The following is a 50,590-nucleotide window of genomic DNA, read 5'->3' on the forward strand; positions in this document are numbered from 1 at the left end:
AAAAACACCTCTACGTCAGAAGCTCCATCCTCCCTCACATTCTGGACGAGCCACTTCCGCTTTTCTAAAGAAGATAGGTGGGGGATAACTGCAGGCATGTGCTCGATTGGGCGAGCTTTCCATCAGTGGGAGATGGAAAAACTCTCCACTGATGGAAGTTTCACTTTATTAAGTGCGTTATTTTGAGATTGCAAGCTCAACTAAGCATCAGACAGACACTTCGCCTAGAAATGATTCATACACTAAAAGTATAAAGGATGTATATATTTTTAAAAATTGTTAACGCTTATAGATGTATATTGCCATTTCGTATAGAGGGGAGGAATAGTTTATTTATCGTTGGTCTAATTTTATATAGTAATGGTTAGATAGAATACGATAAATAGGCGAATATATGGGATATGTCGCAGCAAAAGAAGAAGTTTGTATTGTATGTGAACATAAAAAGGATAGTGGAATTCATTTGTATACGAGTTTCATATGTGAATCATGTGAACGAGAAATGATAGACACAAATACAAATGATCCAAAGTATATGTTTTATTTACAGCAACTGCGAAAAATACAAGTATTACCTTAGAAAAATACAAATTGAAAAAATGAGTGCAGGTCATTTTTTTCTGTATAGCAGCAACTTATATGTTGAAAAATAAAAATGGAGTTATATTGAAAAATAGGCGCAGTTGCCTATTATTTTTTTTTGTGAAAATCTCTGTATAATATAGAGAGAATGAATAGTAAGGAAGAGTGAATATGGATCAAAGAAAAATGCCCTTATATGAAGCATTAAAGACCTTTGCAAGTAAGAAACCTATATCCTTTCATGTTCCGGGGCATAAAAATGGAACAAATTTTCCACACGAAGCACAAAAGTATTTTCATGATATACTTTCTATTGATGTAACAGAACTTACTGGACTTGATGATCTTCATGGTCCATTTGAATGTATAGAAGAAGCACAGTGTTTATTAGCGGATCTATATGCAGTACAAAAAAGTCATTTTTTAATTAATGGTTCAACTGTTGGGAATTTAGCTATGTTGTTAGCGTGCTGTAATGAACATGATACAGTTCTTGTACAAAGAAACGCTCATAAATCGATTATAAATGGACTTAAATTGACTGGGGCGCGTCCTGTCTTTCTGGAGCCATGGATTGATGAAAAATCTGGTGTACCAGTTGGTGTCCCGTATGAAACGATTGAAGATGCAATTTTGCAATATCCACAAACGAAAGCTCTTATTTTAACGCATCCAAACTATTATGGTGTGGGTGTAGATTTAGAAAAGAGTATTGCATTAGCGCATAAAAATGGCATTCCTGTTTTAGTAGATGAGGCACATGGAGCGCATTTTTGTATCGGGGAGCCTTTTCCAACATCAGCGCTTGCGTATGGGGCTGATATTGTTGTTCATTCGGCACATAAAACATTACCAGCAATGACAATGGGTTCATACTTACACGTAAATAGTTCGCTTGTTGATGAAGAAAAAGTTTCTTTTTATTTAAATATGTTGCAATCTAGTAGTCCTTCTTATCCAATAATGGTTTCACTAGATATAGCTCGTTTTGTATTAGCGAAGATAAGAGAAGAGGGAGGAAAGGAGATTGCCGCGTTTACTCAGCGGTTTCGCGAGAAATTAAATCGTATTCCACAACTTGCTGTTTTAGACTATCCAATACAAGATGCATTAAAAGTAACAGTGCAAACACGCTGTAAGCTCTCTGGATATGAATTACAACGTCTATTTGAAGAGATAGGTATCTATGTTGAAATGGCAGATCCATATAATGTTTTACTTATTTTACCGCTCCAAGTAAATGAAGATTATATACAAGTGATTGATAAGATACAAGATGTACTATGCTCATACGATGTAGAAGATAGTAAGCCCCATATAAATTATCCTTATAAGGATAATTTATCTTCTTTGTCATTTACATATAAACAGTTGGAAAAATATAAGAAAAAAGTTGTGCCATTACGCGAGGCGTTAGGCATGATTGCGGCCGATATGATTATACCTTATCCACCAGGGATTCCTCTAGTCATGTATGGAGAGGAAATTACATTAGAGCATATAAATCAAATTTCTGGTTTAGAAGAGACTGGTGCACGTTTTCAAGGAAATATAAAAAATATTACTGTATACGATATATAGAGAAAGAAGGTTTTATGGATGAAGGGATTGTTTGTAACGATTGAAGGGCCAGAAGGATCAGGAAAATCTACATTAATTACAAAATTATTGCCGTACTTCGAGAAGAAGAAACAAAAAGTAGTGGCAACACGCGAACCGGGCGGGATTGTGATTTCAGAGGAAATTCGTACCATTTTACATAAAAAAGAGCATACAATGATGGAAGCACGTACAGAAGCATTATTATATGCTGCAGCACGCAGACAACATTTAGTAGAGAAGGTCATGCCAGCTTTAGAAGACAATTATATTGTAATATGTGATCGTTTTATAGATAGTTCTCTTGCTTATCAAGGATATGCAAGGGGCCTTGGCGTTGATAAGGTATTTGAAATTAATCGTTTTGCGACAGAAGATTGTATGCCGGATATTACAATCTATTTGGATATCGAACCAGGGGTTGGCTTAGCGCGCATTAAAAAAGATGGTAATAGAGAAGTGAATCGTTTAGATTTAGAAAGCATGGAATTTCATGAACGTGTTCGTGAAGGATATTTACAATTAGTAGATCGATTTGCAGATCGCATCGTCGTTGTAAATGCAGATCAACCAATGGAAGCTGTTGTAGAAGAAGTTACTCAGCTTATTGAACAAAAATTGTTATAATAGAAGAAAGTATAAAAAGTGAGGTATGGAATATGACGAAGACGTGGGAACAACTGTCTCTAATACAACCCATTGTTGTAAAAATGTTAATGAATAGTATTGCAAAAGAGCGTATATCCCACGCTTATTTGTTAGAAGGGCCAAAAGGAACAGGTAAACTAGAAACAGCTATGCAAATGGCGAAAAGCTTTCTTTGTTTACAACGAAATGGAGTAGAACCTTGCCATACATGTACGAATTGCCGACGCATTAATTCGGGCAATCATCCAAACGTATATATTGTTGCACCAGATGGTCTATCCATTAAGAAACAGCAAATTCATGAATTACAAGAAGAGTTTTCAAAAACAGGTCTAGAAGCAACTAAAAAAATATATATTATTGAGCATGCCGATAAGATGACAACAAATGCTGCAAATACGCTGCTTAAATTTTTAGAAGAACCAAGTAGTGACACAGCGGCAATTTTGTTAACTGAGCAAAGTCATCAAATTTTAAGTACTATTTTATCCCGCTGTCAAATTGTCACATTTAGACCGCTTCCGAAAAGTGCTTTGGTTAACCGTTTAGAAAGTGAAAAAATAAGTATTTCTTTAGGGAATCTTGCAGCGGAACTTACAAATAGTTTTGATGAGGCACTATCGTTTTGTAATGATGAATGGTTTGCACAAGCACGAACTTTAGTGATAAAATTATGTGAAGCCCTAGAGAAAGATGCCACGTCTCTTTTTTTTGTACAGGAGAAGTGGGTGAAGCATTTTGGAGAGAAAGAACAACTACAGCTAGGATTAGATATGTTGCTCCTTATTTATAAGGATTTATTATATGTTCAATTGGAAGAAGAAGAGCGTCTCGTTTTTCAAGACCAAAAGGAGTTATTTCAATCTTTTTCCTATTCTCAAAAGCGCATTGTATCGGCTCTTTTCAGTATATTAGAAGCAAAAAATAGAATCAACGCTAATGTAAATGCGCAGCTTGTGTTCGAGCAGTTAGTGTTGCGGTTGCAGGAGGGATGACCGTTTGTATGATGTAGTAGGTGTTCGATTTAAGAAGGCCGGAAAAGTGTATTACTTTGACCCAAATCAATTTGATATCTCAGAAAATGAATTTGCAATCGTGGAGACAGTACGGGGAATCGAATATGGGAAAGTTGTTATCACGAAGAAACAAGTCGATGAAAATGATGTTGTACTACCACTAAAGAAAGTTATTCGGATTGCAAATGAAACTGACCGTACAATTGTTGAGGAAAATAAACGTGCAGCAAAAGAAGCATATCAAGTTTGTCAGGAGAAAGTAATCGAGCATGATCTTGATATGAAGCTTGTTGACGTGGAATATACATTTGATCGTAATAAGGTTATTTTTTATTTTACGGCAGACGGTCGCATTGATTTTCGCGAGCTTGTAAAAGATTTGGCGGCTATTTTTCGGACAAGAATCGAATTAAGACAAATTGGTGTTCGTGATGAAGCAAAAATGCTAGGTGGTATTGGTCCATGTGGCCGAATGCTTTGCTGTTCTACTTTTTTAGGAGATTTTGAACCTGTATCCATAAAAATGGCAAAAGATCAAAATTTATCATTAAATCCTGCGAAAATTTCAGGATTATGTGGGCGATTGATGTGTTGTTTAAAGTATGAAAATGATGAATATGAGGCAGCAAAAGAGCAACTTCCAGATTTAGATGAGAAGATACAAACACCGAATGGTCTTGGTCGTGTAATCGGATTAAATATTTTAGAAAGATTAATTCAAGTGGAGTTAGTAGACAAGGAACGGATAGTAGAATATACGTTAGATGAATTAATGAATAAAGGGGTCGTTTCGAGTCAAACCACAGATTAATGAGGTGGGTGCTTGTGGAGAAAAAAGATATTTTTGCAGCGGTTTCCAGTATGGAAGAGCAAATTGGATATCTCTATAAACAGTTGGGAGAGTTAAAGCAGCATCTCGCAGAGCTACTTGAAGAAAACCAACATATTAAAATGGAAAATGAAAATTTGCGGAAGCGTTTTGAAGAAGTTCAGAATAAGCAGAAACAGAAGTCGAATAAGCGAAAAGAAATAAAGCCTAAAATAGATATCGGTGAAGGATATGATAATTTAGCACGCCTGTATCAAGAAGGTTTTCATATTTGCAATTTGCATTATGGAAGTGTACGTAAAGAAGGGGATTGTTTATTCTGTTTATCATTTTTAAATAAAAAATAAAATTACCTTTCCAATAAATTGGAAAGGTAATTTTTTGTACATATAATCAAAATAGAAGTAATGGACGTTAGACTGTTATGAGCGTAGCCCAGATTGTCTTAACGTTTGCTAAAATAAAGCTTGAATGAGATAAGGAAGGAAGAAAGACATGCAGTTGTATGGAGATGAACGTTTAGATTATTTACTATCAAAAGATATGAAAATTATTCAAAGTCCGTCAGTATTTAATTTTTCATTAGATGCAGTATTATTGGCAAACTTTGCGTGGGTGCCCATTCAGAAAGGAAATATATTAGATTTGTGTACTGGTAATGCAGTGATTCCTCTTTTATTAAGTTCCCGTACGAAGGGGAAGATTACGGGAGTTGAAATACAAGAGCGTATTTACAATATGGGTGTTAGAAGTGTTCAATATAATGATTTAGAGGAGAGAATACAGCTTATTCATGGCGATTTAAAGCATATGCCGGAGCAATTGGGACGACATCAATTTGATGTTGTTACATGCAATCCACCATACTTTCAAACGCCAAAACCATCTGAGCAAAATTTAAATGAACATTTAGCAATCGCTCGTCATGAAATTATGTGTACACTAGAAGATGTTGTACGTGTTAGCAGCCAACTTGTTAAGCAAGGAGGAAAAGTTGCTTTTGTACATCGACCTGGTCGTTTGCTTGATATTGTAACGCTTATGAGAAAATATAAGATTGAGCCAAAGCGCCTCCAATTTGTGTATCCAAAAGCAGGTAAAGAAGCTAATACATTATTAATTGAGGGTATTAAAGATGGGAATGCAGATTTAAAAATTTTGCCACCTCTTTTTGTATATGAAGATAATAATAAATATACGAAGGAAATGAATGAAATTTTATATGGAGCAGAATAAACATTATTTTTATGTTGTTGAATGTGCCGATGGAAGCTACTATGCAGGATATACAAACCATCTAGAGAAGCGAATTAAGGCCCATAATAGTGGAAAAGGAGCACGTTATACAAGAGCAAGACGTCCTGTTATATTAAAATATTTTGAAACTTATGAAGAAAAAAGAACTGCGATGCAGGCAGAATATCGTTTCAAGCAACTAAAACGGAAACAAAAAGATGAGTATATACAAAAAGGAGATTATTATGTGGCAGCAAAAAAGTTTTCAGATGAATGAAAGAGGAACATTATATTTAGTTCCAACTCCAATTGGAAATTTGGAAGATATGACATTTCGTGCAATTCGTATGTTAAAAGAAGCAGACTTTATTGCAGCGGAAGATACAAGGCAAACGAAAAAGCTGTGCAATTACTTTGAAATTGAAACACCAGTAATGAGTTACCATGAACATAATAAAGAAGTGAGCGGGCAAAAAATTTTAGATATGTTAGAACAAGGGAAAACGGTAGCACTTGTCAGTGATGCAGGTATGCCATGTATCTCAGATCCTGGCTATGACATTGTTGTGCAAGCAGTAGCAGAGCGGTACTCAGTTGTACCTCTTCCTGGGGCAAATGCCGCACTTACAGCGTTAATTGCATCAGGATTAGAAACAAAACACTTTTATTTCTATGGGTTTTTACAGCGTCATAAAAAAGAACGTAAAGCAGAATTAGAGAAGCTACGTTATATTCCAGATACAATGATGTTTTATGAGGCACCGCATCGATTAGGAGAAACATTAGTCTCTATGAAAGATGTATTAGGGAATAGAAACGTTGTATTATGTCGTGAGCTTACGAAGAAATTTGAAGAATTTATTCATGGTTCTTTAGAAGAAGTCATTCATTGGGCAAAGGAAAATGAAGTGCGCGGAGAATTTTGTGTTTTAGTAGAAGGTTCTACAGAAGAAGCAATTAGTGAAGAGGCATGGTGGGAATCATTAACAGTTGAAGAACATGTCGAATACTACATAAAGGAGAAAGGCCTTTCTTCTAAAGAAGCAATTAAAATTGTTACAAAGGATCGAAATATGTCGAAAAGAGACGTATATCAAGCATATCATGTTGAAAAAAAATAAAGCTTCTCTATTAGAGAAGCTTTATTTTGCTGCTGCGATAAATTGTTGTAATTCATTTAAGATTTGCTCTGCGCCTTCTGGGCTTAAAATGATTTTACCTTCAGCTAATGAAAGGTTACTATCAGAAACTTCACCAGTTACTTGGCAAGTCATGTTTGGTTTATATTTTTTTAAGATGATTTTTTCATCATCAACGTAGATTTCAAGAGCATCCTTTTCTGCAATACCTAGTGTACGACGTAATTCAATTGGAATTACAACGCGGCCTAATTCATCAACTTTACGAACGATACCAGTAGATTTCATATTTGTTTTTCCTCCTCATATTCTGCAAGTCTATTTTAATTCGCCATTTTTCGACAAAATACCCTATGAACCTATGATACCAATCATTTACATTTCCGTCAATTCTTTAATTATAAAATTTATAAAAGTTTTGTAGATTTTCGCATCTATTTATTATATATACTAAAAAATAATAGATGTATAGAGAGATTTATTTTATTCTTAGAATTTTATTACTAGTGTCGGAATATAGAAATGTATATTTTTTATTGATATGAGTAATAGATGATAAAGATATAGCACATACACTCGTCTTTATACGTAAGTTTTTGATATACTGTTTATAAATACATATGAGGTCATTTGGGAGGTTTAAAATAATGACAGAGGAAAATAAGACCTTTTACATTACAACTCCGATTTATTATCCGAGTGGAAAGCTTCACATTGGACATGCTTATACGACAGTAGCGGGAGATGCAATGGCGCGCTATAAACGTATGCAGGGATACGATGTGTACTACTTAACAGGCACTGATGAACACGGACAAAAGATTCAAAAAAAAGCAGAAGAATTAAATGTTACACCACAGGCATACGTTGACAACATCGTAGCGGGAATTAAAGAACTGTGGAGTAAAATGGATATTTCTTATGACGATTTTATTCGTACAACAGAAAACCGTCATAAAGAAGTTGTGGAAAAAATCTTTAAACAACTTGTTGATCAAGGTGATATTTATCTTGATGAATATGAAGGTTGGTATTCTGTACAAGATGAAACGTTTTATACAGAGCATCAACTTGTTGATCCAGTGATGGAGAACGGAAAAATAGTTGGCGGGAAGAGCCCAGATAGTGGCCACCAAGTAGAGCTTGTTCGTGAAGAATCCTACTTCTTTAGAATGGGGAAATATGTAGATCGACTATTAAAGTTCTATGAAGATAATCCACACTTCATTCAACCAGAATCACGTAAAAATGAAATGATTAATAATTTCATTAAACCAGGATTAGAAGATTTAGCTGTTTCTCGTACTTCTTTTGATTGGGGTGTTCGTGTACCGGGTAACCCCAAGCATGTTATTTACGTATGGGTAGATGCATTATCTAACTATATTACGGCATTAGGGTACGGAACGGAGAATGAAGAAAAGTATAAAAAATATTGGCCGGCAGATGTTCATTTAGTAGGAAAAGAAATTGTTCGTTTCCATACAATTTATTGGCCAATTATCTTAATGGCTCTTGATTTACCACTTCCGAAAAAAATATTTGCACATGGTTGGATTTTAATGAAAGACGGAAAAATGAGTAAATCAAAAGGGAATGTAGTAGATCCTGTTACGTTAATTGATCGTTATGGTTTAGATGCACTTCGTTATTATCTACTTCGTGAAGTACCATTTGGATCAGATGGTGTATTTACACCAGAAGGATTTGTTGAGCGTATTAATTTTGATCTTGCAAATGATTTAGGAAATTTATTAAATCGTACAGTAGCAATGATTGATAAATATTTTGACGGAGAAATTCCAGCCTATAAAGAAAATGTAACAGAGTTTGATGAAGCTTTAGTAACATTTGCAAAAGATACACTGCAAAAAGTAGAAGATGCAATGGAAAACATGGAGTTTTCAGTAGCACTAAGTACAATTTGGCAACTTGTTAGCCGTACTAATAAATATATCGACGAAACACAGCCATGGGTATTAGCAAAAGATGAAAGTGATTGTGAGAAACTGGCTTCTGTTATGGCACATCTTGCAGAAACACTGCGTCAAATAGCAATTCTGTTAATGCCATTCTTGACAGAAACACCAGGGAAAATCTTTGAACAAATTGGAATTACAGATGAAGAATATAAAACTTGGAATAGCCTTTCTACAATTGGCTGCATTCCAGTTGGTACAAAAGTTGTGAAAGGACAACCTGTATTTCCACGCTTAGAAGTAGAAGTAGAAGTGGAATATATTAAAGAACAAATGAAAGGATCTGCTCCAAAAGTAGAAAGAAAGAAAGAAGCGGCGCCAGAGGTAGAAGAAATTTCAATTGATGATTTCTTTAAAGTAGACTTACGCGTAGCAGAAGTACTAGATGCAGAACCTGTAAAAAAAGCAGATAAGCTGTTAAAGATCCAACTTGATTTAGGCACAGAAAAACGACAAGTTGTCTCTGGAATTGCTAAATTTTACTCTCCAGAAGAATTAAAAGGGAAGAAAGTTATCTGTGTTACAAATTTAAAACCAGTAAAATTACGTGGAGAATTATCACAAGGTATGATTTTGGCAGGCGAAGAAAATGGAAAGTTGTCATTAGCAACAGTCGATCAAAACTTACCAAGCGGTACAAAAATTAAGTAATAACGACAAAATGAGAGATGTTTCACGTGTAACATTTGTGAAGCATCTTTTTTCTCGTTGAAAATCTTTCTAAATTTCCCTTTTTTGTATCAAAATTGTAATATGGTTGTTATTGTCCTGTTAGGAAAGTAATTTTCCCCTATGATAGAATTTATTTCAAATAAAAGGAGTTCTTATTATGCTGTTTGATACACATTCACATTTAAACGCAGAGCAATTTGAAGAGGATTTACAGGAAGTAATTGCAAGAATGAAAGAAGCAGGTGTTTCTTATACAGTTGTAGTTGGTTTTGATGAAGTGACCATCAAAAAGGCAATTGAATTGGCAGAAACATATGATTTTATTTATGCAGCTGTTGGTTGGCATCCCGTTGATGCGATTGATATGACAGAAGAACATTTAAAATGGCTGGAAGAGTTAGCGGCTCATCCGAAAGTCGTTGCACTTGGTGAAATGGGCTTAGATTATCATTGGGACAAATCTCCGAAAGAAGTGCAAAAAGAAGTATTTCGTAAACAAATTAAGCTAGCAAGAAAGGTTAATTTACCAATTATTATACATAATCGGGATGCAACGCAAGACATCGTAGATATTTTGAAAGAAGAAAATGCAGCTGAAGTAGGAGGAATCATGCATTGTTTTAGTGGCAGTGTTGAAGTTGCAAAACAGTGTGTGGAGATGAATTTTCTAATTTCATTAGGCGGGCCAGTAACCTTTAAAAATGCAAAGAAACCAAAAGAAGTTGCGATGGAAATTCCAATGGAACAACTTTTAATTGAAACAGATTGTCCTTATTTAACTCCTCATCCGTTTCGTGGAAAACGAAATGAACCAAGCTATGTAAAGCTTGTTGCGGAGGAAATTGCAAAATTAAAAGGGCTATCTTATGAAGAAGTAGCGGTCAAAACAACAGAAAATGCAAAAAAACTATTCGGCATTCAATAATGAGAAGTAGAGGAGGTATTCCTCCTCTCTTTCTTCCTTCACCTATGTTTATCTTCAGATAAGTAACACTACTAGAAATAGTAGGAGAATGAGAGTTAATAATTCTGATCTAGACAGGGAGGGTACTTTATTTTGATTGCAAATGCTAAAAAGTTATTATCCAGGTTAGAAGTGAACAAAAGATTAGTAGTAAGATTTACGAGTGCATTAATTATTTCAGGATCTGTTGGGACAGTAGCTTATGCGGGAACAACAGATAAAATAACTGTTGAAGTAGATGGAAAGAAACAAGAAATTTATACACATGCGAATACTGTAAGTGAGTTGTTGCAGGAAGAGAAGATTCAAGTGGCAGCAAAAGATCATATATATCCAGCAATTTCTGCGAAAATTAAGGATGAAATGAAAGTAATTGTCGAAAAAGCGAAGCCATTTACGATTATAGTGGATGGAAAAGAGAAACAAGTACAATCAACAGCAAAAACAGTAAAAGATTTGTTAGTAGAAGAACATATTGAAATTAGTGAACATGATAAAGTATATCCTAGTTTGCATACATCGTTAGAAGGCACTCAAAAAATTATGATTCAAAAAGCATTCCCAGTTACATTATATGTTGGCGGTCAAGAACAGCAAGTATGGTCAACTTCGACTACTGTCGCTAACTTTTTGAAAGAACGACAAGTATCACTAAGCGAAATGGATAGAGTAGAACCGGCTTTACAGGAAGTGATGCAACAAAATATGAAGGTCAAAGTGGTTCGAGTAGAAAAAGTAAGCGATGTAGTGGAAGAGCCAATTCCCTTTACTGAAGTGAGACAAGAAGATTCCTCACTCCTTAAGGGAACAGAAAAAGTGATTCAAGAAGGAATAGAAGGAAAAAAGAAGAAAGTATTTGCAGTTATCAAAGAAGATGGAAATGAAGTTTCAAGAAACTTACAGAAAGAAGAAATAGTGCAAGAAGAAAAAAATCGTATTGTAGCTGTTGGCAAAAAAGAAGAAAAGCCTATTTTAGATGATGCAGAAGGTGTAGTTGCCAACGAATTTTTTGTGCAAGCAACAGCTTACTCACCGTATTGTGGTGGATGCCAAGGTGTAAGCGCGGGTGGTTATAATTATAAGGAAAATCCAAATATGAAATTAATTGCAGTAGATCCACGGATTATTCCTCTTGGAACAAAGGTATGGGTAGAAGGATATGGATATGCAGTTGCTGGTGACACGGGCGGAGCAATTAAAGGGTATCGTATTGATGTTCTTATGCCAACAGAATCACAGGTAGATGCTTGGGGAAGAAAACAAGTAAAGATTAAAGTGTTACAATAATATGGTAAGCAGAGGAACTTTTTCTCCTCTGCTTTTTAAATTGTATCAACTAGGAAAATAATAATGGAAAAGTAGGCGTTTTTTTGTTTTACTAATTAGAGATGTGAAATGAGTGTGGAGGAAGTTATGAAGATTAAAGAAATAATTGTTGTGGAAGGTAAGGATGATACGGTTGCCATTAAGCGTGCAGTGGATGCAGATACAATTGAAACGAACGGTTCGGCAATTGGAGATCATGTCATTGAACAGGTAAAATTGGCGCAACAAACACGAGGTGTTATTATTTTTACAGACCCTGATTACCCTGGAGAACGTATTCGTAAAATTATTTCTGAGAAAGTGCCAGGATGTAAACACGCATTTTTACCAAAAGAAGAAGCATTGGCAAAGCGAAAGAAGGGTGTTGGCATTGAGCATGCTTCTAACGAATCTATTAGGCGCGCTTTGGAAAGTTTACATGGAGAGATGGAAGAGTACACGAGCGAAATTCATTGGATTGACTTAGTAGAAGCGGGGCTTGTTGGTGGAGAAAAAGCAAAAAGCCGGAGAGAACGAATGGGTAAGCTATTAAAAATCGGTTATACAAATGCAAAACAGTTACATAAACGTTTGCAAATGTTTCAAATTTCAAAGCAGGATTTTGCAAAAGCGTATAAGCAAGTATTACAGGAGGAAAAGAAATGAAAGATATCGCAACGCCAAATCGTACAAAAGATATTGTTGAAAAGTATGGATTTTCATTTAAAAAGAGTTTAGGACAAAACTTTTTAATTGATACAAATGTATTAAATCGGATTGTAGATTACGCGGAGGTTGGATCTGAGAGTGGGGCAATCGAGATTGGACCTGGTATTGGAGCATTAACAGAACAACTGGCAAAACGTGCTAAGAAGGTAGTAGCGTTTGAAATTGATCAACGTCTTTTACCTATTTTAGAAGAGACATTAGCGCCTTATAATAATGTAACGGTAATTAATAAGGATATTTTAAAAGCTGATGTAAATACTGTATTTCAAGAGCAGTTTGAAGAAGGGCAAGATGTAATGGTAGTAGCGAACTTACCATACTATGTGACAACGCCAATTTTATTTAAGTTATTAGAAGAACAATTACCAGTGCGTGGTTTTGTTGTGATGATGCAAAAAGAAGTAGCAGATCGCTTAGCAGCTCGTCCAGGAACAAAAGATTATGGTTCGTTGTCAATTGCCATTCAATACTATACAGAACCAGAAACGGTGATGACGGTTCCGCGTACAGTATTTGTACCACAGCCAAATGTAGATTCAGCAGTTATTCGTTTACTAAGACGTCCAAAGCCACTTGTGGAAGTAAAAGATGAAGCATTCTTCTTCGAAGTAGTGCGTGCTAGCTTTGCACAGCGACGTAAAACATTAATGAATAATTTATCTAATAATTTAAATGGTTTTCCAAAGGATAAAATATTACTTGAACGTATATTAGCAGAAGTTGAAATTGATCCGAAACGAAGAGGCGAAACATTATCAATTGAAGAGTTTGCAAAGTTAAGCAACGCTTTATTTTTATCCCGCATTAACGGGCAATAAGACCCCCACTGATGGAAGTTTCACTTTATATAAAATGTAAAAGGTAGCTCGTTTTGAGCTACCTTTTTTGTCACCTTTTTCCTATAAGTTCATAGGCTAAAACAGAACGTAGTGAGTTATATGTCCCTACGAGTTTGGAGGTAAAAGGATGGCTGTACACGTTGGAGATTTAGTGGAGAGAAAGTCTTATAAGCGCGACCTTCTTTTTCGAGTAACAGAAATAAAAGACACGATAGCAATTTTGTTTGGGGAAGAATTTCGGCTCGTAGCAGATGCACCAATAGAAGATTTAGTTCTTGTCGATCAACGGGATTATACGAAAAGAGTGAAACAGGAACGAGAAACAATGGAAAAGACATATCGTTTATTTCAACAAGATTATGTATTAATGAGAGAGCGCCAAGAATATCAGTCAACAGGCGGCTATGCAAATGAAGTAAATTATTTTCAAATGCCAGGTAAAGTGCTCCATCTTGATGGGGATCCTTTATATTTAAGAAAATGCTTAGATCTATATACGAAAATAGGTGTGCCTGTACAGGGAATTCATTGTAAAGAAACGGAGATGCAAGACAAGGTTCTAGATTTAATTGAGCATGTTCGTCCTGATATCTTAGTGATTACCGGACATGATGCTTATACAAAATCAAAAGGAGAAATGGGCAATTTAGCCGCTTATCGTCATTCTAAGCATTTTGTACAGGCTGTACGTACAGTACGAAAAAAGTATCCTTCATTAGATCACCCTGTTATTTTTGCTGGAGCATGTCAATCGCATTTTGAAGCTCTTATTCGAGCTGGAGCAAATTTTGCAAGCTCTCCGTCCCGTATTAATATTCATGCATTAGATCCAGTATATGTTGTAGCAAAAGTGAGCTTTACTTCTTTTATGGAACGGGTTAATGTTTGGGATGTAATACGCAATACAGTAACCGGTGAGAAGGGGCTTGGTGGAATTGAAACAAAAGGAATTTTACGAACAGGATTGCCCTTTCAATATTATGAAGAGTGAGCAAGGTAAGCATTTGCCTTGCTTTTTATGTATGCGCTTTTTGAGATTTGGATAAAAAAGTATAAGAACGTACAGACTATATATGTATAACTTGTATTTTTATACTTTCCATCCCAATTACAGCGAGGTGTAGCATGATATGTCAAAACGTTTAGATGAAATTAAAAGTGCTTTGGACCATCATCTTGGTCAGAGGCTTATGCTAAAAGCCAATAGTGGAAGAAGGAAGACGATAGAACGATCTGGTGTGCTGGCAGAAACATACCGTTCGGTTTTTGTAGTTCAACTTGATCAACAAGAAGATACATTTCAGCGTGTTTCTTATAGTTATGCAGACGTATTAACAGAGACTGTTGAGCTTACGTTTTATGATGCACAAGATAATGAAATCATGTTAGGTGAACAATCTGTTTAAGGATGGGATCTGTTTGATTACATATATTTTCCGGATTTGAAGAAATTCGTAGTGTCACATACTAAATGTACCGTAGCGATAAAGGGGGACTTGCGTTGAGTAGACGAAGAGGAGTCATGTCAAATAAATTTAAAGAAGAGCTTGCAAAAGAGCTTGGATTTTATGATGTCGTGCAAAAAGAAGGATGGGGCGGAATTCGTGCGAAAGATGCTGGTAATATGGTTAAACGTGCAATTGAAATTGCAGAGCAGCAATTGATGAAACAAAACCAGTAACAGTAAGATACTTCTATGCTACGGTAGCCGAGGAGATGTTCCTCGGCTTTTTGCACGCGAAAAAGTTGTATTCGTAGTGTATAAGTAGTTTCATTCTTGATGCTTTTCGTTATAATTAGGAAAGTGTCATCGTTCTACTATAAATTTATGGTAAAATAAACGATAAAAGATTGAGTACATAGAGTAGGTGAATAGATTGAAGCTACTAGTTAAAGCACCAGCAAAAATTAATTTGTCGTTAGATGTACTAGGGAAAAGACCGGACGGTTATCATGAAGTTAAAATGATTATGACAACAATTGATTTAGCAGATCGGTTAGAACTAACAGAGTTATCTGAAGACCGGATTGAAATTGTATCTCATAACCGTTATGTCCCAGACGACCAAAGAAATTTAGCTTATCAGGCGGCAAAATTGTTAAAGGAACGCTTTCAAGTAAAAAGAGGAGTATCTATTACAATTGAAAAAACGATTCCAGTTGCAGCGGGCTTAGCAGGTGGAAGCAGCGATGCAGCTGCAGCATTAAGAGGTCTGAATCAATTATGGAATCTTGGACTTACAATTGATGAACTTGCAGAATTAGGTGCCGAGATTGGATCAGATGTATCGTTTTGTGTATATGGCGGAACTGCCATTGCAACAGGTCGTGGAGAGAAAATCGAACATATTAAGACACCTCCTTCTTGCTGGGTTATTTTGGCCAAACCACATATTGGTGTATCTACAGCTGACGTATATGGGAATTTACGATTAAATCGTGTAACACATCCAGATGTAAACCGTATGGTTGAAGTGATTCAAAATGGTGACTATGAGGGAATTTGTCATGCTGTTGGCAATGTATTAGAAGATGTAACATTTTCAATGCATCCTGAAGTTGCAAATATTAAGGCTCAGATGAAACGTTTCGGTGCAGATGCGGTTTTAATGAGTGGTAGCGGTCCAACAGTTTTTGGTTTAGTTCGTCATGATTCACGCATGCACCGTATTTATAACGGTTTAAAAGGATTTTGTGATCAAGTATACGCAGTTCGTTTATTAGGAGAACGAGAAGGTCTTGAATAAAGGCGTATAATAAGTTATGATTTGTTTAAAATATTCGTAATTTGAGGTGAGAGCATGAAAATTAGACGAAGTACAAGGTTAGTCGATATGACTTATTATTTGCTTCAAAACCCTCGTCAGTTAGTTTCTCTCACTTTTTTTGCTGAACGGTATCAATCTGCTAAATCTTCTATTAGTGAAGATTTAGTTATTATTAAACAAACGTTTGAACAACAAGGAGTCGGCACATTACAAACGGTACCAGGCGCAGCAGGAGGAGTGAAATATATCCCATATATAAGTCAGAAGGAAGCAAAGCAAATTATTAGTGAGCTTTGTAAATTATTTGAGAATCCTGATCGTATTCTTCCGGGTGGTTATTTATATATGACGGATCTTTTAAGTAATCCGCGCTACATTAATGGTGCAGGAAGACTTTTTGCTTCTGTATTTGCAAGACAGCCAATTGACGCTGTTATGACAGTTGCGACAAAAGGGATTCCTTTAGCATATGCAGTAGCCAATTATTTAAATGTCCCAGTCGTAATTGCTAGAAAAGATAATAAAGTAACAGAAGGCCCAACAGTAAGTATTAATTATGTGTCAGGTTCTTCTAAGCGTATTCAAACGATGACATTAGCAAAGCGTAGTCTTCCAGAAGGTGCGAATGTATTAATCATTGATGATTTTATGAAGGCTGGCGGAACAGTGCAAGGTATGATGAGTATGCTTGAGGAATTTAATGCAAATGTTGTTGGCATTGGTGTTTTAGTGGAATCAAGTGATATTGAGGAAAGACTTGTAGATAACTTTGTTTCGTTAATTCGCTTGTCTGAAGTAGATGTGAGAGAAAAGACGATTCAAGTGGAAAAAGGAAATTATTCTTTAAGTCCATTTGCTGATATGATTGTAGAAGTTGAATAAGATAAACAATCTTCTTCATAGATTGTTTTAAAGAAGATACTGTTCGTCAGAGCGGGGGAAAAGATAAAGCAACTGCTTTATCTTTTTTTATACTGATTGATAATAAGCTTTTACCAGTTGGGTACTTTGTCATATTATTTACGGGCAGTAAGTTTTAGCAGGTGGTAAGCTCCCAACTTGGAGGCTTACCACCTGCTAAAACAATAGGTTTCTTGTTAGGGGAAGCTTGTAAAAGCAGGATAAAAATATAAAAGGGTGAGAAACGATGAAAGTAGTTCAAACAAATGAAGCGCCGCAGGTGATTGGTCCATATTCACAAGGTATGATTGTAAATAATATGTTTTACAGTTCTGGACAAATTCCTTTAACAGTAAATGGTGAACTTGTGACTGGGGATGTAAAGGAACAAACAGAGCAAGTGTTTCAAAATTTAAAGGCAGTATTAATAGAAGCGGGAGCATCGTTTGAGACAGTGGTAAAAACAACTGTATTTTTAAAAGATATGAATGATTTTGATGCGGTAAATGAAGTATATAGTACATATTTTTCTACAAATAAACCAGCACGTTCTTGTGTACAAGTAGTGAAATTACCGAAAGATGTATCTGTTGAAATTGAAGTTATCGCCCTTGTAAAATAAGGAATTGTAAGCGATAACTTATATTTATTTATATATTTCACTTATATAAAAATTTTTATCTTAAAAATTTTTGAAAAATTGAAGGAAAAATAGAACATTTGTGGAATTTATAGAAATATATCGCTTATTTAGAAAAAGGGTGGTGAACACAAGATGGAAGTGACTGACGTAAGATTACGCCGCGTAAACACAGAAGGCCGCATGCGAGCGATTGCTTCTATTACACTAGACCATGAATTTGTTGTTCATGATATTCGTGTAATTGATGGCAATAATGGATTATTTGTAGCAATGCCAAGTAAACGTACTCCAGATGGAGAGTTCCGTGATATTGCTCATCCAATTAATTCTAATACTCGTTCTAAGATTCAAGATGCGGTTTTAACTGAGTATCACCGTTTAGGCGAGTTAGAAGAAGTTGAGTTTGAAGAAGCTGGAGCTTCGTAAAATTCGAATAAGAAGGGCTCTAAAAGAAGAGCTCTATAATTTTGGCAAACTCCTGTAAGCATTTACAGGAGTTTGTTGTTGTTTTCATATATTATATAAATCGATTTTGATTTTTTAGCATATAAGTCGTTGCTATGCAGAAACAACTAATCTGCATTTCCTCTTTACCTTTGTTTTCACACTTGCATATGGCAAGGTATTCTCCTTGAAAAAGAAAGTGATTTTTATATCATTTTTTCAATTTGCCCCTATAATAGTTGCCTCAATTTTTTATGAAAAGAGAATAGTATAGCTTATTTCATAAAAAGATATGAAATACTAAAACATTGTATAAAAGTTATGGTAAAATTTAATAGTTATAAGGTGTTTCTTGAAATATATAGTTATTTAGGATAATATCTTTAATGGATAAATAGGTTGCGATGGAGGGTCTATATGTCAAAAAGATTTGCAGTGATTCTTGCTGCAGGGAAAGGCACACGTATGAAGTCAAGTTTATACAAAGTGCTACATCCTGTATGCGGGAAACCGATGGTACAGCATGTAGTTGATCAAGTCTCTCAGCTAGAAGTGCAGAAACTTGTTACGGTTGTTGGACACGGCGCTGAAAAGGTACAAGATCAATTAGGAAGTGCAAGTGAATTTGCATTGCAAACAGAGCAGCTAGGAACAGCGCATGCCGTTATGCAAGCAGCTGATGCACTGGGGAACGAGGAAGGAACAACATTAGTAATTTGTGGTGATACACCTCTTATTACAGCAGAAACAATGGAAGCTTTATTAAAGCAGCATGAAGAAGCAGGTGCAAAGGCAACGGTATTAACAGCCTATATAGAAGAGCCTGCTGGTTATGGTCGGATTGTTCGTAATGAAAATGGTCATGTTGAAAAAATTGTTGAACATAAAGATGCAAATGAAGTAGAGCGAGCTATTAAAGAAATTAATACAGGTACGTATTGTTTTGATAATAAAGCGCTATTTGCTTCCCTTTCTAAAGTTTCCAATGAAAATGTGCAGGGAGAATATTACCTTCCAGATGTAATTGAGATTTTGAAAAATGAAGGTCATATTGTATCTGCCTATCAAACAGAGCATTTTGATGAAACATTAGGAGTTAACGACAGGGTCGCTCTATCGCAAGCGGAAGACATTATGAAAAAACGTATTAACCGTAAACACATGGTAAATGGTGTTACGATTATTGATCCGAACAACACGTATATTTCTGGTGATGCAAAAATTGGTAATGATACGGTTATTTATCCGGGAACAATTATTGAAGGTTATACTGTTATTGGATCAAATTGTGAAGTTGGACCACATACAGTCATACGTGATAGTGAAGTGGGCGATAATACAACAATTCGTCAGTCTACTGTTCATGATAGTAAGATTGGTATTGATGTTGCAATTGGACCGTTCGCTCATATCCGTCCGCAATCTGTTATTGGTAATGAAGTTCGTGTTGGAAACTTCGTTGAAATTAAAAAGACTGTTTTCGGGAATAGAAGTAAAGCTTCTCACTTAAGCTATATTGGTGATGCAGAGGTGGGAGAAGATGTAAATCTTGGCTGTGGTTCTATTACAGTAAACTACGATGGCAAGAATAAATTTAAAACTGTGATTGGCGATGGTGTGTTTATTGGTTGTAACTCAAACCTTGTTGCTCCTGTAACAGTTCGAGATGGTGCTTATGTTGCGGCAGGTTCTACAATTACAGAAGATGTGCCAGCAAAAGCATTATCAATTGCACGTGCACGTCAAACAAACAAAGAAGATTATGTTGATCAATTGCTGAATAAGAAAAATTCATAATGTGGAGGGTTAATCTAGATGTCGACTCAATATCTAAATTCTAATTTGAAAGTATTTTCTTTAAACTCTAATAAGGCACTTGCTGAGCAAATTGCAAAGCACATTGGAGTAGAATTAGGAAAATGTTCTGTTGCACGCTTTAGTGATGGAGAAATTCAAATTAACATTGAAGAAAGTATTCGTGGTTGCGATGTATTTGTCATCCAATCTACGAGCTTCCCAGTAAATGAGCATATTATGGAATTGCTTATTATGATCGATGCATTAAAACGTGCATCTGCGAAAACAATTAACATTGTTATTCCTTACTATGGTTATGCACGTCAAGATCGTAAAGCGCGCTCTCGTGAGCCGATTACAGCGAAACTTTTTGCAAACTTACTGGAAACAGCGGGTGCTACTCGTGTAATTACTCTAGATTTACATGCTCCACAAATTCAAGGATTCTTCGATATTCCAATCGACCATTTAATGGGTGTACCTATTCTTTCTGATTGCTTTGAGAAGAAAGGTCTTAAGGATATTGTAATCGTATCTCCTGACCATGGTGGTGTAACACGTGCTCGAAAAATGGCAGATCGCTTAAAAGCGCCAATCGCCATTATCGATAAACGCCGTCCGCGTCCAAACGTAGCGGAAGTAATGAATATCGTAGGTAATATCGAAGGTAAAACAGCAATTTTAATTGATGACATCATTGATACAGCTGGTACAATTACATTGGCAGCAAACGCTCTTATAGAGAACGGTGCTTCTGAAGTATATGCTTGCTGTACACACCCAGTTTTATCTGGTCCAGCAATTGAACGTATTCAAAATTCAAACATTAAAGAGTTAGTTGTAACAAACTCTATCGTATTACCAGAAGAAAAGAAAATTGATAAAGTACAAGAACTTTCTGTTGCTCCGTTAATTGGTGAAGCAATTATTCGTGTTTACGAAGAAGAATCTGTAAGTGTACTATTCAATTAATTGGATAGAATGAGACGTAACCAGTGTTGGTTACGTCTTTTCGTATCGAAAAAAGAAAGTGGTGTTACAAATGAAATTAATAGTAGGACTTGGTAACCCAGGGAGAGAATATGAATTAACAAGGCATAACATTGGGTTCATGGCAATAGATGAATTATCTAAACGTTGGAATATCCCATTAAATGAGCAGAAATTTAAGGGATTATTCGGTGCGGGTTTTGTAAATGGAGAGAAAGTTATTTTATTAAAGCCACTTACATATATGAATTTATCTGGAGAAAGTATTCGTCCACTTATGGATTACTATAAAATTGATATTGAAGACTTTGTAGTGATGTATGATGATTTAGATATTCCAGTTGGAAAATTACGTCTTCGCATGAAAGGTAGTGCGGGTGGCCATAACGGTGTAAAATCAACGATTGCACATTTAGGAACACAGGAATTTCAACGCATTCGTATGGGAATTGATCGTCCTAAAAATGGGATGAAAGTAGTCGATTATGTATTAGGACGTTTTATGGCAGATGAGATGCCAGAGGTAGAACGAGCAATTGAAAAAAGTGCAAGTGCATGTGAAGAATGGTTGAAAACTCCATTTTTACAAGTTATGAATACTTTCAATAATTAATATTTCAAAAATGGAATATTTTTTAATATTTATATCCATAATAGTAATAACTGTACCGCTAGGAGGAAATTATGGACGGACATTATTACTGCAGACATTGTGGGTATAGGATAGGTAGTATTACAGCGGAGAAGGTATACGGCTTTGTGCTAGGTCAACTAACAGAGCAGGAGCGATTAGAAATGATTCATTTTGATGAAAACGGAAATATATATATAAAAACAATTTGTGAATCGTGTCAAAAAACGCTCGCATCCTATCCGGAGTATTATGAATATGAACTGTTCTTACAGTGAAAATGAACTAACTATCAGAGTATGTTTTTCTTACCAATAGTTAGTTGAACACATTGTCCCTTTATAATAGGGGAGAACTTCCGCCCTTCTCTTTTCTAAATATGAAGATGAGAGGCTTACAGCTATGAGGGATAGGATGTAATGCTTCGCTTTGGCTTGTCCAAAGCATTTTTCTGTTTTCTTTTTCCGAAATATTTGCATAAAATATAGTAGCTTGCTCTTTATGTTGAGAGGAGTTTTGAAAAATGATAGGTTTACTAGAGCAATTTCACGAAAATAAAGAAATACGATCAATTATAGATGGATTAGAAGAAGGTTTAAAAGAACAGCTTATCTCAGGCATGGCAACCTCTTCTCGTTCATTATTAATGGCTAGTTTATATAAAAAAACAAAGCAGTCACAGCTTGTTATCACACATAATTTATATCAAGCGCAAAAAGTATATGAGGATTTGGTTTCATTAATTGGAGAGCAGGATGTTTGGTTATATCCTGTAAATGAATCTATTGCATCAGAAATCGGTGTTGCGAGCCCAGAATTGAAGGCGCAGCGCATTGAGGTGCTGAATCGCTTAGCGGCTGGAGAAAGTGGAATTATTGTGGCTCCTGTTGCTGGTTTGCGCCGATTTCTACCAAGAAAAGAGATGTGGAAGAAACAGCAAATTGAATTAAAAATGGGACAAGAAATCGATCTTGATGAACTGTTTCACGTGTTAACGACTATGGGATATGAACGTAAATCTATGGTAGAAGCTCCTGGAGAATTTAGTGTTCGCGGTGGAATATTAGACATTTATCCATTAACGGAAGAATTACCAATTCGTATTGAATTTTTTGATACCGAAGTAGATTCCATCCGTTCCTTTACTGTAGAAGAACAGCGCTCACAGGAGAAGATGGATAAAATATCATTTGGTCCAGCTACAGAATTTGTATTTTCTAAAGAAGAACTAGCATTTGGAATTCAGAAGTTAGAATCAAGTTTAGCTAATACAATAAAAAAAGTATCTGATGAGAAGCTAAAAACAATAATATTAGAAACTGTTACATATGAGTTAGAATTATTGAAAAATGGACAGACCATTGAGCAGATGTTTAAATATTTATCTTTATTTTATAATGAACCTGCTAGTCTAATAGAATATTTACCGGAAAATGGTGTTGTTATTCTAGATGAGGTCTCTCGAATTCAGGAAACAGCAGAGCATTTAGAAACAGAGGAAGCAGAATGGTATATATCGCTTCTTGGAGAAGGTGCAATTGTTCAAGATTTAACTTTTTCTCATAATTTTGCACAATTTTTGAACCATAAAAAACGAAAATTCTTGTACTTAACTTTGTTTTTACGCCACATTCCGCATACACAGCCGCAAAACATTGTGAATTTGACATGTAAAACGATGCAAGACTTTCACGGTCAAATGAATTTGTTAAAAACAGAAATTGATAGATGGACGAAAAGTCGTTTTACAACGGTTGTATTAGGTGCAAATGAAGAACGAACAAAGAAATTGCAGCACATTTTAAATGATTATGATATTGAAGCAGATATTATTGAAGGAACAGAGGTATTGCTCCCAGGCCGTATTCAAGTTATGGTGGGTGACTTACATGCAGGTTTTGAAATGCCGATGCAAAAGCTTGCGATTATTACCGAAAAAGAATTATTTAATAAAAAGGTAAAAAAATCACAGCGTAAGCAAAAACTTTCGAATGCAGAGAGAATTAAAAGTTACTCTGAATTAAAAGTTGGTGATTATGTTGTTCACGTAAATCACGGTATCGGTAAATTTTTAGGAATTGAAACATTAGAAATTAATGGTGTCCATAAAGATTATTTGCATATCAAATATCAAGGAAATGATAAGTTATACGTTCCAATTGAACAAATTGACCAGGTGCAAAAGTATGTAGGATCTGAAGGGAAAGATCCGAAAATTTATAAGCTTGGCGGAAATGATTGGAAGAAAGTTAAGACAAAGGTAGAAAAATCTGTTCAAGATATTGCGGATGATTTAATTAAGCTGTATGCAGAGCGCGAAGCATCAAAAGGATACGCGTTTACTCCGGATACTTCTGAGCAACAGGAATTTGAATCATCATTCCCTTATCAAGAAACGGAAGATCAGTTACGCTCAATTGCAGAAATTAAGAAGGATATGGAGCGCGGTCGTCCGATGGATCGTTTGCTTTGCGGTGACGTTGGATATGGAAAAACTGAAGTAGCAATTCGTGCTGCTTTTAAAGCGATTATGGATGAAAAACAAGTTGCGATTTTAGTACCGACGACAATTTTAGCGCAACAGCATTATGAAACAATTCGAGAACGCTTCCAAGATTATCCAATTAATATTGGGTTATTAAGTCGCTTTCGTACGAGAAAACAGCAGAATGAAACAATTAAAGGATTAAAAGATGGCACTGTTGATATTGTTATCGGTACACATCGTCTTCTGTCAAAGGATGTTATATATAAAGATTTAGGATTACTTATTATTGATGAAGAGCAGCGCTTTGGTGTAACACATAAAGAAAAAATTAAGCAATTAAAGGCTAATATTGATGTACTAACATTAACAGCGACACCAATTCCGCGTACGCTTCATATGTCTATGTTAGGTGTTCGTGATTTATCTGTTATTGAAACGCCGCCAGAAAATCGTTTTCCGGTACAAACGTATGTTGTAGAATATAATCCAGCGTTAATAAGAGAGGCAATTGAACGTGAACTTGCAAGAGGTGGGCAAGTATATTTCTTATACAATCGCGTTGAAGATATTGAGCGAAAAGTAGATGAAATTTCAATGCTTGTTCCTGATGCACGTGTAACTTTTGCGCATGGAAAGATGAATGAGAGTGAATTAGAATCTGTTATGCTTGCTTTCTTAGAGGGTCAACACGATGTACTTGTAAGTACAACGATTATTGAAACAGGCGTTGATATTCCGAACGTAAATACATTAATTGTATTCGATGCAGATCGTATGGGATTATCGCAGTTGTATCAGTTACGGGGCCGGGTAGGGCGTTCTAATCGTGTTGCCTATGCATATTTTACGTATAAGCGTGATAAAGTGTTATCTGAGGTGGCAGAAAAACGGTTGCAGGCTATTAAAGAATTTACAGAGCTAGGATCTGGATTTAAAATTGCTATGCGTGATTTATCTATCCGCGGGGCCGGGAATCTACTAGGTGCAGAGCAGCATGGCTTTATTGATTCCGTTGGTTTTGATTTATATTCACAAATGTTAAAAGATGCAATTGAACAGCGGATAGGTACGGGTGCAGAAGAGCAAGTAATTGATGTTGAGATTGATCTAGAAGTAGATGCATATTTACCAGATGCGTATATTTCCGATAGCAAACAAAAAATTATGATGTATAAGCAATTTAGGGGCGTTTCTACTATTGAGGATATTGAAGAATTACAAGAAGAGATGATTGATCGCTTCGGTGACTATCCACAAGAAGTTGGATATTTATTACAAATTGCGAATATTAAAGCGCTAGCGATGCAAGAGGGAATCGAATTGATTAAGCAAATGAAACAAGAAGTGACACTGCTATTTTCAGAAAAGGCTAGTCAAAATATTGATGGTGGAAAATTATTTATGCTTGGTAGCAGTTTTGGGCGTATGATTGGCCTTGGTATGGAAGGTTCCCGTTTGAAAATTGTGATGAATGTGCGTGAAATAGAAGTAGCGAAATGGCTTACAATCGCTGAAAATTTATTAAAAGGTTTAAAAGACGTGAAAAAAGAAGAGATAAATGCTTAAATAAGAATAAAAAATACAATTCGGCGTGTATAGAAGAACTAATGTGTAAAATACTATGCTTAATAGTTGGTGGTTTTTACATGAACAGGTAAAAGCACCACTTTTATCATCAGTAGAAAGTGAGGCAGCATTAGAATGAAAGCAACTGGAATTGTACGTCGAATTGATGATTTAGGAAGGGTTGTTATCCCGAAAGAAATTCGCAGAACTCTCCGTATTCGGGAAGGTGACCCGTTAGAAATTTTTGTTGATCGCGATGGAGAAGTTATTTTAAAGAAATATTCTCCAATTAGTGAATTAGGTGATTTTGCTAAGGAATATGCAGATGCTCTATATGATAGTTTAGGACATAACGTACTTGTTTGTGACCGCGATTCAATTATCGCTGTCGCTGGCGTGTCAAAAAAAGAATACTTAAATAAAAGCGTTGGGGATTTAGTTGAGAAAGCAATGGAAGAACGCAAATCAGTTGTCATGACAGATGAAAGTGAAATTTCTATTATCGATGGAGTGGCTGAAAAGGTACAATCTTATACAATCGGTCCAATTATTGCAAATGGCGATCCGATTGGAGCTGTTATTATTTTTTCAAAAGAAGGAATCATTAGTGATGTAGAACATAAAGCCGTGGAAACAGCAGCAAGCTTCCTAGCAAAACAAATGGAACAATAAAGCTTAGCTAACCATCAGTGAGTGTTTTTTTTCACTGATGGTTAACTGATCCCACCTGTGTTTCTACGGGCGGTTAAGCTTCGTGATACACCGCAATGTACCGTGGAATTATATATCTATGTAAAGGTAGCATTTTGCTACCTTTTTTATATGATCACATTGAAAGTCGAAAGCTGTTTTTTTCTTTGTGATATAATACGTAGGATGAGTATAGAAAAAAAGGGAGATTGCATGGTTATGGAGACGAAGAAGTACCACGCTTTTTGGCGCGGAGCAATTATATTAACAATTGCGAGCTTTGTTACAAAAGTATTAAGCGCCTTTTACCGTATTCCATATCAAAATATAGCTGGTGATATTGGTTTTTATATTTATCAGCAAATTTACCCGTTTTACGGGTTTTGTTTAATTTTAGCGACATATGGTTTTCCAATCATTATTTCAAAAATGATTGCAGAACGTTTAGAGCGAGGAGAACGGAAAGAAGCAGAGGCCATTATATGTATTTCTTTTTGGTTTTTATTAGCTATTGGGATCATAGGATGTAGTGTATTATTTTTCGGTGCACATACAATTGCATCTTTAATGGGGGATGCTAATTTAGAAAAGCTAATTTGTGTTATTGCATTTTCTTTTTTATTAATGCCATTTCTTTCGGTAGCACGAGGTTATTTTCAAGGGTTTGGAAATATGATACCAACAGCTGTATCACAGGTAATAGAACAAACGATTCGCGTATCCATTATCGTATTCTTGTCATTATTCCTTATAAAAAAAGGGGTTGATTTATATACGGTGGGAGCAGGTGCTATGTTTGGCTCTATAGCAGGTGGTTTTATTGGTGTGATTGTATTGCTGTTTTATTTGCGAAAGGACTTTTGTTCTATTTTTCTGCAAAGCTTGAAAGGTATTTCAAATAAAAAGACCATTATTCGTACGTTGTTTTGGCAAGGGATTGCGATTTGTGTTAGTAACTTAGTGTTAATTTTTATACAAATGGCAGATTCTATTTCACTTTATAGCTTACTTGTTCAGAATGGAGAACCGGTAGAAATAGCAAAGATGTTAAAGGGTGTATATGATCGCAGTATTCCTCTTATGCAGCTTGGGACGGTCGTGACAACATCGTTTTCACTTTCTTTAATCCCAATGATTACAGCTGCAAAAGAGAGAGGAGATCAAGTGTTCATTCGCGAAAAAATACAGCTAGCAATTAAAATTACATTTGTAATTGGACTTGCTGCATCACTAGGACTCGCGAGTATCATTCGTCCAACAAATATTATGCTATTTGCAAATGGCAACGGCTCTGTTGTGCTGGGAATTTTAGCTGTTTCTATTCTGTTTAGTTCATTAGCAATTACAACTGCATCTATTTTGCAAGGGTTAGGACAAACCGTAAAACCAGCCTTGTTTGTTGTAATTGGCGCATGTGTGAAATTGTTACTAAATTATATGTTTGTTCCGTATTTTGGTGTAATTGGTGCAGCTGTTGCAACTGTGATTGCGTTGTTGTGTATTGCTATATTGAATAGTGTATTACTGATTCAAGTTGTTAATGAGCCACTTATACAGAAAAAACCCATTGTAGGTGTAACAATCGGAGCATTAAGTATGGTGTTAGTGCTTGCTGGATTTATGTATATGTTTGAGAGGTTTGGATTACAAGCTAACGAGGCGCATAGAGGATTGGCCGCGATTCAAGCGTTACTGTGTGTCGGTGTTGGTGGTTTACTATACGTATTTTTAATTTTAAAGCTACAAGTATTTACAGCGCAGGAACTTGGGGCGGTTATGAAACATGAAAAAGTACAAACTTCGCTGAAGAAGAGTGGATAGAGGTGGGCATTATGAAAAGAACAATTACGATTGTAGGATTAGGAGCTGGTGAATTAGATCAGCTTACAATGGGTGTATATCGAAAAGTGAAAGAAGCAGCACATATGTATGTTCGAACAAAAGAGCACCCAGTTATAGAAGAACTCGAGAAAGAAGGTGTATTATACACATCTTTTGATGCTATATATGAAGCATATGATACATTTGAAGAAGTGTATGAAACAATTTCTAATACATTGATTCAAAAAGCTAAGGAGACAGATATTTTATATGCAGTTCCGGGTCATCCGCTCGTGGCAGAACGTACTGTACAACTTTTACTACAAAAAGGAGAAAAAGAGAATATTGTTGTGCGCGTCGAGGGTGGGCAAAGCTTTTTAGACCCAATGTTTGCAAGTTTGAAAATTGATCCAATTGAAGGATTTCAATTGATTGATGCGACGTCATTTGAAAGAGGACAATTAGAGCTTCGTCAGCACTTGATTTTCTGCCAAGTGTATGATTCATTTATTGCATCTGAGGTCAAACTAACATTAATGGAAATGCTTCCGGATGATTATGAAATATATATTGTGACTGCGGCTGGAACATCATTTGAACAAGTGAAGAAAGTGCCGCTCTATTTATTAGATCATGAGGCAGAGCTTAATAATTTAACGAGTGTGTATGTGCCGCCAGTGTTAAATCGACAATCATTATATCAAGAATTTGATGTATTACGCGGTATTATCGCAGAACTACGCGGACCAAACGGATGCCCGTGGGATAAAAAACAAACGCACCAAACGTTAAAGAAATATTTAATTGAAGAAGCATATGAAGTATTAGAGGCTATCGATGAGGAGGATGACGATCACCTTATTGAAGAACTTGGTGATGTGCTCTTGCAAGTTATGCTTCATGCACAAATTGGTGAAGATGAAGGTTGGTTCTCGATTGACGATGTCATTCACACGTTGTCTGAAAAAATGGTACGCCGTCATCCTCACGTATTCGGAGATGTTAGTGTAGAGACCGCTGATGATGTTGTTACGAATTGGGAAGAAATTAAGAAACAAGAAAAAGGAAATATAAAAGAGTCTATCTTATCAGGTATTCCGAAGAGTTTACCACAGTTAATGCGTGCTTATGAAATTCAAAAAGAGGCAGCGAAGGTTGGATTTGATTGGGATAATGTCAAGCCAATGATGGAAAAAGTAGATGAGGAATGGGAAGAGTTTCAACGTGAAGTGATAGCTATGGATGAAGAGAAAATGTTGGCGGAATTTGGTGATTTGGTATTTGCATTTGTAAATATTGCTCGCTATTATAAAATCAATCCAGAAGAAGCGCTTCATAAGACAAATGAAAAATTTATGAGCCGTTTTTTATATATGGAAGCAAGGGTTGCTAGTATAGAGAAGGAAATGAAAGATCTTTCTTTAAAAGAGCTCGATGCATTATGGGAAGAAGCAAAGCGAATAGAGAATGAATAAGGGGGAGTCGTTATGCGTTTAGATAAATTTTTAAAAGTTTCTCGTCTTATCAAAAGAAGAACACTAGCAAAAGAAGTTGCAGATCAAGGTCGAATTATGATTAATGGTCAAGCTGCGAAAGCAAGCTCGACTGTAAAGGTAGAAGATGAATTAACGATTCGTTTTGGTCAAAAAGTTGTTACGGTAAAAATTAATGAATTAAAAGAAACGACAAAAAAAGAAGATGCTGCAAACTTATATACTGTTGTTCGTGAAGAGAAAGTTGAAGTAAAAGCGGAAGATAGCTTGTTCTAAATAATTTTGTCCCCTCATACATTGATACTAGTATAAAGTTATGGGGGGATGGACGTGAACAAAGGATATTCAATGTCGTCTTCTAATCAACAAAATGTTACTGTAGAACATGATATCGTAATGAAAGGAAGACGTGTTCTTGATATTACAGGAGTCAAGCAAGTAGAAAGTTTTGATAGTGAAGAATTTTTGTTAGAAACAGTTATGGGCTTTTTAACGATACGCGGTCAAAATCTACAAATGAAAAACCTTGATGTTGAAAAAGGGCTTGTGTCCATTAAAGGGAAAATATATGAGATGGCTTACATTGACGAGCATCAAGGGGAGAAAGCTAAAGGATTCTTTAGCAAGTTGTTTAAATGAGCTTAACGGTTCAATTATATACAATGCTTTCAATGATTGGGATGGGCGCTTCGCTTGGAGCAGCTTTAGATACATATCACCGTTTTTTGAAGCGCGGGGAGCGAAAGCGTTGGCTCGTATTTATTTATGATATTTTATTTTGGATTGGCCAAGCTCTCGCTGTGTTCTATGTATTGTTACTTGTAAATGAAGCAGAGTTACGTATGTATGTATTTTTAGCATTACTTTGTGGTTTTGCAGCATATCAAAGTTTGTTAAAGTCATTGTACATGAAAGTATTAAACCTTTTAATTTACATTTTTGTTCAAACATTTTATTTTTGTGTTCGTGTTGTCCAATTATTTATTGTTAAGCCAATTACGATTTTGATTCATTTAATTATAGCATTTGTGCTATTTTTATTTCGTCTTTTAATTGGAATTGGAACCGGTTTATGGAAAGTTATTATAGCAATATTACGTTTAGTATGGAAAATTACTTTCATCCCTGTTCGATTTGTTTGCCTTGTTATATGGAAACCTCTCCCTAATCATGTTAAAATTTTTATAAAGAGACAAGCAGGACTTTTGAAATATTTCAAGAAAATGAAGAAGCATATATTCCTAATTTGGGAACTTATAAAAAAGAAGTTAGGGGGACCTCGGAAATGAGGGAACTGAAGCAAAGGTATGTACTAGAACAGAATCCAAAGTCTGTTAAAGAACATATAATACAATCGAACGGAAGCAGAAGACGCATTTATCGTCGATTAGCTTTATTTTTTGCTTTTGCTTTTATAGTTATTGTAAGTCTCAGTGTGACGTTCTATAAACAAAATAGTACGATTAACGCTAAAGAAGCAAAAGTAAAAGAACTGGAAAAAGAAACAAATGTGCTAACGACGAAAGGAAAGCAGTTGAAAGATGAAATCCAAAAATTACATGATGAGAATTATGTTTTAGAGATTGCTAGAAGAGATTATTACTTTTCAAAGCCCGAGGAGATAATTTTTCCCATTTCTAAGTAGTAGGTGTTGTATTGACACTATATTTTAAGATTATATATAATGAAGTAAAATTTGACTTTTTAACCACTAAGGAGGAGCGTTTTTTTTATGTCAATTGAGGTAGGCAGCAAGTTACAAGGTAAAGTAACAGGTATTACGAATTTTGGGGCTTTTGTAGAGCTGCCAGAAGGATTAACTGGTCTTGTTCATATTAGTGAAGTTGCAGATAATTATGTGAAAGATATTAATGATCACTTAAAAGTAGGCGATCAAGTAGAAGTAAAAGTTATTAATGTTGAGAAAGACGGCAAAATTGGTTTATCTATTAAAAAAGCGAAAGAACGTGAAAAAACAGAAGGTGAACAACGTGATAATCAACGCGCTGGACGTCCTGGGCGTAATCGCTCTTTTAACAGAGACAATCGCGGTGGCGGTGACAACCGTAACCAAAAAGAAACATTTGAGCAAAAGATGGCTCGCTTTTTAAAAGACAGTGAAGATCGTTTAACTTCTTTAAAGCGTAATACGGAGTCAAAACGTGGCGGCCGTGGCGCTCGTCGCGGGTAAAACTTGCTGTTTATTTTAAAATAAAGAGAAGCACCCAGAGTGTTCACTCAGGGTGCTTTTTTTATGGCGAAAACAGCATATAGAAAAAACAATAAAAAATATTTAAAAACATGTTGACTTTGAATGCTATTTAAGATAATATACTAATTGTCCGTTAAATACGACATGGCGGTGTAGCTCAGCTGGCTAGAGCGTACGGTTCATACCCGTGAGGTCGGGGGTTCGATCCCCTCCGCCGCTATATATTTTAACGGCCCGTTGGTCAAGTGGTTAAGACACCGCCCTTTCACGGCGGTAACACGGGTTCGAATCCCGTACGGGTCATCATTGGAAAAGATCATGCATAATTTGCATGATCTTTTTTTGTTCCATTATTTGTGGGCAGTTATCCCAATTGATGAAAAAATGAGGGAAGTTTCACTTTATGTTAAGGATTTGTAAAGTTATGCGCTTCTTCTACAAAAACAACTAATATTTTTTGAATATTCAATAATCAGTTAAGGGATTTACGTGTAACTCTGTATATATATGATGTTATTTTGTATAAAAAGTCGAACAATTATTGTGCTGCCAACTGTTATTTTGACAAAAACTCCGCGAAGTACATTTTATAATTACAAGTAATAAAATGTGCAGGTGGTGTTCAAAATATGCCAAGAGCAGGAAGGAATACTGTCAATCCAAATTCTGGTGCGCTTGCTATAGGTTGTGGGCAAATGACAGCTGAAAAGTGGACAAGCAAATTGAGGATGAAATTGGAACAAATTTTCTTTCGTTGGGGATTTGTGGTTGCGTTAGTTGGTTTTCTTTTAGGACGAGCATATATTTTAACGAACATTTTACCGTTTGCTTTGCCGTTTTTCGCTGCTGTATATGTGATGAAACGTGATAAAATGGCTCTTGCGTTCCTCGCTTTAATGGCAGGCGCGTTTTCGGTTTCATTAGAAAATCTATTCTTTGCCTTTGCATCTATATTTACATTCTTCATCTATAATATTTTCTTTAGTCGTTTTACAAATAAGACGATTGGGCTTGTCCCGTTCCAAGTATTTATTTCTGCATTAACAGCCCATCTTATCGTTGTTTATTTTGCACAAGAAACCATTGGTATGTATGATTTGCTTGTTAGTACAATTGAAGCAGGGTTAAGCTTCGTATTAACAATGATTTTCTTGCAAAGTGCCCCTCTTTTAATGGAACGAAAAGGAAAACAACAATCATTAGAAACAGAAGAAATTGTTTGCTTAATTATATTGCTAGCATCTGTATTAACGGGTACAACAGATTGGTTTGTTTATGATTTATCAGTTCAGCATATTTTTACGAGATATTTAGTATTAATATTCGCGTTTGTGGCAGGAGCGGCAACAGGTTCTACTGTGGGTGTTGTAACGGGTCTAATTTTAAGTTTAGCAAATGTAGCGAGTTTATATCAATTAAGTTTACTGGCGTTTTCTGGATTGTTAGGCGGCTTACTAAAAGAAGGGAAACGGATAGGGGTAAGTTTAGGTTTATTAATTGGAACAAGTTTAATTACATTATACGTAGATAAACAAACAAGTATTGTAATGACGCTATTAGAGTCGGTAGTGGCGATTACATTGTTTTTATTAACACCTAAGTTCATCGTTGAACGTCTTTCTAAGTATATGCCAGGAACACAAGAGCATTCTAATGATCAACAACAATATTTGAGAAGAATGCGTGATGTAACGGCAAATAAAATTAATCAGTTTGCAAATGTGTTTGAAGCATTGTCTAATAGCTTTTCTATATATGGATATGTAGAAGATGAGGATCAGGACACAGAGACGGATTTGTTTTTAAGTACAATTACCGCTAAGACATGTCAGACGTGCTTTAAGAAGGATCAGTGTTGGGTTGTGAATTTTGATAAAACGTACGACTATATGAAGCAACTTATGAACGAAACAGAGGAAGGTACATTACAAAGTAATCGTAAATTGCTCCGTGATTTTGAAAAATACTGCGTGAGAGGAGCGAAAGTAACAGGTTTAATAGAAGATGAATTAGGATACTTTTATGAGGGACAAAAGTTAAGGAAGCAAATGCGTGATAATCGTAAAATTGTTGCTGAGCAACTTATGGGTGTTTCGAAAGTAATGGCAGATTTCTCGAAAGAAATTCAAAAGGAAAGAGAGAATCATCAAGTACAAGAGGAACAAATTTTACAGGCATTTCGTGATTTTGGTGTAGAGATTGGACATGTTGATATTTATTGTTTAGATCGAGGGAACGTTGATATTGAAATGATGATTCCTGCTGCATGTAATCAGTACGGGGAATGTGAAAAGCTCGTTGCTCCAATGCTGTCTGATATTTTACATGAAACAGTTGTTGTGAAACATGAAGAACAATCAGCGTATCCAAATGGTTACAGTACAGTATCCTTTGGTTCAGCTAAAACATTTTCTGTAGATACAGGCCTTGCTACAGCAGCTAAAGGAGGGGGATTTGTATCTGGTGATTCCTATGCCATGATGGAATTAAGTGTGGGGAAATATGCGCTTGCTATTAGTGATGGGATGGGGAATGGGAGACGGGCACATATGGAAAGTAAAGAGACGGTGAAGTTGTTGCAAAAAATATTGCAATCAGGTATTGATGAGGAAATTGCAATTAAATCCATCAATTCAATTCTCTCGCTGCGGACAACGGAAGAAATGTTTACAACATTAGATTTAGCGATGATTGATTTGCGTGATGCAAATGCTAAGTTTTTAAAGATTGGTTCTACACCAAGTTTTGTAAAGCGTGGCAATCAGGTATTTAAAATAGAAGCGAGTAATTTACCAATGGGGATTATTGAAGACTTTGAAGTGGATGTTGTTGGCGAACAATTAAAATCTGGTGATATTTTAATCATGATGAGCGATGGGATTTTTGAAGGTGCGAAACATGTAGAGAATCATGAAGTGTGGATGAAACGGAAGATTAAAGAATTAGAAACGGAAGATCCACAAGAGATTGCTGATATTATTATGGAAGATGTTATTCGTACTGATAATGGATATATCAATGATGACATGACAATTGTTGTAGCGAAAGTAAAAAAGAATATGCCGAAATGGGCTACGATTCCTATTGTTAGTAAACAGGCGCAATAAAATGAAACTTCCATCATCAGGGGGGCTTTATTTTCCCCTGATGAAAATTGTGGATAGTTATTTTCTACATGCCTCTTTTCGTTTCTTACAATTTTGAGAAGCGAAAACATTAATAGCTTACTGTTCTTTTGATTTAAAAGAGGAAAGTATCAGGGCTCAGGGATATACTTGAGGCCTGTTTGTTATATATGTATATTTACTTTTGTTTATTTCTGCATGCAAAGAAAAAATTCGTATGTAAGATAAATTGTGAAATTTATACATCTTTGTTTTGCAGAAAGCTTGTAAAAGTTGTACCATTATATCAATGGTATGCTATCGTTTTAGCTCAATGAAAGGTGATTGCAGCATTGAAAGATGAATTTGTTAAAAAGGTAGATGCTTTTGTAGAAAGGCATAATTTATTAGAAGCGCATTCTACGGTTATTGTTGGTGTATCAGGAGGGCCTGATTCTTTAGCGCTTTTCTTCTATTTGTTAGAGAAGCGTGAAGAGAAAAAATTGCAAATTGTAGTAGCACATGTTGACCATATGTTTCGTGGTGAGGAATCACAGGAAGATTTACAATTTGTAAAAAACTTGTGTGAAAATCTTAATGTTATCTGTGAAACAATACAAATTGATGTGACGCAGTATCAAAAACAAAATCAAATGAGTGCACAAGTTGCAGCGAGAGAATGCCGATATGCATTTTTGGAAAGAATAATGAGAAAATATAATGCACAGTATGTAGCTCTTGGTCATCATGGTGACGATCAAATTGAGACGGTTTTAATGCGTCTTGTGCGTGGAAGTACTTCGAAAGGCTATGCTGGAATTCTTGCGAAACGCGCTTTCGATAAAGGTTTTTTGATTCGGCCTTTGTTAGCAGTAACGAAAGCAGAGGTTCTTGATTATTGTAAGAGAAAGGATGTTGTCCCTCGTATTGACCCTAGTAATACAAAAGAAACTTATACAAGGAATCGATTACGGAAACATGTTCTTCCTCATTTAAAACGGGAAAATCCAAATGTTCATGAGCGTTTTCAAGCTTTTAGCAAGTTTATGCAAGAGGATGAAGCGTATTTGCAGGAATTAGCTTTTGAAAAAATGAATAAAGTAATTAAGGAAAAAGACACAAAAAGAGTTGTCTTATCAATTCCTGTATTTGAATCTATGCCTATACCTTTACAAAGGAGAGGGATTCAACTAATATTAAACTATCTTTATGAATATAAAATTCCATCTTCGCTTTCTTCTGTACATATTGACAAGGTGATCGAGTTTTTCAAACGAACTCATCCTTCTGGTATGCTTCAGTTCCCGAATGGATTGGAGATTGTTCGTACATACGAAGAATGTAAATTTCGGTTTAGGGAAGAAAAAAATGCTTTCGCTCCTCATGTTTTACAAGTGCCTGGAAAGGTAACATTAGTAAATGGTGATGAGTTTGTAGTAGAGATTAGCGATTGTGTCCCTAGTATGGTGAATGAGATGATGTTTGTTGCAAAACATAATGAAATAACATCGCCACTTACTGTTCGTCCGAGAGAAAACGGCGATCGAATGTCAATTCAAGGTATGAATGGTACGAAGAAGATAAAGTCTATTTTTATTGAGGCGAAAGTACCGAAGGAAAAAAGAGCAGACTGGCCAATTGTTTGTGATGCGAGTGGGAATATTATTTGGGTTCCATTGTTGAAAAGATCTGCATTTGCTATTTCGCAAGAAACAGTAGATAAGGATACATATATTATTATTCATTACAAAAGCAAGGAGTCTTCCAGGAGGATAATGAAATGATGAATCAAGATATTGAAAAGGTATTAATTTCTGAAGAGCAAATACAAGAAAAAGTAAGAGAGTTAGGTGCAATTCTTGCAGAGGATTATAAAAACACAGTACCTCTTGCAATCGGTGTACTAAAAGGTGCAATGCCATTTATGGCAGACTTATTAAAACGAACAGATACATATCTTGAAATGGATTTTATGGCTGTATCTAGCTACGGTCATTCTACTGTTTCAACTGGTGAAGTAAAAATTTTAAAAGACCTAGATACTTCTGTAGAGGGACGCGACATTTTAATCGTAGAAGATATTATCGACAGCGGTCTTACATTAAGCTACTTAGTAGACTTATTTAAATATCGTAAAGCAAAATCTGTGAAGATTGTAACGTTATTAGATAAGCCAACTGGCCGAAAAGTTGATCTTAAAGCAGACTATGTTGGGTTTACTGTTCCACACGAATTTGTTGTGGGGTATGGATTAGACTATAAGGAACAATATCGTAACCTTCCTTATGTTGGTGTATTAAAACCGAGCGTATATTCCAATTAATAATATTAAGCATAACAATTGGATAGGAAAGTTTTTCTATGTTACTATTTACTATTATAGTTTGTATGCTGTGAGAGGAGGTTAGGGATGAATCGGATGTTCCGTAATACCATCTTTTATTTACTTATATTTGTAGCGGTAATTGGTATTGTGAGCTATTTTAATGGTTCACAGCAAAAAACAACACCAATTAGCTACGATAAATTCATTGCTAAACTTGAAAAGGGTGAGGTTCGTAATGTACAACTTCAACCGAAAAATGGTGTATTTGAAGTAAAGGGGCAACTGAGTACTGAGAGTCAGGAAAAACAGTTTGTAACTTATGCCCCTAACACTGAAGAATTACAAAAGAAAATTAATGACAAAGCACAAGGTACAGAAGTGAAATATCAACCAGCAGAAGAAACAAGTGCTTGGGTAACATTCTTCACTTCCATCATTCCTTTTGTAATTATCTTCATTTTATTCTTCTTCCTACTTAACCAAGCGCAAGGCGGCGGTAGCCGTGTTATGAACTTCGGTAAAAGTAAAGCGAAGTTATACAATGATGATAAGAAAAAGGTTCGTTTTAGAGATGTAGCTGGAGCGGATGAAGAAAAGCAAGAGCTTGTTGAGGTTGTAGAATTCTTAAAAGACCCTCGTAAGTTTGCAGAGATTGGTGCTCGTATTCCAAAGGGTGTTTTATTAGTTGGACCTCCAGGGACAGGTAAAACATTACTTGCACGTGCTGTTGCAGGTGAGGCTGGCGTTCCATTCTTCTCTATTAGTGGTTCTGATTTTGTAGAGATGTTCGTTGGTGTCGGTGCTTCTCGTGTACGTGACTTATTTGAAAATGCAAAGAAAAACGCACCTTGTATCATTTTCATTGATGAAATTGATGCGGTAGGTCGTCAGCGTGGGGCAGGTCTTGGTGGTGGTCACGATGAGCGTGAGCAAACATTAAACCAATTGCTTGTAGAAATGGATGGTTTCGGAGCTAATGAAGGTATTATTATCGTTGCTGCAACAAACCGACCTGATATTCTTGACCCAGCGTTATTACGTCCAGGACGCTTTGACCGTCAAATTACAGTGGACCGTCCAGATGTAAATGGTCGTGAGGCAGTGCTTAAAGTACATGCGCGCAATAAACCGTTAGATGAAAATGTTAATTTACGTGCTATTGCAACGCGTACACCAGGGTTCTCTGGTGCTGATCTTGAAAACTTATTAAATGAAGCAGCTCTTGTAGCGGCGAGACAAGATAAGAAGAAGATCGATATGAGTGATATTGATGAAGCAACGGATCGCGTTATTGCAGGTCCAGCTAAGAAAAGTCGTGTTATCTCTGAGAAAGAACGTAATATCGTTGCATTCCATGAGGCAGGGCATACTGTAATTGGGGTAGTACTTGATGAGGCGGATATTGTTCATAAAGTAACGATTGTGCCGCGCGGTCAAGCTGGTGGATATGCAGTAATGCTTCCAAAAGAAGATCGTTACTTCATGACAAAGCCAGAATTGCTTGATAAAATTACGGGTCTACTTGGTGGACGAGTGGCTGAAGAAATTGTATTTGGAGAAGTAAGTACAGGAGCTCATAATGACTTCCAACGTGCGACTGGAATAGCTAGACGCATGGTAACTGAGTTTGGTATGAGTGATAAGCTTGGACCAATGCAATTCGGTAGCTCACAAGGCGGTCAAGTGTTCTTAGGAAGAGACTTCCATTCTGAGCAAAACTATAGTGATGCAATTGCACATGAAATTGATATGGAAATGCAAAGCATTATGAAAGAATGTTATGCTCGTGCAAAACAACTTCTTACTGAAAACCGTGATAAGCTTGATATTATCGCAAATACGTTGCTTGAAGTAGAAACGTTAGATGCAGAGCAAATCAATCATTTATGTGAACATGGTACATTACCGGAGCGTAAAACATCTTCTGAAAGTGATGTAAAGGTAAACATCACAACGAAAAAAGAAGATGAAGTGCCAGAAGATAAAGAAGAACCGAAGGAGTGACAATTGTCGCTCCTTTTTTCTTTATGATGTAACTGGACTTAAACATTGAAAAAAGGAAATGGATTTTTGTAAAATGATGAGGATAGGAAAGCTGAACAGGTGTATAAATATGGTATGATGAGGTTGTAAAGTAAAACTTCTAGCAGCGGGATAAAGTGAAACTTTAATCAGTGGGGGTTTTCTTTATCCCCCACTGATTATTAGCCCTTACCAATCGGGCTTTTACGGGCAGTTGTCCCACACCTATCTTCTTTAGAAAAGCGGAAGCGGCTCACCCAGAATCGCAGGACGCCCACGCGCGCGACAGAGAGGCGCTTTTTGCCTCGGCCGAGGGAGCGAAACGACCGGAGATTCTAGCCGCTAGATCTGGACAATGCTTTTCTCTGAATCATGAGGTGGGGGGGTCTTACTGCCCGCGAATAGCGGGATAAATTTTGTACATATTGCACAAATATACATTAAATAAGATAAGTGGTGAGAATATGATTTTTGTATTGGATGTAGGGAATACAAATGCGGTACTTGGTGTGTTTGAAAATGGTAAACTTCTTCAGCATTGGCGTATGGAAACAGATCGTCATAAAACAGAAGATGAATATGGGATGCTCGTAAAACAATTACTTGAACATGAAGGAATTAGTTTTCATGATATAAAAGGAATTATTATTTCTTCTGTTGTACCACCTATTATGTTTGCTTTAGAGCGTATGTGTGAGAAGTATTTTAAAATTAAGCCTCTTGTAGTTGGACCTGGAATTAAAACGGGCTTAAATATTAAGTATGAGAATCCGCGTGAAGTGGGGGCCGATCGTATTGTAAATGCGGTAGCTGGTATTCAGTTATACGGAAGTCCTCTTATTATTGTCGACTTTGGAACAGCAACTACATATTGTTATATTAACGAGAATAAGCATTATATGGGTGGGGTAATTACACCTGGCATTATGATTTCGGCAGAAGCATTATACAGTAGAGCGGCAAAGCTTCCTCGTATTGAAATTACAAGACCAAGTAGTGTCATTGGAAAGAATACAGTAAGTGCAATGCAGGCGGGTATTTTATATGGTTATGTTGGACAAGTAGAAGGTATTGTAAAGCGAATGAAAGAGGAAGCTAAACAAGAACCGACTGTTATTGCAACAGGTGGGTTAGCAAAGTTAATTGCAGAGGAATCGAAAGTTATTGATATTGTCGATCCGTTTTTAACGCTTAAAGGTTTATATATGTTATATGAGCGAAATGCGAATTTACAACAAGAGAAAGGTGAATAAATGAAAATGAAAGATTATTTGGTAAAAGCGCTAGCGTTTAATGGAGAAGTGCGTGCCTATAGTGTTCACACAACAAATACAGTGAGTGAAGCACAAAGACGTCATGATACATGGAGAACTGCTTCTGCAGCACTTGGTCGTTCTTTAACAGCAGGTACAATGATGGGTGCAATGCTTAAGGGGGATCAGAAGCTTACAATTAAGGTAGAGGGTAATGGTCCTCTTGGTCCAATTTTAGTAGATGCACATGCGAATGGGGATGTACGTGGTTATGTAACGAATCCGCATGTTGATTTTGAAGCGACGGAGCAAGGGAAACTGCGCGTATATGAAGCTGTAGGGACGGAAGGATTTTTAACAATTATTAAAGATATTGGTATGCGTGAGCCATTTATTGGTCAAGTTCCGCTTGTTTCAGGTGAGTTAGGAGAAGATTTCACGTATTATTTTGCTGTTTCTGAGCAAACACCTTCTTCTGTTGGTGTTGGAGTTCTTGTTAATGGTGATGACAGTATTTTAGCTGCAGGTGGATTTGTTTTACAAATCATGCCTGATGCACAAGAAGAGACAATTTCGGTTCTTGAAGAGCGCCTGCAAAAAATCCCACCTGTTTCTAAGCTTATTGAACAAGGTCTAACTCCTGAAGAGCTACTATATGAGTTGTTAGGAAAGGAAAATGTGAAAATTTTAGAGACAATGGATGTACAATTTAATTGTACATGTTCTCGTGAGCGTATTGAAGGCGTATTAATAAGCTTAGGAAAAACTGAATTAACGCAAGTGCGTGATGAAGAAGAAGAGACAGAAGTACATTGTCATTTTTGTAATGAACGATATAACTTTTCTAAAGAAGATATAACAAAATTAATAGAAAGTTTGTAAGGAAGAAAAAGGTTATTTGTCTATTTTGAATCATCTAAATAGATTGACAAATAACCTTCTTTTTGACAAAATGTACATAAATCCAATGAAAATACTTGGTGTTAGGAGTGACGGAGATGCGAGTGGCACAATCAATTTCAGAATTAATCGGAAAAACGCCGATTGTTAAATTAAACCGCATTGCAGAAGAGGGTAGTGCAGATATTTATTTGAAATTAGAGTTCATGAACCCTGGAAGCAGTGTAAAAGACCGTATTGCTTTAGCGATGATTGAAGTTGCTGAGAAACAAGGATTATTAAAAGAAGGCGATACGATTATTGAGCCGACAAGTGGAAACACAGGAATTGGTTTAGCAATGGTTGCGGCGGCCAAAGGGTATAAAGCAATTTTGGTTATGCCGGAAACGATGAGTATTGAACGTCGTAATTTATTGCGTGCTTATGGAGCAGAATTAGTGTTGACGCCAGGATCAGAAGGGATGGGCGGGGCAATTCGTAAGGCAACAGAGTTATCGAAAGAACATGGATACTTTATGCCTCAACAGTTCCAAAATGACGCAAATCCAGAAATTCATCGTTTAACTACAGGTCCGGAAATTGTTGAGCAGATGGGTGATCAATTAGATGCATTCATTTCAGGTGTTGGTACAGGTGGAACAATTACAGGTGCCGGCGAAGTATTAAAAGAGAAGTATAAAGATATCAAAATATATGCCGTAGAGCCTTCTGATTCACCGGTATTATCAGGCGGCAAACCGGGTCCTCATAAAATTCAAGGTATCGGTGCTGGATTTGTTCCTGGAACGTTAGATACAGATGTATATGATGAAGTTATTCAAGTAAAAGCAGAACAAGCATTTGAATATGCAAGAAAAGTAGCGCGCGAAGAAGGAATTTTAGTTGGTATTTCATCTGGAGCAGCTATTTATGCAGCGACAGAAGTTGCAAAAAAACTTGGGAAAGGCAAGAAAGTACTTGTCATCATTCCGAGTAATGGTGAGCGTTATTTAAGTACACCACTTTATCAGTTTGAATCATAAGTTTTAATATATGGAAAGCATTCCTCCAGAAAGGGATGCTTTTTCTTTTTTCGCTTGGAAATAGGAAAAGAGTGAACGACTAGAAAACTTCATGTAAAATAAGTGTTAGTTGAACTAAATCGGGTTTCTGCGGACGGTTCAATATTTTTAACCGATCGTTAGAACAGGATAAAATAAGACGAGGTGTTTATATGCAGCGACGAAAATCTTTAGCTATTTCAGTTCCGTATCAGTTGGACTTTTTTAAACAATATAAGTTCCTTTCGCAAAACAAACCTCATCATATCATTTTAGAAAGTGGCCGCGGGGGACGTTATAGTATTGTTGGACTTGATCCTGTAGCGATTGTTCGTGGGAAAGATGAAACACTACATATATGGGAAAATGGAGAGGATACAATAGAAAAGGGGAATCCATTGCACCTAATGCAACAGTATATGGAACAATGGAAAACAGAACATAATGATGCGTATCCGCCGTTTCAAGGTGGCGCAATTGGTTATTTCAGTTATGATTGTATCCGCTATATTGAGAAAATACCTTCTCTTGCAGAAGATGATGTAAATGTACCAGATATATTTTTCTTATTGTTTGATGATGTATTTGTTTATGATCAGAAAGAACAAATGTTATGGATTATTACGCATTATACAAATGATGAGAAGCAAGCGAAGTGGCATTTAAATGAATTAAAAGAGCTTTGGTTACAGGATGTGCCGGAAGTGACAATGAAGTTTATTAGACCTGAAACAAATAAAGAAGCAGTTTCCTTTACAGAAACAGGGTTTGTTGAAGCGGTTGGGCAAATTCAGGATTATATTAGCGCAGGAGATGTATTTCAAGTCAACTTGTCTACAAGGCAAGAAAAAACATTGCAAACGCATCCGCTGGAAGTTTATACGAAGCTTCGTGAAATTAATCCTTCTCCATACATGGGTTATTTAGAACTTGGAGATTTTCAAATTGTAAGTGCCTCACCAGAGTTATTAATTAAAAAGCAAGGTAATGAAGTAAGTACACGTCCAATTGCAGGTACACGCTCTCGCGGGAAAGATGAACAAGAAGACCAAAGGCTTGCAAAAGAGTTAATTGAAAATGAAAAAGAGTGTGCAGAACATGTTATGCTTGTTGATTTAGAGAGAAATGACTTAGGACGTGTTTGTGAGTATGGAACAGTAGAAGTGGACGAATTTATGGTAATTGAAAAATATTCCCACGTTATGCACATTGTTTCGAATGTACGCGGGGAATTGCAGCAAGGGAAAGATGCTTTTGATGGTGTGAAGGCTGTATTTCCGGGTGGGACGATTACCGGAGCGCCGAAAATTCGGACGATGGAAATTATTGAAGAGCTAGAACCAGTTCGCCGTGGTATTTATACAGGTTCAATCGGTTGGATTGGTTATTCGGGAGATATGGAATTAAATATTGTCATTCGTACGTTGCTTGCGAAAGATGGACAAGCGTATGTACAGGCAGGAGCAGGAATTGTTATTGATTCTAATCCGGAAAATGAGTATAAAGAGTCGTTAAAGAAGGCAATAGCATTATGGCGTGCGAAAGAAAGTAGCGAAGAAACGGTTAGGTGAGAGAAATGATATTAATGATTGATAATTATGATTCCTTTACGTTTAATTTAGTGCAATTTCTCGGAGAGCTAGGACAAGAACTTATCGTCGAACGTAACGATGAAATTACAATTGAAGATATTGAACAAATGCAGCCTGATTTCTTAATGATTTCTCCTGGACCGTGTAGTCCGAATGAAGCAGGGATTAGTATGGATGTGATTCGTCATTTTGCAGGGAAAATCCCGATTTTTGGTGTTTGTTTAGGGCATCAATCTATTGCTCAAGTATTTGGAGGGGATGTTGTTCGTGCGGAGCGTTTGATGCACGGGAAAACGTCCTTAATGCATCATGATGAGAAAACAATCTTTGTTGATATTCCAAGTCCATTTACGGCAACGCGTTACCATTCTTTAATTGTAAAAAAAGAAACATTACCAGAGTGTTTGGAAGTAACATCTTGGACAGAGGAAGGAGAGATTATGGCGCTTCGTCATAAAACATTACCAATTGAAGGTGTACAATTCCATCCAGAATCTATTATGACTTCCCATGGTAAGGAATTGCTGCAAAACTTCATCCGTCATTACAACCGGAGTACTTCTGTATGTTAATTTATGTGAACGGTTCATTTGTAGAGGCGAGTGAAGCTAAAATTTCTCCTTATGATCATGGATATTTATATGGTCTTGGTGTATTTGAAACGTTCCGTATTTACAACGAGCACCCTTTCTTATTAGATGATCATTATGAGCGGCTTATGACCGCTCTTTCGTCATTACATATTGCGCGGAAAATGACAAAAGAAGATGTAAAGAGCATTTTAAAAGAGTTAATGGTAAGAAATCATTTGCAAAATGCGTATGTTCGTTTTAACGTGTCTGCAGGTAGCGGAGAGATTGGCTTGCAGACAGATATGTATGAAGAGCCTTCTGTTATTGTTTTTATAAAACCTTTATCGGCTCCTAGTGATGTAGTAGAAAAAGAAGGAGTCATTTTAAGACAAACACGCAATACACCAGAAGGGGAGTTTCGTTTAAAGTCACATCATTATTTAAATAATATTTTGGGGAAACGTGAGATTGGGAATACAACTTCGAAAGAAGGAATTTTTCTTACAAAAGAAGGGTATGTTGCGGAAGGGATTGTTTCGAACCTTTTTTTTGTGAAAAATGACATATTGTATACACCGTCACTACAAACTGGGATTTTAAATGGGATTACTCGTGCTTTTATATTAGCAGCTGCTGAAACATTGGGGGTCAAGGTAAGAGAGGGATTATTCTTACAGAAAGAGTTACTTGCAGCTGATGAAGTATTTGTTACGAATTCTATTCAGGAAATTGTCCCGATTTGGTGCATTGGAGAAGTGCATTTCCCGGGTAAAGAAGGATTAATTACAACTAAGTTTTTGCGTGTATATGAAACGTATCGTGAAAAGCTTTGGAGCAGAAATGAATTGTGAAAAGGAGATGTCTAATATGCAGTGCGGTGAATATACATTGAATTTAAATGAAAAGACATTCATTATGGGGATTTTGAATGTTACACCTGACTCTTTTTCTGATGGTGGTAATTATAATGAAGTGGAAGCAGCTGTCCGTCATGCAAAAGAGATGGTGATGAACGGTGCGCATATTATTGATATTGGCGGAGAGTCTACGCGTCCTGGTTTTGCTAAAGTATCAGAAGAAGAAGAATTACAACGTGTTTTACCGATGGTTCGAGCTGTATCGCAAGCAGTAGATGTTCCTATATCTATTGATACATACAAAGCGGAGGTTGCAAAACAAGCTATTGAAGCAGGAGCATGTATTATTAACGATGTTTGGGGAGCGAAAGCAGAACCGGAAATTGCGAAGGTAGCCGCTCATTACAATGTACCAATTATTTTGATGCATAACCGTGATAATACAAATTATCGAAATTTGATGGCCGATATGGTTGCTGACCTGTATGAAAGTATTACAATTGCGAAACGTGCAGGTGTACGTGATGAGAATATTATTTTAGATCCAGGTATAGGATTTGCAAAAACATTTGAGCAAAATTTAGAAGTAATGCGAAATCTAGAGCAGTTGAAAGTATTGGGATATCAACTTCTTCTTGGAACCTCTCGAAAATCATTTATTGGTCATGCTTTAGATTTACCAGTAGAAGAACGCTTAGAAGGAACTGGTGCAACGGTTTGTCTTGGTATTCAAAAAGGTTGTGAAATTGTACGCGTTCATGATGTGAAAGAGATGTCCCGCATGGCGAAGATGATGGACGTTATGTTGAGGGGGTAAATAGTTTGGATAAAATTTTTGTTCATGATATGGAGTTTTACGGTTATCATGGTGTATTCCCTGAAGAAAATAAGCTGGGGCAGCGATTTAAAGTGGATCTAACGGTAGAGCTAGATTTAAAGCGAGCGGGAATGAGTGATAACTTAGAGCATTCCGTGAATTACGGAGAGTTATATGAGTTATGTAGATGTGTTGTAGAAGAGAAAACGTATAAGCTTGTAGAAAGTATTGCAGAAAATATTGCAGCGGATATATTAGAACGTTACGATTGTATTATGAATTGTATTGTAAAAGTTATTAAACCAGATCCGCCAATTCCGGGACATTACCGTGCGGTGGCGGTTGAGATTGAGAGAGGGCGTTCATGAATAATGTAGTTTATATTGCTTTAGGTTCGAATATGGATGAGCGCTATATGTATTTATCACAAGCGATAGAGCTGTTGGGTGCGCATCCAGCTATTGAAATTGAGGATGTATCATCTGTTTATGAAACGGATCCGGTTGGGTTTACAGAACAAGATCGTTTTTTAAATTTAGTTATAAAAATTTCTACCAATTTATTGCCTCAAGAATTATTGATGGTGACACAAAAAGTGGAGAATGGGTTAGGAAGAAAAAGGGAAATCAAATGGGGACCTCGTACCATTGACCTTGACATATTGCTCTATAATCACGAAAATATTGAAGCAGAGAATCTTATTGTTCCGCATCCGCGGATGTTTGAAAGAGCTTTTGTTATCGTTCCGTTGATGGAGATTAATCAAGAAATTAACCGAAACATTTCACGTTCACAAGTAGAAGAAATGAAAAGGCGAGAGGGAGTAACGGTATGGAAGCAGAGAAATGGGGAAGACGCATTCGCGCTTTTCGTAAATTAAAAGGCTATACACAAGAGGGATTCGCGAAAGAATTAGGGGTATCTGTATCTGTTTTAGGTGAAGTTGAGAGGGGAAATCGAGTTCCGTCTCGGGATTTTGTTGTAGAGGTTGCAAAAACGTTAAAAGTTTCAATAGAAGAATTAATGCCGAAGTAGGGATACCGAAGGGAGGCAATCGAGTGTTAAAGATTGCAAACATTGAAATGAAAAATCCGGTTGTGCTAGCGCCAATGGCAGGAGTATGTAACTCTGCATTTCGTTTAACGGTGAAAGAATTTGGTGCGGGATTAGTATGTGCGGAAATGGTAAGTGATAAGGCGATTTTGTTTAACAATCAAAAAACGTTAGATATGTTATATATTGATGAGAGAGAAAAACCATTAAGCCTGCAAATTTTTGGCGGAGAAAAAGAAACGCTTGTAGAGGCTGCGAAATATGTAGATAAAAATACAACAGCGGATATTATCGATATTAATATGGGATGTCCGGTGCCGAAAATCACAAAATGTGATGCAGGTGCAAAGTGGCTGCTTGATCCAAATAAAGTGTACGAAATGGTAGCAGCGGTAGTAGATGCAGTTGAGAAGCCAGTAACGGTAAAGATGCGTATCGGTTGGGATGAAGATCATATTTTTGCGATTGAAAATGCTCAGGCAGTTGAACGTGCAGGCGGTCAAGCAATTGCTGTTCATGGTCGTACTCGTGTTCAAATGTATGAAGGAAAAGCGGATTGGAATATTATTAAGCAAGTAAAACAAGCTGTCAATATTCCTGTTATCGGAAATGGTGATGTAGAAACGCCGCAAGATGCTAAGCGCATGTTAGATGAAATTGGTGTAGATGGTGTAATGATTGGGCGTGCGGCACTTGGTGATCCGTGGATGATTTACCGCACAGTGAAATATTTAGAAACGGGTGAATTAATGCCGGAGCCATCTGTGCGCGAAAAAATTGATGTATGTATGTTGCATTTAGATCGTCTCATTGATTTGAAAAATGAAAACATCGCAGTTCGAGAAATGCGCAAACATGCGGCGTGGTACTTAAAAGGTGTTCGTGGTAACGCTATAGTGCGCAATGAAATTAATAGTTGTAATACACGTGCCGATCTTGCGTCTTTATTGACATCATTTGTAGAAGAAGTAGAAGCGAAACAAAAATCTATTCAAGTTGGATAATGGTAAGTAATAGAAGGGGTGTTTGACATTCCGGTTTTTACTACCTATAATTACGTCTAAGAAATAAGAACTGCCAGCGCGTTGCTGGCAGTTTTTCTAGTTGGATAGAAAATGATATACTATATATATTGTAAATTTTAATAGAGCTGGAGTGATATCAATACCATGGATAACATGAACCACGAAGAATTAAATGACCAATTGCTCGTTCGTCGCGAGAAGCTACATAACTTACGTGAACAAGGAATCGATCCATTTGGTAAACGTTTTGAACGTACGCATTCAACGAAAGAATTGTTAAGTTTGTATGGAGAACTTTCTAAAGAAGAGTTAGAAGAGAAAGAAATCTCTGTTTCAATTGCTGGTCGTATTATGACAAAGCGCGGTAAAGGGAAAGCGGGATTTGCGCATATCCAAGATTTACATGGCCAAGTTCAAATTTATGTTCGCAAAGATACAGTTGGTGATGAGCAGTATGGACTGTTTAATACAGCTGACTTAGGTGACCTAGTAGGAATTGAAGGGAAAGTATTTAAAACAAAAGTTGGAGAACTTTCAGTTAAAGCAACTGGTTTTACTCTACTAACAAAATCTCTTCGTCCACTTCCTGATAAATATCATGGACTAAAAGATGTTGAACAACGTTACCGTCAACGTTACTTAGATTTAATTACGAGCATGGAAAGTCGTGAAGCGTTTGTAACTCGTAGTAAAATCATCCGTGAGATGAGAAGATATTTAGATAACAATGGTTATCTAGAGGTAGAAACGCCAATGTTGCATGCAATTGCAGGCGGAGCATCTGCGCGTCCGTTTATTACGCATCACAATGCGTTAGATATGGAATTCTATATGCGTATTGCAATTGAGTTGCATTTAAAACGCCTAATTGTAGGTGGATTAGAGAAAGTATACGAAATTGGTCGCGTATTCCGTAATGAAGGTGTATCAACTCGTCATAACCCTGAATTTACGATGATTGAATTATATGAAGCGTATGCAGATTATAAAGATATTATGAAGTTAACAGAAAACATGGTTGCTCATATCGCAAAAGAAGTTTTAGGTACAACGACGATTCCGTATGGTGAATATGAAATTAATTTAGAGCCAGAGTGGACAAGACTGCACATGGTAGATGCAATCAAACAATACTCTGGAGCAGATTTCTGGAATCCAATGAGTGTAGAGGAAGCTCGTGCATTAGCGAAAGAGCATGGTGTAGAAATTAAAGATACAATGGAAGTTGGTCATATTATTAATGAGTTCTTCGAGCAAAAAGTAGAAGAGCATTTAATTCAACCTACATTTATTTATGGTCATCCGGTGGAAATTTCTCCTCTTGCGAAAAAGAATGAGGAAGATCCACGCTTTACAGATCGTTTTGAGTTATTTATTGTTGCTCGCGAACATGCGAATGCATTTACAGAATTAAATGATCCAATCGATCAAAAAGAACGTTTCGAAGCGCAGTTAAAAGAGCGTGAACAAGGTAATGATGAAGCGCACATGATGGATGATGATTATATTGAAGCACTTGAGTATGGTATGCCTCCTACAGGTGGGTTAGGAATCGGTATTGATCGTCTTGTTATGTTATTAACGAATGCGCCGTCTATTCGTGACATATTACTATTCCCTGCAATGAGACATAAACAAGACTAAGCTTTGGAGTCCTCTCCAAAGCTTTTCTTTTTCTATTATTTTATAAGGTGAAAAAAGTTATAAAAAACTATTGCATTTTAATTTATGAACTGGTATATTTATATTCGTTGTCACGAACGGCAACGAGGTTAACAACTTGGAAATAAAAAAAGTTGTTGACAGAGAAATAACGAAATGTTATATTGATAAAGTCGCTTTGAGCGGCAGATGAGTTCTTTGAAAACTGAACGAAACAAACAACGTGAAACGTCAATTTTTATTTATGATGCTAGACAAACACTTTATTGGAGAGTTTGATCCTGGCTCAGGATGAACGCTGGCGGCGTGCCTAATACATGCAAGTCGAGCGAACCGATTAAGAGCTTGCTCTTAAGAAGTTAGCGGCGGACGGGTGAGTAACACGTA

52 protein-coding genes, 2 tRNA genes and 1 rRNA gene are annotated in these 50,590 nt (G+C 36.4%); 54 read left to right on the forward strand and 1 reads right to left on the reverse strand.

Annotation, left to right across the window (positions count from 1 at the left end):
- The 10 genes from WAZ07_RS24410 to rsmI form a co-directional block, all read left to right on the forward strand.
- On the forward strand, positions 1-186 hold a 186-nt coding region (locus tag WAZ07_RS24410; protein ID WP_336474492.1), incomplete at its 5' end, for a hypothetical protein.
- Positions 187-394: 208 nt separating this feature from the next.
- Positions 395-580, forward strand: a complete 186-nt coding sequence (locus tag WAZ07_RS24415; protein WP_336474493.1) for a sigma factor G inhibitor Gin — start codon at positions 395-397, stop codon at positions 578-580.
- Between the two features lie 173 nt (positions 581-753).
- Positions 754-2,163, forward strand: a complete 1,410-nt coding sequence (locus tag WAZ07_RS24420; RefSeq protein WP_336474494.1) for an aminotransferase class I/II-fold pyridoxal phosphate-dependent enzyme — start codon at positions 754-756, stop codon at positions 2,161-2,163.
- A gap of 18 nt (positions 2,164-2,181) precedes the next feature.
- Entirely contained in the window at positions 2,182-2,808 is a 627-nt protein-coding gene (gene tmk / locus WAZ07_RS24425) for a dTMP kinase (RefSeq protein ID WP_090918090.1), read from the forward strand.
- A 32-nt stretch (positions 2,809-2,840) separates the two neighbouring features.
- Positions 2,841-3,824 carry a DNA polymerase III subunit delta' gene (gene holB / locus WAZ07_RS24430; protein WP_336474495.1) on the forward strand — a complete coding sequence of 328 codons (984 nt, stop codon included), beginning with the start codon at positions 2,841-2,843 and terminating at the stop codon, positions 3,822-3,824.
- Between the two features lie 4 nt (positions 3,825-3,828).
- Positions 3,829-4,656, forward strand: coding sequence for a PSP1 domain-containing protein (locus tag WAZ07_RS24435; RefSeq protein WP_090918094.1), 828 nt, complete (start codon positions 3,829-3,831; stop codon positions 4,654-4,656).
- Between the two features lie 14 nt (positions 4,657-4,670).
- Complete coding sequence (yabA, locus tag WAZ07_RS24440) at positions 4,671-5,021, forward strand: DNA replication initiation control protein YabA (protein WP_336474496.1); 351 nt, start codon at positions 4,671-4,673, stop codon at positions 5,019-5,021.
- Between the two features lie 148 nt (positions 5,022-5,169).
- Positions 5,170-5,910, forward strand: a complete 741-nt coding sequence (locus WAZ07_RS24445) for a tRNA1(Val) (adenine(37)-N6)-methyltransferase (protein ID WP_090918097.1) — start codon at positions 5,170-5,172, stop codon at positions 5,908-5,910.
- Positions 5,897-6,187 carry a GIY-YIG nuclease family protein gene (locus WAZ07_RS24450; protein WP_090918170.1) on the forward strand — a complete coding sequence of 97 codons (291 nt, stop codon included), beginning with the start codon at positions 5,897-5,899 and terminating at the stop codon, positions 6,185-6,187. The genes WAZ07_RS24445 and WAZ07_RS24450 overlap by 14 nt, the downstream gene beginning before the upstream one ends.
- Positions 6,156-7,031 (forward strand): 16S rRNA (cytidine(1402)-2'-O)-methyltransferase, encoded by an 876-nt coding sequence (gene rsmI / locus WAZ07_RS24455; RefSeq protein ID WP_090918098.1) that lies wholly within the window; start codon positions 6,156-6,158, stop codon positions 7,029-7,031. The genes WAZ07_RS24450 and rsmI overlap by 32 nt, the downstream gene beginning before the upstream one ends.
- Before the next feature lie 21 nt (positions 7,032-7,052).
- On the opposite strand, the gene WAZ07_RS24460 is transcribed toward rsmI, so the two are convergent.
- A complete protein-coding gene (locus WAZ07_RS24460; RefSeq protein ID WP_020062162.1) occupies positions 7,053-7,337 on the reverse strand; it encodes an AbrB/MazE/SpoVT family DNA-binding domain-containing protein in 285 nt (94 codons plus the stop codon).
- A 359-nt stretch (positions 7,338-7,696) separates the two neighbouring features.
- Between WAZ07_RS24460 and metG the strand changes: the two genes are divergently transcribed.
- From metG to WAZ07_RS24680, 44 genes are all read left to right on the forward strand, one after another.
- Complete coding sequence (metG, locus tag WAZ07_RS24465) at positions 7,697-9,679, forward strand: methionine--tRNA ligase (protein WP_336474497.1); 1,983 nt, start codon at positions 7,697-7,699, stop codon at positions 9,677-9,679.
- Between the two features lie 178 nt (positions 9,680-9,857).
- Positions 9,858-10,625 (forward strand): TatD family hydrolase, encoded by a 768-nt coding sequence (locus WAZ07_RS24470; RefSeq protein ID WP_090918102.1) that lies wholly within the window; start codon positions 9,858-9,860, stop codon positions 10,623-10,625.
- Positions 10,626-10,757: 132 nt separating this feature from the next.
- Positions 10,758-11,951: a ubiquitin-like domain-containing protein gene (locus WAZ07_RS24475; RefSeq protein WP_336474498.1), complete on the forward strand. Its 1,194-nt coding sequence runs from the start codon at positions 10,758-10,760 to the stop codon at positions 11,949-11,951.
- 126 nt (positions 11,952-12,077) lie between these two features.
- A complete protein-coding gene (gene rnmV / locus WAZ07_RS24480; RefSeq protein WP_035433610.1) occupies positions 12,078-12,635 on the forward strand; it encodes a ribonuclease M5 in 558 nt (185 codons plus the stop codon).
- Positions 12,632-13,516 (forward strand): 16S rRNA (adenine(1518)-N(6)/adenine(1519)-N(6))-dimethyltransferase RsmA, encoded by an 885-nt coding sequence (rsmA, locus tag WAZ07_RS24485; RefSeq protein WP_336474499.1) that lies wholly within the window; start codon positions 12,632-12,634, stop codon positions 13,514-13,516. Before rnmV ends, rsmA begins: the two co-directional genes overlap by 4 nt.
- Positions 13,517-13,664: 148 nt before the next feature.
- Positions 13,665-14,528, forward strand: a complete 864-nt coding sequence (gene yabG / locus WAZ07_RS24490) for a sporulation peptidase YabG (RefSeq protein ID WP_090918109.1) — start codon at positions 13,665-13,667, stop codon at positions 14,526-14,528.
- A gap of 139 nt (positions 14,529-14,667) precedes the next feature.
- The gene (gene veg, locus WAZ07_RS24495; protein ID WP_035433605.1) at positions 14,668-14,943 is read left to right on the forward strand and encodes a biofilm formation stimulator Veg; all 276 of its coding nucleotides are present in this window, start codon (positions 14,668-14,670) and stop codon (positions 14,941-14,943) included.
- Between the two features lie 95 nt (positions 14,944-15,038).
- Positions 15,039-15,218, forward strand: coding sequence for an acid-soluble spore protein SspF (gene sspF, locus WAZ07_RS24500; protein WP_090918113.1), 180 nt, complete (start codon positions 15,039-15,041; stop codon positions 15,216-15,218).
- Positions 15,219-15,414: 196 nt separating this feature from the next.
- On the forward strand, positions 15,415-16,284 hold the full coding sequence (ispE, locus tag WAZ07_RS24505) for a 4-(cytidine 5'-diphospho)-2-C-methyl-D-erythritol kinase (RefSeq protein ID WP_336474500.1): 870 nt from the start codon (positions 15,415-15,417) through the stop codon (positions 16,282-16,284).
- 54 nt (positions 16,285-16,338) lie between these two features.
- Positions 16,339-17,187 carry a pur operon repressor gene (gene purR, locus WAZ07_RS24510; RefSeq protein ID WP_090918117.1) on the forward strand — a complete coding sequence of 283 codons (849 nt, stop codon included), beginning with the start codon at positions 16,339-16,341 and terminating at the stop codon, positions 17,185-17,187.
- Positions 17,188-17,452: 265 nt separating this feature from the next.
- Positions 17,453-17,827, forward strand: coding sequence for a RidA family protein (locus tag WAZ07_RS24515; RefSeq protein WP_090918119.1), 375 nt, complete (start codon positions 17,453-17,455; stop codon positions 17,825-17,827).
- A 153-nt stretch (positions 17,828-17,980) separates the two neighbouring features.
- Positions 17,981-18,274 (forward strand): septation regulator SpoVG, encoded by a 294-nt coding sequence (gene spoVG, locus WAZ07_RS24520; RefSeq protein ID WP_000454042.1) that lies wholly within the window; start codon positions 17,981-17,983, stop codon positions 18,272-18,274.
- Positions 18,275-18,709: 435 nt separating this feature from the next.
- On the forward strand, positions 18,710-20,089 hold the full coding sequence (gene glmU / locus WAZ07_RS24525) for a bifunctional UDP-N-acetylglucosamine diphosphorylase/glucosamine-1-phosphate N-acetyltransferase GlmU (RefSeq protein WP_090918122.1): 1,380 nt from the start codon (positions 18,710-18,712) through the stop codon (positions 20,087-20,089).
- An 18-nt stretch (positions 20,090-20,107) separates the two neighbouring features.
- Positions 20,108-21,061, forward strand: a complete 954-nt coding sequence (locus tag WAZ07_RS24530) for a ribose-phosphate diphosphokinase (RefSeq protein ID WP_090918124.1) — start codon at positions 20,108-20,110, stop codon at positions 21,059-21,061.
- Positions 21,062-21,131: 70 nt separating this feature from the next.
- Positions 21,132-21,692, forward strand: a complete 561-nt coding sequence (gene pth / locus WAZ07_RS24535; protein ID WP_336474501.1) for an aminoacyl-tRNA hydrolase — start codon at positions 21,132-21,134, stop codon at positions 21,690-21,692.
- 71 nt (positions 21,693-21,763) lie between these two features.
- Positions 21,764-21,988 carry an anti-sigma-F factor Fin family protein gene (locus WAZ07_RS24540; RefSeq protein ID WP_090918128.1) on the forward strand — a complete coding sequence of 75 codons (225 nt, stop codon included), beginning with the start codon at positions 21,764-21,766 and terminating at the stop codon, positions 21,986-21,988.
- A 245-nt stretch (positions 21,989-22,233) separates the two neighbouring features.
- Entirely contained in the window at positions 22,234-25,764 is a 3,531-nt protein-coding gene (gene mfd, locus WAZ07_RS24545; RefSeq protein ID WP_336474502.1) for a transcription-repair coupling factor, read from the forward strand.
- 135 nt (positions 25,765-25,899) lie between these two features.
- Entirely contained in the window at positions 25,900-26,436 is a 537-nt protein-coding gene (spoVT, locus tag WAZ07_RS24550; RefSeq protein WP_336474503.1) for a stage V sporulation protein T, read from the forward strand.
- A 237-nt stretch (positions 26,437-26,673) separates the two neighbouring features.
- Positions 26,674-28,275, forward strand: coding sequence for a putative polysaccharide biosynthesis protein (locus tag WAZ07_RS24555; RefSeq protein ID WP_336474504.1), 1,602 nt, complete (start codon positions 26,674-26,676; stop codon positions 28,273-28,275).
- Positions 28,276-28,286: 11 nt separating this feature from the next.
- Positions 28,287-29,750, forward strand: coding sequence for a bifunctional methyltransferase/pyrophosphohydrolase YabN (gene yabN / locus WAZ07_RS24560; protein ID WP_336474505.1), 1,464 nt, complete (start codon positions 28,287-28,289; stop codon positions 29,748-29,750).
- Positions 29,751-29,762: 12 nt separating this feature from the next.
- Complete coding sequence (locus WAZ07_RS24565) at positions 29,763-30,044, forward strand: RNA-binding S4 domain-containing protein (protein ID WP_090918134.1); 282 nt, start codon at positions 29,763-29,765, stop codon at positions 30,042-30,044.
- A 72-nt stretch (positions 30,045-30,116) separates the two neighbouring features.
- Positions 30,117-30,407, forward strand: coding sequence for a sporulation protein YabP (gene yabP, locus WAZ07_RS24570; protein WP_396550916.1), 291 nt, complete (start codon positions 30,117-30,119; stop codon positions 30,405-30,407).
- A complete protein-coding gene (gene yabQ / locus WAZ07_RS24575; protein ID WP_336474506.1) occupies positions 30,404-31,057 on the forward strand; it encodes a spore cortex biosynthesis protein YabQ in 654 nt (217 codons plus the stop codon). The genes yabP and yabQ overlap by 4 nt, the downstream gene beginning before the upstream one ends.
- Positions 31,054-31,413 carry an FtsB family cell division protein gene (locus WAZ07_RS24580; protein WP_336474507.1) on the forward strand — a complete coding sequence of 120 codons (360 nt, stop codon included), beginning with the start codon at positions 31,054-31,056 and terminating at the stop codon, positions 31,411-31,413. Before yabQ ends, WAZ07_RS24580 begins: the two co-directional genes overlap by 4 nt.
- An 87-nt stretch (positions 31,414-31,500) precedes the next feature.
- Positions 31,501-31,959 carry a S1 domain-containing RNA-binding protein gene (locus WAZ07_RS24585; RefSeq protein ID WP_336474508.1) on the forward strand — a complete coding sequence of 153 codons (459 nt, stop codon included), beginning with the start codon at positions 31,501-31,503 and terminating at the stop codon, positions 31,957-31,959.
- A gap of 167 nt (positions 31,960-32,126) precedes the next feature.
- Positions 32,127-32,200, forward strand: a tRNA-Met gene (locus tag WAZ07_RS24590).
- Positions 32,201-32,211: 11 nt separating this feature from the next.
- Positions 32,212-32,283 (forward strand) — tRNA-Glu (locus tag WAZ07_RS24595).
- A 326-nt stretch (positions 32,284-32,609) separates the two neighbouring features.
- On the forward strand, positions 32,610-35,087 hold the full coding sequence (spoIIE, locus tag WAZ07_RS24600) for a stage II sporulation protein E (RefSeq protein ID WP_336474509.1): 2,478 nt from the start codon (positions 32,610-32,612) through the stop codon (positions 35,085-35,087).
- Between the two features lie 350 nt (positions 35,088-35,437).
- The gene (tilS, locus tag WAZ07_RS24605) at positions 35,438-36,868 is read left to right on the forward strand and encodes a tRNA lysidine(34) synthetase TilS (RefSeq protein WP_336474510.1); all 1,431 of its coding nucleotides are present in this window, start codon (positions 35,438-35,440) and stop codon (positions 36,866-36,868) included.
- Positions 36,865-37,407, forward strand: a complete 543-nt coding sequence (gene hpt / locus WAZ07_RS24610; protein WP_336474511.1) for a hypoxanthine phosphoribosyltransferase — start codon at positions 36,865-36,867, stop codon at positions 37,405-37,407. Before tilS ends, hpt begins: the two co-directional genes overlap by 4 nt.
- An 87-nt stretch (positions 37,408-37,494) precedes the next feature.
- Entirely contained in the window at positions 37,495-39,414 is a 1,920-nt protein-coding gene (ftsH, locus tag WAZ07_RS24615; RefSeq protein ID WP_336474512.1) for an ATP-dependent zinc metalloprotease FtsH, read from the forward strand.
- Positions 39,415-39,896: 482 nt separating this feature from the next.
- The gene (locus tag WAZ07_RS24620) at positions 39,897-40,685 is read left to right on the forward strand and encodes a type III pantothenate kinase (RefSeq protein WP_336474513.1); all 789 of its coding nucleotides are present in this window, start codon (positions 39,897-39,899) and stop codon (positions 40,683-40,685) included.
- Between the two features lie 6 nt (positions 40,686-40,691).
- Positions 40,692-41,567, forward strand: a complete 876-nt coding sequence (hslO, locus tag WAZ07_RS24625; protein ID WP_336474514.1) for an Hsp33 family molecular chaperone HslO — start codon at positions 40,692-40,694, stop codon at positions 41,565-41,567.
- A 116-nt stretch (positions 41,568-41,683) separates the two neighbouring features.
- Positions 41,684-42,607, forward strand: a complete 924-nt coding sequence (gene cysK / locus WAZ07_RS24630) for a cysteine synthase A (protein WP_090918152.1) — start codon at positions 41,684-41,686, stop codon at positions 42,605-42,607.
- Positions 42,608-42,798: 191 nt separating this feature from the next.
- A complete protein-coding gene (gene trpE, locus WAZ07_RS24635; RefSeq protein ID WP_336474515.1) occupies positions 42,799-44,196 on the forward strand; it encodes an anthranilate synthase component I in 1,398 nt (465 codons plus the stop codon).
- Positions 44,197-44,201: 5 nt separating this feature from the next.
- Positions 44,202-44,789, forward strand: coding sequence for an aminodeoxychorismate/anthranilate synthase component II (gene pabA / locus WAZ07_RS24640; RefSeq protein WP_336474516.1), 588 nt, complete (start codon positions 44,202-44,204; stop codon positions 44,787-44,789).
- Positions 44,783-45,640: an aminodeoxychorismate lyase gene (gene pabC, locus WAZ07_RS24645; protein ID WP_336474517.1), complete on the forward strand. Its 858-nt coding sequence runs from the start codon at positions 44,783-44,785 to the stop codon at positions 45,638-45,640. The genes pabA and pabC overlap by 7 nt, the downstream gene beginning before the upstream one ends.
- Positions 45,630-46,463, forward strand: a complete 834-nt coding sequence (gene folP, locus WAZ07_RS24650) for a dihydropteroate synthase (protein ID WP_336474518.1) — start codon at positions 45,630-45,632, stop codon at positions 46,461-46,463. Before pabC ends, folP begins: the two co-directional genes overlap by 11 nt.
- Before the next feature lie 5 nt (positions 46,464-46,468).
- On the forward strand, positions 46,469-46,831 hold the full coding sequence (gene folB, locus WAZ07_RS24655; RefSeq protein WP_020062127.1) for a dihydroneopterin aldolase: 363 nt from the start codon (positions 46,469-46,471) through the stop codon (positions 46,829-46,831).
- The gene (folK, locus tag WAZ07_RS24660; RefSeq protein WP_336474519.1) at positions 46,828-47,343 is read left to right on the forward strand and encodes a 2-amino-4-hydroxy-6-hydroxymethyldihydropteridine diphosphokinase; all 516 of its coding nucleotides are present in this window, start codon (positions 46,828-46,830) and stop codon (positions 47,341-47,343) included. Before folB ends, folK begins: the two co-directional genes overlap by 4 nt.
- Positions 47,295-47,498, forward strand: coding sequence for a helix-turn-helix domain-containing protein (locus WAZ07_RS24665; protein WP_090918164.1), 204 nt, complete (start codon positions 47,295-47,297; stop codon positions 47,496-47,498). Before folK ends, WAZ07_RS24665 begins: the two co-directional genes overlap by 49 nt.
- 23 nt (positions 47,499-47,521) lie before the next feature.
- Positions 47,522-48,520: a tRNA dihydrouridine synthase DusB gene (gene dusB, locus WAZ07_RS24670; RefSeq protein ID WP_336474520.1), complete on the forward strand. Its 999-nt coding sequence runs from the start codon at positions 47,522-47,524 to the stop codon at positions 48,518-48,520.
- A 165-nt stretch (positions 48,521-48,685) separates the two neighbouring features.
- On the forward strand, positions 48,686-50,185 hold the full coding sequence (gene lysS / locus WAZ07_RS24675; RefSeq protein WP_336474521.1) for a lysine--tRNA ligase: 1,500 nt from the start codon (positions 48,686-48,688) through the stop codon (positions 50,183-50,185).
- Between the two features lie 281 nt (positions 50,186-50,466).
- A 16S ribosomal RNA gene (locus WAZ07_RS24680) occupies positions 50,467-50,590 on the forward strand; the annotation flags it as partial.

The sequence above is a fragment of the Bacillus bruguierae genome, from assembly GCF_037104725.1.
Classification (GTDB): Bacteria; Bacillota; Bacilli; order Bacillales; family Bacillaceae_G; genus Bacillus_A; species Bacillus_A bruguierae.

Excerpts from the sequence above, each read along its gene's own strand:
- yabQ (WP_336474506.1), top strand. The coding sequence starts at position 30,404 with ATGAGCTTAACGGTTCAATTATATACAATGCTTTCAATGATTGGGATG.
- tmk (WP_090918090.1), top strand. The coding sequence starts at position 2,182 with ATGAAGGGATTGTTTGTAACGATTGAAGGGCCAGAAGGATCAGGAAAA.
- WAZ07_RS24460 (WP_020062162.1), bottom strand. The coding sequence starts at position 7,337 with ATGAAATCTACTGGTATCGTTCGTAAAGTTGATGAATTAGGCCGCGTT.
- yabN (WP_336474505.1), top strand. The coding sequence starts at position 28,287 with ATGAAAAGAACAATTACGATTGTAGGATTAGGAGCTGGTGAATTAGAT.
- spoIIE (WP_336474509.1), top strand. The coding sequence starts at position 32,610 with ATGCCAAGAGCAGGAAGGAATACTGTCAATCCAAATTCTGGTGCGCTT.
- hpt (WP_336474511.1), top strand. The coding sequence starts at position 36,865 with ATGATGAATCAAGATATTGAAAAGGTATTAATTTCTGAAGAGCAAATA.
- trpE (WP_336474515.1), top strand. The coding sequence starts at position 42,799 with ATGCAGCGACGAAAATCTTTAGCTATTTCAGTTCCGTATCAGTTGGAC.
- pabC (WP_336474517.1), top strand. The coding sequence starts at position 44,783 with ATGTTAATTTATGTGAACGGTTCATTTGTAGAGGCGAGTGAAGCTAAA.
- mfd (WP_336474502.1), top strand. The coding sequence starts at position 22,234 with ATGATAGGTTTACTAGAGCAATTTCACGAAAATAAAGAAATACGATCA.
- folK (WP_336474519.1), top strand. The coding sequence starts at position 46,828 with ATGAATAATGTAGTTTATATTGCTTTAGGTTCGAATATGGATGAGCGC.
- WAZ07_RS24450 (WP_090918170.1), top strand. The coding sequence starts at position 5,897 with ATGGAGCAGAATAAACATTATTTTTATGTTGTTGAATGTGCCGATGGA.
- pabA (WP_336474516.1), top strand. The coding sequence starts at position 44,202 with ATGATATTAATGATTGATAATTATGATTCCTTTACGTTTAATTTAGTG.
- glmU (WP_090918122.1), top strand. The coding sequence starts at position 18,710 with ATGTCAAAAAGATTTGCAGTGATTCTTGCTGCAGGGAAAGGCACACGT.
- folP (WP_336474518.1), top strand. The coding sequence starts at position 45,630 with ATGAATTGTGAAAAGGAGATGTCTAATATGCAGTGCGGTGAATATACA.
- rnmV (WP_035433610.1), top strand. The coding sequence starts at position 12,078 with ATGAAGATTAAAGAAATAATTGTTGTGGAAGGTAAGGATGATACGGTT.
- rsmI (WP_090918098.1), top strand. The coding sequence starts at position 6,156 with ATGTGGCAGCAAAAAAGTTTTCAGATGAATGAAAGAGGAACATTATAT.
- WAZ07_RS24515 (WP_090918119.1), top strand. The coding sequence starts at position 17,453 with ATGAAAGTAGTTCAAACAAATGAAGCGCCGCAGGTGATTGGTCCATAT.
- WAZ07_RS24555 (WP_336474504.1), top strand. The coding sequence starts at position 26,674 with ATGGAGACGAAGAAGTACCACGCTTTTTGGCGCGGAGCAATTATATTA.
- WAZ07_RS24565 (WP_090918134.1), top strand. The coding sequence starts at position 29,763 with ATGCGTTTAGATAAATTTTTAAAAGTTTCTCGTCTTATCAAAAGAAGA.
- rsmA (WP_336474499.1), top strand. The coding sequence starts at position 12,632 with ATGAAAGATATCGCAACGCCAAATCGTACAAAAGATATTGTTGAAAAG.
- purR (WP_090918117.1), top strand. The coding sequence starts at position 16,339 with ATGAAAATTAGACGAAGTACAAGGTTAGTCGATATGACTTATTATTTG.
- lysS (WP_336474521.1), top strand. The coding sequence starts at position 48,686 with ATGGATAACATGAACCACGAAGAATTAAATGACCAATTGCTCGTTCGT.
- WAZ07_RS24420 (WP_336474494.1), top strand. The coding sequence starts at position 754 with ATGGATCAAAGAAAAATGCCCTTATATGAAGCATTAAAGACCTTTGCA.
- WAZ07_RS24620 (WP_336474513.1), top strand. The coding sequence starts at position 39,897 with ATGATTTTTGTATTGGATGTAGGGAATACAAATGCGGTACTTGGTGTG.
- WAZ07_RS24665 (WP_090918164.1), top strand. The coding sequence starts at position 47,295 with ATGGAAGCAGAGAAATGGGGAAGACGCATTCGCGCTTTTCGTAAATTA.
- yabP (WP_396550916.1), top strand. The coding sequence starts at position 30,117 with ATGTCGTCTTCTAATCAACAAAATGTTACTGTAGAACATGATATCGTA.
- WAZ07_RS24470 (WP_090918102.1), top strand. The coding sequence starts at position 9,858 with ATGCTGTTTGATACACATTCACATTTAAACGCAGAGCAATTTGAAGAG.
- yabG (WP_090918109.1), top strand. The coding sequence starts at position 13,665 with ATGGCTGTACACGTTGGAGATTTAGTGGAGAGAAAGTCTTATAAGCGC.
- ftsH (WP_336474512.1), top strand. The coding sequence starts at position 37,495 with ATGAATCGGATGTTCCGTAATACCATCTTTTATTTACTTATATTTGTA.
- holB (WP_336474495.1), top strand. The coding sequence starts at position 2,841 with ATGACGAAGACGTGGGAACAACTGTCTCTAATACAACCCATTGTTGTA.
- WAZ07_RS24580 (WP_336474507.1), top strand. The coding sequence starts at position 31,054 with ATGAGGGAACTGAAGCAAAGGTATGTACTAGAACAGAATCCAAAGTCT.
- WAZ07_RS24540 (WP_090918128.1), top strand. The coding sequence starts at position 21,764 with ATGGACGGACATTATTACTGCAGACATTGTGGGTATAGGATAGGTAGT.
- metG (WP_336474497.1), top strand. The coding sequence starts at position 7,697 with ATGACAGAGGAAAATAAGACCTTTTACATTACAACTCCGATTTATTAT.
- spoVT (WP_336474503.1), top strand. The coding sequence starts at position 25,900 with ATGAAAGCAACTGGAATTGTACGTCGAATTGATGATTTAGGAAGGGTT.
- spoVG (WP_000454042.1), top strand. The coding sequence starts at position 17,981 with ATGGAAGTGACTGACGTAAGATTACGCCGCGTAAACACAGAAGGCCGC.
- hslO (WP_336474514.1), top strand. The coding sequence starts at position 40,692 with ATGAAAGATTATTTGGTAAAAGCGCTAGCGTTTAATGGAGAAGTGCGT.
- cysK (WP_090918152.1), top strand. The coding sequence starts at position 41,684 with ATGCGAGTGGCACAATCAATTTCAGAATTAATCGGAAAAACGCCGATT.
- WAZ07_RS24585 (WP_336474508.1), top strand. The coding sequence starts at position 31,501 with ATGTCAATTGAGGTAGGCAGCAAGTTACAAGGTAAAGTAACAGGTATT.
- WAZ07_RS24530 (WP_090918124.1), top strand. The coding sequence starts at position 20,108 with ATGTCGACTCAATATCTAAATTCTAATTTGAAAGTATTTTCTTTAAAC.
- pth (WP_336474501.1), top strand. The coding sequence starts at position 21,132 with ATGAAATTAATAGTAGGACTTGGTAACCCAGGGAGAGAATATGAATTA.
- WAZ07_RS24415 (WP_336474493.1), top strand. The coding sequence starts at position 395 with ATGGGATATGTCGCAGCAAAAGAAGAAGTTTGTATTGTATGTGAACAT.
- veg (WP_035433605.1), top strand. The coding sequence starts at position 14,668 with ATGTCAAAACGTTTAGATGAAATTAAAAGTGCTTTGGACCATCATCTT.
- WAZ07_RS24445 (WP_090918097.1), top strand. The coding sequence starts at position 5,170 with ATGCAGTTGTATGGAGATGAACGTTTAGATTATTTACTATCAAAAGAT.